The following is a 43450-nucleotide window of genomic DNA, read 5'->3' on the forward strand; positions in this document are numbered from 1 at the left end:
TTCAGCAAGTGTTTTTTCTGCTTTGATCGCAGCAAGTGCTACCTTAGCCTTAAAGTCGTTTGAATGATTTCTTCTTGGTCTACGTGCCATAAAATACTCCATATATTGATGTTTATAACATCATTTGGGGAGCAAAATATCACTTATAAGTGTTGTTCAAATTTCCTGATCCACCTCTCTGCTTTACCCATTTAAGATTTAAGTCATTGTGATCAATCAAATTTTCAGTCTAATTGCAGATATATAAGTGGTCGTTCTTAACGGAGAGAAATGGCTTGTTAAAAGGCACAGAAAACAATGTTAGGAAATGTAAATTTATAACCGTCACGGCAGTGCTGAGAAGCTTTACCGTGACTTTCGATGTCATATGGAGATTTGAACTGGTGTTCAATAGAGCTATTTTTAGGTGGCTTTAACCGTTTTTATAACAATGAAGTTTGAATGCGTACTTTCATATCTAAAGCCGCTTGAACAATAAAGGTTTTCATCCACTTCACTTGCTCGCCCATCGGATTGGTTTTAATCGCAGTGTCTAAAAAGCCCATGCTTTCAAGTTGAAACAGTTGCTTTTCGATCTCTTCCTCTAACTGGGTGCTATTGGCTGCGAGCGGGAAGTGGATTAAGTGAAATGCTTTGGGGAAATTGTAAAAAGCATAGAGCAGATTAAATGCGCGTTGATCTGCCTTTAAATTGCCTGCGCCAATTTCGTAGCCGCGATCTTGGTTACTGTGAGTCACCCCAATCAAAAACTCGAGTTTATTGTCCAAAAGTCGTAGGCCGAACTGAAGGCCAATTTGGTCTGCACTCAGCTCATGTTGGATAAAGTTATTCAGTGGGCTGCCGTCATCATTCAAGGCTTCTTGGAGCACGAGCATGTGTGAAGAATGCTGATAAATATAGCCAGCAAGACCTGCGGCTTCAATCAGCGACTTTAAGGTTTCAAGCGTATAGTGACTATATGGCATATCAATAACTGTTGGAGAGCGATATAGCTACTTTAGGTAGTTTGAGCGAGTTTGAATACCGATTGTTTAGAGGATTTAGCGATTAGTTAATTGATAAAAAATTGCGTAGACTTACGGATCTCGGACTAGAATAATAATGAAATTGATAAGCCTATCGTATTAAATTAATTAAAATTGATAAGCAGTATCAGACAATTTGTATATGACGAATAAGAATATCAATATCACAAAACAAGCAATCGTTATGAAAGCTTAATCACTATAATGTATATATATCTTTAAAAGTGTAATAAGTACACATATTCTAAGCTGGTGTTGTCCATGTCATTAAATGAGGAAAGACTTACTCATCTTAAACAGCTTGAAGCTGAGAGTATTCATATCATCCGTGAAGTTGCTGCTGAGTTCGAAAACCCAGTCATGCTGTATTCAATCGGTAAAGATTCAGCGGTCATGCTGCATCTTGCTTTAAAAGCATTCTATCCTGCCAAACTTCCATTCCCACTACTGCATGTAGACACGGGTTGGAAATTTAAAGACATGATTACTTTCCGTGACAACATGGCAAAAGAGCATGGCTTTGATTTGATCGTGCATCAAAACAAAGAAGGTAAAGATGCAGGCGTGAATCCGTTCGATTACGGTAGCTCAAAATATACTGATATCATGAAAACTCAAGGCTTAAAACAAGCACTTGATAAATATCAGTTTGATGCGGCTTTCGGTGGTGCGCGCCGTGACGAAGAAAAATCTCGTGCCAAAGAACGTGTTTACTCATTCCGTGATACCAAACACCGTTGGGACCCTAAAAACCAACGTCCTGAACTTTGGAATCTTTACAACGGTAAAGTGAACAAAGGTGAAAGTATTCGTGTGTTCCCATTGTCTAACTGGACTGAGTTAGATATTTGGCAATACATCTACCTTGAAAATATTAAATTGGTTCCTTTGTACTTGGCTGCTGAACGTCCAGTGGTTGAGCGTAACGGTACACTGATCATGGTTGATGATGAGCGTATGCGTTTGAACGAAGGTGAAGTGCCACAAATGAAATCGGTGCGTTTCCGTACTTTAGGTTGTTACCCACTTACAGGTGCGGTTGAATCAACTGCAACAACTTTACCGGAAATTATCCAAGAGATGCTTTTAGCCACAACATCTGAACGTCAAGGCCGTATGATCGACCATGATGAAGCAGGTTCGATGGAAAAGAAAAAGCAGGAAGGTTACTTCTAAGAATCTCATAATCTCCCTTGCGCAGCAGTGCTGCTCACCCTCTGTACTAAAGAGGGGGAACTCCCGAGAAAGAACGGAGTAAAGTCTCCCTTTCTTAAAGGGAGATTTAGAGGGATTAAAAAGATTCAGAAACCGATTTCAAAAGAATATGTGGAGCTTTGAGCAATGTCTCATCAATCAGATTTAATTAGCCAAGACATCTTGGCGTATTTAAAACAACACGAAAATAAAGACCTTCTACGTTTCCTCACTTGCGGTAACGTGGATGATGGTAAATCGACTCTAATTGGTCGTTTACTTTACGATTCAAAATTGATTTATGAAGATCAATTGCAAGCCGTGACTCGTGACTCTAAAAAAGTCGGTACTACGGGTGATGCGCCTGACTTGGCTTTACTTGTCGATGGTCTGCAAGCAGAACGTGAGCAGGGTATTACCATTGACGTGGCTTACCGTTATTTCTCTACAGAAAAACGTAAGTTCATTATTGCTGACACCCCAGGGCATGAGCAGTACACACGTAACATGGCAACTGGTGCGTCGACTGCCGACCTTGCGATCATCTTGATTGATGCGCGTTATGGCGTTCAAACGCAAACTCGTCGTCACTCATTTATTGCGAGTCTTTTGGGTATTCGTAATATCGTGGTTGCAGTGAACAAAATGGACTTGGTTGAATTCTCTGAAGCGCGCTTCAATGAAATTCAAGCAGAGTACAACGAGTTCGTAAACCAATTGGGCGATCGTAAACCTGCGAACATTATCTTCACGCCTATTTCTGCGTTGAATGGTGATAACGTTGTAAACAAATCGCCAAATACGCCGTGGTACCAAGGTCAGACTTTAATGGAGACTTTGGAAACTGTTGAAATTTCGCATGATACGAGCAAGCACGAATTCCGTTTCCCAGTTCAATATGTCAACCGTCCGAACCTCGACTTCCGTGGCTTCTGCGGTACGATTGCACTTGGTGAAGTAAAAGTTGGCGATACCATTACTGCCTTGCCATCTGGTAAGTCGTCTACTGTTAAAGAAATCGTGACTTTTGACGGTAACTTAGACCATGCTGTTGCAGGTCAAGCGGTAACACTTACGCTAAATGATGAAATTGATATTTCACGTGGTAACGTTTTAGTTAAAGCAGGCGAACAGCCGTTAATTTCACGTTCTGCACGTGCCTCTGTGGTATGGATGACAGATGCGCCTTTAGTAGTTGGCAAACTGTATAATGTGAAGTTTGGTACACAAACTATTCCTGCGAAAGTTGCGAAAATCAACTACCGTACCAATGTAAACACATTGGAAAAAACGGAAGTTGAACAGCTTGAACTGAATGCGATTGCAGATGTAACGATTGAGTTTGATGCGCCAGTGGTATTTGACCGTTACCAAGACAGTCGTTACACAGGTTCATTCATCTTTATTGACCGTTTAAGCAACGTGACCGTTGGTGCGGGTATGGTTGAGTCTGCGGTTGAATGGACTGCACACAACGAGCCTGTAACTGCTGAAGCGCGTGCTGCACGTTTAGGTCAAAAACCTGCTGCGGTAACTGTGACTGCAAAAGCCCTTGAAAATGCGCAAGCGATTGAAAGCTTGTTGATTCAACAAGGTGTGGTTGCAATTGCGAAAGCTGGTTTAACTGTAGAGCAAGTAGCGCTAGTTCGTGAAACGGGTGTGGTTGTGATTACGGATACTGCTGAAGGCACAGATGTAACTTACACAGTTGAGACTGCTGAAGAAGTTGCTGAGAAAATTGTTGAGTTGGTTCGTCTGTAATAGACTGAATTGATTTTAAAAGACCCGCCGAAAGGCGGGTTTTTTAGTCAAAATATAATTTTAAATTTTATATATTTTTAGTTTAAAATCAGATAAATATTATAATTAACTTGATGAGTAAAATTGTGGAATTGGCAGTTTTTCAAGAGCATCTTAGAGCTTATGACTGTGAAGAAATTGTACAAGCGTCAATTTTTACCGGTGACCCATATGCTTTAGATGCAATGCAATATACAAGACTTCGAAGAGAAATCGCTGAAAAATTTAATATTGATCATTTGCATATTCATATGGTTGGTTCAGGTAAATTGGGGTTTAGTATTAAGCCGAGTAGAAGATATGGGTTGTTTAATGATCAATCGGATATAGATTTAGCAATTATATCTCCTGATCTTTTTGAGCAAGTATGGAAGTTGGCTTATCTTTATAATAAAACTGGTGCAGATTGGCCTAGGAAAAAACAATTTTTTCAATATTTAAGCGAAGGTTGGATTAGACCGGATAAATTTCCAATAACCAGTTTTAATCCCTTTTTTGAAGAGTGGTGGGATTTTTTTAGGGAACTGACTATGAAAAGACAGTTTGGTGATTATCCTATTAGAGCCGGTATATATCAATCAAGGTTCTTTCTTGAAGAATATCAGAAGGTCTGTATAAAGCAGTGTAAAGAGGAAATTGAATAATGAAAACTTCTGCGTCTAATAGAAGATTAAGGCTTTTACTGACTGGAATTAATAACGGAACGCTTATTCCTCAGCCGGATTTTCAGCGAAGATTAGTTTGGTCTAATAATGATAAAATCGAATTTATTAAAACAGTATTAGATGGTTATCCTTTTCCAGAAATTTATATTGCGGCTGGTGATGTAAATTCGGATACTGGTGAGGGTATAGAGTTATTGGTAGATGGACAACAAAGAATTACAACATTAAATGAATACTTTAGAGGAGCTGACTCTCTTAAATTACAAGGTATACAAAGCTATTCAGAATTAACTCAGGAACAAAAAAAAGAATTTTTAGAATATGAAGTAGTTCTAAGGGACTTGGGAAATATACCAATAGCAGATATTAAAACTATTTTTCAGAAAATAAATTCAACAAGTTATGGGTTGAATGCTATGGAAATTCATAATTCAAGATATGCAGGAGAATTTAAACGATTTGGTGAGAAAATATCATCTAAAAATTTTTTTGATGAGCACCGTATATTTACGGCAACTGAAATAAAAAGGATGAAAGATGTTTCATATAGTCTTTCTTTGATAGCTACTATTTTAAGTACTTATTTTGATAGAGATCAAGAAATAGAAATATTTTTAGAAAAGTATAATGAAGATTTTCCACATGCATCTGAAATTGAAAGTAATTTAGATTATATTCTTGGTTTAGTAGATGAATTAAGTCGTAGTTCTAACCGAGTCACAAAAAAGGCAGACTTTTTTAGTCTTGCTGTTGAACTATATTTCTACTTGTTTAGTCAAGAGAAACTAGCCATTTTTAAAAAAGATAAGTTTTTGAAAATGCTTTCCAGTTTTTACGCTGAAGTGGATAAAAAAGGTCTATCAGAACAAGTGGATGCAAATGAATATTATCATGCTGTAGTTCAAGGGAGTAATAGTCGTTCTAACCGAATTTTACGAGGCAAAAAAATAAGCAATATATTAGATAAAATTTAAATCATGTTGTAAGATATGTCTTAACTAATCTTAAGGTGTATCTTTGCCATGTCAAATTCAGACCTTCTCGACGGTAGCGATAGTCCAGTCAAAACCCGAAAACGCCTGTTTGAAGCAGGGCACATGAAACTATTGGTGCTGCATCTTATTTCCCAAGCGCCTAAGTTTAGTTACGACATCATTAAAGATGTCGGCGCAATCGTCGGCGGCGGTTACAGTCCAAGCACAGGTACAATTTACCCAACGCTGAATTACCTCGAAGAACAGCAATACATCCATGCAGAACTGAATGCAGAAGACCGTAAACAATACAACGTTACGCAGTTAGGCCTACAGCACTTAGGTGCAGAAAAGGCCACAGTAGAGAAAATTCTGTGTCGTTTTGATACCCGTAAGCAGATTCATAACAACGAACAATACGTTGATATCAAACGTGCGATGGAAAACCTAAAAGCATCATTGCGTATCAAAATTCAGCACTGTGAACTGACACCTGAACAGGTCTATGCCATTGCAGAAAAAATCGATCAGGCGGCCGTCGAAATCAGCCGTATGGAGGTAACACAATGAAGCAGCATCAATATGAAATCACGCTCAAACACATTGCCGATGCACAGGGCAATCCATCGACCTATACCGAAGCTTTGCAGTTTAATGCTTACAACCATGATGACATGTTTAAGGTGCTAGAGCATTTGACTAAAGCGCAGTTATTAGATGATGAAAAAACCAAAGCCTTTGCCGTGGGGCTGAAACTGTTTGGTGAAACCTTGCTGGAAAATAAAGACCTTCCTTTATTTAAAGATTTCATGCCGCATTTTGGTCAGTTTATGAAAACACTGAAACAAACCGTAAAAGCCCAGAACGCAGCCCAAGACGAATAATAGGTATTTACAGATGAATCAACTCCCAAAATTTCATCCCAAACACATGACTTGGCTGATGCCCCTAATTCTGTCCGGTATTATGAGTGGCTCAATTTCTTGCTTTAACATGCTGATGAATAAAGGCTTAGTTGAAGGCTTTCTTGGCATTTGGCTGCGCGCATGGAGCATGTCGTGGATGATGGCCTTTCCGCTCATTTTGATCGTGTTGCCATTGGTGCGTAATACGTTAATGAAGTTTGTGCGTCTACCAAATGAGCCTGCATCCAAATAAAAGGAAAATTTGCTTAGTCATCGTCTGAGTGTGCTTGCATCGCGCTTAGAATGATGGCTGTTAATTCAGTCAGTGATTTGACACCTGCAATACGTTGAATCACTTGTCCGCGATAAAACACTAAGGTTGAAGGTAGACCATAAACGTTATAGCGCAAAGTTAGAATAGGCGAGGAATCAATATTCACCTTGCCAAATTTTAGCTGTGCATGCTCTGCTGACATTTGTTTTGCACACTGCTCAAATACAGGATAGTTCTGCACACAGGGCGTGCACCAGTCAGCATAGAAGCGAATCACGGCAAAACCATCAAACCATTCATAGTCACTGGCGTTATCTTCATTGTATTCAACGATCTGAGACATGCTCGGCCTATTATTCATTTACGAAATACAGTACAGATTATACATAAGTCCATGTTTATTCATTCTGCGCCATTTCTATGTTCAAATAGTGCAGAGATAGATGAATAGTCAATAATTGAAAAGGAAAAACAATGTCACAGCAAAGCATGCAGCAGGTCATTATTACTGAACCGGGCGGTGTTGATAAACTGGCCTATGAAAGCGTTGCCATCCCAGAAGCGAAAGCAGATGAAGTGTTGGTTAAAGTGCATGCCTTTGGCATCAACCGTCCAGATATTTTGCAACGTCAAGGCTTGTACCCAATGCCGAAAGGGGTAACACCTGTACCGGGTTTGGAGGTGGCGGGTGAGGTGGTTGCTGTAGGTGCAGATGTCACTTTGTTTAAGGTGGGTGATAAAGTCTGCGGTCTGACCAATGGTGGTGGTTATGCAGAATATTGCGTGGTGCCTGAAAGCCAAACCATTCGTATTCCTAAAGGTGTAAGCTTTACTCAAGCAGCAGCGATTCCTGAAACCTTCTTTACCGTATGGGCGAATGTATTCCAAATGGGCAAAGCCAAAGCAGGTGAAACGGTGCTGATTCATGGTGGAACCAGTGGTATTGGAACCACAGCAATCATGCTGTGTAATGCGTTGGGCATGAAAACATTTGCAACAGTCGGTTCAGATGAAAAAGTGGCAGCGATCTCTGATATCACACATGCGATTAATTACAAGACTCAAGACTTTGAGCAAGTGATTAATGAAGCGACCAATGAGCAGGGTGTAGATGTCATTCTAGATATCGTTGGTGCACCGTATTTGGCGCAGAACCTCAATCTATTACGTCGTGATGGTCGTTTGGTTTATATTGCATTCTTAGGTGGAGCAAAAGCCAAAGAGGTGAAACTGGGTCAAATCATGATGAAGCGCTTGACCATTACAGGCTCAACCATGCGTGCGCGTAATACTGCAGAAAAAGCAGAGATTGCAAAAGGCATTCAGGAAAATGTTGTTCCGTTATGGTCTAAAGGTGAATGCCTGCCAATGATTTACAAAACATTTAAGTTTGATCAAATTCAAGAAGCGCATGCAGCTATGGATACAGGCGAGCACGTGGGTAAGATTGTGGTTGAAGTGATTTAAAGGATTCTTTTAAAACGTGATGTATTTGCAGGGTGTTTTAAAATAATTAAAGAGGGCAATGTCCCTCTTTTTTATTGTATTCCTATCTGATTTGACGCAGTAACATCAAAAGCACAATTTGATTCAAATAAAAGAATGATACGCGGTAAGGTCATCCGCAAGTGTATGAGACAGGGTTGTTTTTAATCAAAAATGTTTTTGCAATACTTTGAATAAGTAGACACTAGTGAACGAGTTTTGCGGATGACAATGGTTTTGGGTACTTTTGCCGAAACAAAAGTACCTCCAGCCGAAGGCTAATCCCTTTATTCAATCCCTAGATGTAAGACTCTGTCGAGTAGATTTAAATATCGGTAAATAATGTGAAATTACTTTTACGTGCGTAACATCTGTTGCTAAATTTTAGGCATAAAAAAACCAGCTTATCGCTGGGTTCTTTATTACACCATCTTCAGTAGTAGAAGAATGGTGCCCGAGGCCAGACTCGAACTGGCACGCTTTGTGGGCGGGGGATTTTAAATCCCCTGTGTCTACCGATTTCACCACTCGGGCTTAACAAGATTGGAGGCGGAGGTCGGAATCGAACCGGCGTACACGGAGTTGCAGTCCGCTGCATGACCACTCTGCCACCCCGCCATGTCTTGTTGATGCGTATATTAGCAAGCTCTGAAAAAAAAACAATAGCAGATTCATCTGTATGAGCATAAAAGCAGCATACAAGGTAAAAAATTTAAAATAATCATGTATTATGTGCAAAATTGATTCATATCATCACTTGGAGAAGTGCCGTGGCATTAGTTTTAGATGGTCGTGCATTGGCGAAGAAAATTGAAGCTGACTTGTTGACTCGCGTAGAAGCGCTAAAAGAGAAAACTGGTCGTACCCCAATTCTTGCGACTATTTTGGTAGGTGACGATGGTGCATCTGCAACTTATGTACGTATGAAAGGGAATGCTTGCCGCCGTGTTGGTATGGATTCATTAAAAGTTGAGCTTCCTAAAGAAACCACAACTGAGCAATTGCTTGCTGAAATTGAAAAATTGAATGCAAACCCTGATGTTCACGGTATTTTGTTACAACACCCCGTACCGGCTCAAATTGATGAGCGTGCATGTTTCGATGCGATCTCTCTTGAAAAAGACGTAGATGGCGTGACTTGCTTAGGTTTTGGTCGTATGGCGATGGGTGAAGCTGCGTATGGTTCTGCGACTCCTGCAGGTATCATGACCATTCTAAAAGAAAACAATATTGAAATCGCAGGTAAACATGCGGTTGTTGTGGGTCGTTCTGCAATTTTGGGTAAACCAATGTCTGCGATGCTGCTTGAAGCAAATGCAACAGTGACTACTTGCCACTCACGTACTCAAAACTTGGCTGACTTTGTTAAACAAGCTGACATTATTGTGGGTGCGGTAGGTAAAGCTGAATTGATTCAAAAAGATTGGATCAAACTAGGTGCAGTGGTTGTTGACGCTGGCTTTCATCCACGTAATGGCGGTGGTGTAGGTGATATCCAATTGGTGGGTATTGAAGAAGTTGCTTCTGCTTATACACCTGTTCCGGGTGGTGTAGGTCCTATGACCATTACAACGTTGATTCGTCAAACTGTTGAAGCTGCTGAAAAAGCGTTGGGTTAATCTTTAGACCACTCCCTTGCGAAGCAATGCTTCTCATCTCCTAAAGGAGAGGGAACTGATCGTCTCAAATTGATTCTATGCTGCTCCCTCTCCCTGTGGGAGAGGGTTGGGGTGAGGGTGCTTTTTTATAAATAATCCTCTCCCTAACCCTCTCCTTTAAAAGGAGAGGGAACTTCCGATCTTAATTTAGGCTTATATGACACTAAAACTCTGCATATTCGAAAAATAAAATTCTAATGAGCTGTACTTTCCAATTTCCTAAAGCCCCTGAACATTTACTTAAAGCACTTCATGAAGTCATTCCGCATTGTGAATTACATGCACAACAGTTGCCTGAAACCCCGATTTCTCTATGGTTGATTCCACCGGTATTTCCAACCGATAAATTGGATGATGAAGTCATTCGCCGTATATGGAATGACACGCCGTATTGGATCTTTTGTTGGGCTTCAGGACTTGCTATGGCGCAGTGGTTATTGGCTGAGCCGCATCATGTCAAAGATAAAGTGGTATTGGACTTTGGTGCAGGTTCAGGTGTGGTGGCGATTGCAGCAAAAATGGCAGGGGCGAAACGCGTGATCTGCTGTGACATCGACCAAGTGAGCCTAGATGCATGCCGTGCCAATGCAGAGCTAAACAATGTTGAACTCGAATATTTAGATGATCTGTATAAAGCCGAACAAGTCGATATTTTATTGGCTGCCGATGTGCTGTATGACCAATGCAACCGTTTCTTTTTGGATGAATTTTTAAAGTTTGCTCCAGAAGTGTGGGTGGCAGACAGTCGTGTGAAAAACTTTAGTCATCCTAAATATGAAAAACTCGATGAACGAAGCGCAACGACATGGCCTGATTTGGATGAATCACCTGAGTTTCGAAATGTGAGTTTTTATAAAACCCTATAAATATTGAACCGATAAAAAATAAGACGCTTTAAGCGTCTTATTTTTGTCTTTTAAACTGCAAATTTGATTAAGAACAGGTATAGCGAACCACACGTAAGGTTGCAGGGCGAGCATCGAGTGCATCACGCGCGCCTAAGTTTTCAGAGTTACGTAGATCAGGAGTATTTGATAGACCGAAGTTCGCACGTGTATTACCAATTTGACGGCCGTACTGGGTATTTTCCAAAGCAGGATTTGCAATTTCGTTCACGCTTAAGATTTGTAATTTATAGGTCTTTTGCGTATTTAATACTTTTTGGCAAGCACGTTGTAATTTATTGGCATCCAGTTGTTGGTTTTGGCGACCCGCTAAAGTATATGCAAGTGTTGCGCTATCTGCAGATTTGGACTCTATTTGAAAGCCCGTTTGACCATTAAAAGCACGTGGAGTGCTTTGGCAAGCAGCCATCGACATTGCAACAATACTCAAACTTAAAACTTTGTAAATATTTTTCATCATTCATTCGCCGTCTTTATTTGTATGCTCAGTATGCCATAGTCCGTCTGTCGACTCGATGGCGAAAACAAAGAAAGCCAAAGAAGTTTGATTAAATCTTTGATGCAGCCGAAACGATGAGTAGATGGAAATGGAGATAAAAAAAGCTCATCAAAATAGGCTTTGATGAGCTTAAGTGGAATAGCAGGGCTGAGCGACTTAACCGTCAGTGATCATGCTATGTTTTTTCGTATCTTTCATGAAGACATACGTGATCAAAGATAAACCAATCATGAACGTAATGTAGTAGAAGAAGTAGTTTTCATGGCCTGCATTTTTGAAGCTCAAAGCCACAAGTTCTGCGGTACCACCAAAGAGTGTATTTGCAATGGCATAAGGTAATGCAACACCTAGGGCACGGATGTGTGCAGGGAACAACTCTGCTTTCACTACAGCATTAATCGCAGTATAACCAGTGACAATCACCATACCACTCATGCAAAGCATAAATGCTGTGGTTGGGCTAGTCGTAGAACCGATACCGTTGAAAATTGGAATGGTGAAGAGTACACCAAGCACACCAAAGGCGATCATAATTGGCTTACGACCAATTTTGTCTGAAAGCGCACCGACAGCAGGTTGTAAAAGCATAAAGATGAAAATCGCAGCAGTGGTAATTTCGGTAGCTGTGGTTTTCTCAAAGCCAGACGTGTTGACCAAATATTTTTGCAAATAAGTGGTAAAGGTGTTGAACGCTAAAGTACCACCGGCAGTTAACATGATCACAGTGAAGGCTTGTTTAGGATATTTGGTAAATAACGCTAAAGCCCCTGATTTTGGACCACCATTTTTAGCTTGTTCTTGGGCTTCTTTAGAGGATTGAGTTTCAACTAAACCGCGACGAATCCAGAACACCACAATAGCGAGTAATGCACCGATGAAGAACGGAACACGCCAGCCCCATTCAGTTAAAGCTTGTTCTGAGAAATTGCGTTGTAAGATAATTAAAACGCAAAGTGCCAATAGCTGACCTGAAATCAGTGTGACATATTGGAAACTTGAGAAGAAGCCACGATGGTTTTTACCTGCCATTTCAGTCAAATAGGTGGCACTAGAACCATATTCACCACCAACACTTAAGCCTTGGAGTAAACGCGCTAAAAGTAGAATAGCGGGTGCGAGCATGCCTACAGAATCATAGGTTGGTGCACATGCGATCATCAGTGAGCCGACACACATCAACGATACAGACAGCGTCAAACCTGCTTTACGACCTTTACGGTCCGCATAAATACCCATGACCCATGCGCCGATTGGACGCATTAAGAAACCGAGTGCAAAGACTGCAGCTGCTTGTAAGAGTTTTACAGTATTGTCACCGTCAGGGAAAAATTGCGGTGCAAAGTAAAGGGTAAAGGCAGCGTAGACATACCAGTCGTACCATTCAACGAGGTTGCCGGCAGATCCGCCGAGGATAGATTTGACACGAGTTTTTCTATCCAATTGTTCAGGAACAACTGGCTCAGATGAGTTTGACACATCATTCTCCAAGGAATGAATGCAAAACATATCCATTTAAACTCTTTGGGAAAAGTTTAAATCAATATATTTTGTCGAAATGGGAGATGGAACTATATTTATTTAATTTATACTCCTGTTGTCGCAGAAAATCATGCGACTTTAGTCTATAAGATGCGAATTTTTTGACCAGATAGATTTTTCACGACTAAATGAAAACAGCAAAGCCTCATCAATTGAGGCTTTGCTTTGAAATATATTCTGTTATTAATCAGTATGATTAATAACTCCGAGGCTTAATTGGGTAGAATTAATGCTCTTGAATTTTGGAATGGTGTTTGGTGTCTTTCATAAAGACGTAGACCAATAATGAAATAAAAATCATGATGGTTACATAGATGAAGAACCATGTCTCATAGCCAGCTTCTTTGAAACTTAGGGCAAAAAATTCTGCAGTACCACCAAAGATGGTATCTGTAAGTGCATAAACGGGGTACATCAAAACTGAAGGCTTCTGCAGCTGAACATGCAATATATAAAAGCTTGAAATAAAATTTTAAAAAAGATTAGGTTGAAAAAAATACAAATCAACTGCTTGTAATTATGTTTGCTTTGAATATAGGTTCTGACTTTAAAATGATTGATTTCATGCTTGAGCCAGCAAGCTTTTAAACGTACATTTAAAATATAACTTCTCATTTATTGAAGGATATAAAAAACTCAGCTTACAGATATCTTGATCAAAATAGTTATCTTGATTAAAAAATCATGATCAATGAGAAAAATAATAAAGCATAGAAAACGAAGCATTGTTGAATAAAAAGACATAGCGGGAGGGAGCGATGAATACACAACAACAATCAATATATGACATGGTGGTCATTGGTGGTGGAATAAATGGTGTTGGTATTGCCTGTGATGCAGCGGGGCGGGGTTTAAGTGTTTTGCTCTGTGAAAAAGACGATCTCGCGAGCCACACTTCATCTGCAAGTAGCAAATTAATTCATGGTGGTCTGCGCTATTTGGAACATAAAGAATTTCGTTTGGTACGTGAAGCACTGGCAGAGCGCGAAGTTCTGCTTAAAAAAGCCCCTCATATTATTCGACCGATGCGTTTTATCATGCCACATGAACCGCACTTACGTCCGGCTTGGCTGATTCGGACTGGATTATTCTTTTATGATTATTTGGGTAAGCGAGAACAGCTTTCAGGCTCAAATGGTATTGAATTTGATGTGGAAGCTAGTCCTTTAGCATCCAAATTTACCCGAGGGTTCGAATATTCCGATTGTGCAGTAGATGACGCACGCTTAGTTGTACTCAATGCGATACAAGCACGAGAACATGGTGCACAGATTCTGACTCGAACAGAATGTTTAAATGCATATAGTAAAGGTGGAATTTGGCAGGTATGTCTAAAAAATGCCAAGGGATTGCAAAATGTGCAGGCTAAAGTCTTGGTGAATGCGGCAGGTCCTTGGGTCGCTGACTTTATAAAACAGGGGTTAAAGCAAGAGTCACCTTATGGTATACGGCTGATACAAGGTAGTCATATCATTGTTCCAAAACTTTTTGAGGGTGATAAAGCTTTTATTATGCAAAATGATGATCATCGCATTGTCTTTGCGATCCCTTATTTAGAACAATATACCTTGATCGGCACGACAGATCGTGAATATCACGCAGACCCAAATCGAGTAAAGATAAGCCAGGAAGAAATCGATTACTTGCTTGATGTGTCAAATGATCACTTTAAAACTCAATTGACGCAAACGGACATCATTTCAACTTATTCAGGTGTGCGTCCGCTGTGTGATGATGAGTCAGATAATCCAGCCGCAGTCACGCGAGATTACACCTTGGCACTGACCGATGTAGAAGGGGCTGCATTACTTTCAATCTTTGGTGGCAAACTTACCACTTACCGAAAACTAGCAGAAGCGGCATTAGATCAGCTTAAAACGGTTTTTCATCATCGATCCAAACCTTGGACTGCTGATGCAACATTGCCTGGTGCGGAAAATTTAGAATCGGTAGAGCAGTTGATGGTTGAAATCCAACAAAAAGTGCGAGGGGTTTCGATCAGTCTAGCCAGTCGTTGGGCGCATGCTTATGGAACCCGTGTCTGGATTTTGCTGAATCATTTAACTTCGATTGATGAATTGGGTCAAAACTTTGGACATGGATTGTATGCTCAAGAAGTGGATTATTTGGTCGAGCAGGAGTGGGCGAGAAGTTCTGAAGATATTTTGCAAAGACGAACAAAGTTCTATTTGCAATTCAGTGCAGCTGAAGTTGATGCTTTGAATGAATACTTAATGGCAATTCGCATAAAACAAAAAGCTCAAGATGTGGCTTAGTGGATATAAAAAAGACCGCACAAGGCGGTCTTTTAAATCTTTCTTAATCCCTCTTTTAAAGGAGGGAAATTAAAGGTCGATTAAGCAGATTTTTTTACAGCTTCTAAAAGTTCGTCTTGACGTACTTTAAGTGCTTTTGGTAAGCGATCACCAAGTTTGTTGAACAATTCAGTGTGGCTTTCAAGTTCTTTGATCCATTGATCTTTATCTTGAGAAGTTACAAGCTCGAATTGCTCTTTAGTGAAGTCTGAACCAGTCCAGTTCAATTGTTCGTATGTTGGAACAAGGCCGATAGGTGTTTCAACAGCGTCTGCACGACCTTCACAACGGTCAATGATCCACTCAAGAACACGCATGTTTTGACCGAAACCAGGCCATACAAAGTTACCTTCAGCATCACGACGGAACCAGTTCACGTTGTAGATACCAGGAAGTTTATTGCCAGCAGCTTTAGCTTTAGCAGCAACTTCTTCACCAAGTTCTAACCAGTGAGAGAAGTAGTCAGCCATGTTGTAACCCGCAAATGGAAGCATTGCGAATGGGTCACGACGAACGATACCTTGTTGACCAACAGCAGCAGCAGTTGTTTCAGAGCCCATAGTTGCAGCTTTGTAAACACCGTCAACCCAGTCAAATGCTTCTGAAATTAGAGGCACTGTGTCTGCACGACGACCACCGAAGATGAACGCAGAAATTGGAACACCTGCTGGATTTTCCCAGTCAGCATCAATAGAAGGACATTGACCAGCTGAAACAGTGAAACGAGCATTTGGATGAGCTGCTTTTTCTTCGCCGGTGTGTGGTTGACCTTTCCAGTTAGTCAAGTTAGCAGGCGCTTCTTTAGTAAGGCCTTCCCACCATACTTCACCTTCGTCAGTTACAGCAACGTTAGTATAGATTACGTCTTTATGAAGAGTCGCCATACAGTTCGGGTTAGTCTTGGTATTTGTACCAGGTGCTACACCGAAGAAACCAGCTTCAGGGTTGATTGCATATAAACGACCATCTTCACCTGGTTTGATCCAAGCAATATCGTCACCTACAGTTTCAATTTTCCAACCTTCGTAACCCGCTGGTGGAATCAACATCGCGAAGTTTGTTTTACCACAAGCAGAAGGGAATGCAGCTGCGATGTAGTGTTTTTCGCCTTGTGGGTTAGTCACGCCAAGGATGAGCATGTGTTCAGCTAACCAACCTTGTTGACGACCCATAGAAGATGCAATACGTAAAGCTAGGCATTTTTTACCCAACAATGCGTTACCGCCGTAACCAGAACCGTAAGACCAGATTTCACGAGTTTCTGGGTAATGAACGATGTATTTTTCAGGGTTGCAAGGCCAAGCAACGTCTTTTTGACCTTCTTCAAGCGGAGCACCAACAGTGTGTACGCAAGGAATGAAGTCACCGTCAGTACCAAGTACGTCATAAACAGCTTTACCCATACGAGCCATTTTAGACATGCTTACAGCAACGTAAGGAGAATCAGTAAGTTCGATACCGATGTGAGCAATATGAGAACCTAAAGGACCCATAGAGAAAGGAACTACGTACAAAGTACGGCCTTTCATTGAACCGTCAAATAAACCATTCAGACGAGCACGCATTTCAGCTGGAGCTTCCCAGTTGTTTGTTGCGCCTGCATCTTCTTGTTTTTCAGAACAGATGTAAGTACGACCTTCAACACGAGCAACGTCAGAAGGATCAGAATTAGCAAGGTAAGAACCAGGATGTTTTTCTTGGTTAAGTTCTTGCATAGTGCCGTTAGCGATCATCAAGTCGATATAACGTTGATATTCTTCTGCGCTACCGTCACACCATTCGATTTTTGCTGGTTTGGTTAATTTGGCAATTTCTTCCACCCAAGCAATTAGCTTAGGGTGACGAACGAATTCTGGTGCGTTCACTTGGGTCATGGTGAGGCCTATCTCAAAAATGTACTAACCGTACAAAGTATAATCTGCATCATGGGATACATCATGCAGATAAAAGATGAAAAAAAAGTGGCTGTATTAAAGCATAAAATCATAAAAAAAATAAGACTAAAGAAGTGGTAGATTTTTTTTGGTAGTTAATGCTATTTATATTAAATATAGATAAAATACAATAACTTAACATATAATGTTATAAATTTTAACTTTATTTATTAACGTGATGGACAATATTTTATATAGTTATTTTTAATAAAAACAAAAAGTTGCATGTAATTGATATTTGAGAATTATTATTGATTAAATAAATGGTGGTAATTCGATTTTTACATAAAGGCGCTATTATTTGCTGTTAAATTCGACAAAATACAATACTAAGCGGCCAAGATGTATAAAAAGTGATTAAACAAGCCAAGCCTTTATCTATTATCTATAATAAAAAATCAGGATTTCATGCTGCAAACAAAGATGAAGTCTACGAGGAACTTGTGCGGATATTATCCGATCATAATTTCGAAATACAGTCATTTGAGCTTGGGCAGGAAGCGAGTTTTGATACTTTAATGAGCAAGGTATTTGCACGCCATAAAGACCCTGATAATTTGGGTGTTGTGGTTGCTGCAGGTGGTGATGGAACCTTAAATGCTGTTGCTCATCAGTTGATGCATACCGATATTCCTATGGGGGTCTTACCTTTGGGCACATTTAATTATGTGGCGCGGGTACTCAATATTCCTCTCGATTTAATTCAAGCGGCACAGGTGATTGCGACAGGCAATAATCGGCAGGTACATGTGGCGCAAATCAATGAACATATCTATTTAAACAATGCCAGTTTGGGCTTGTATCCTTTATTTATACAAAAAAGAGAGTTTTATAATCAAAAGTTTGGTCGTTTCCCATTACATGCTTATACCTCAGGTTTGGATGTGCTCATTCGAGATCGTAAAGAGCTGAAATTGGAAATCGAAGTGGATCATCATATTTATCCAGTCAAAACGCCCTTGATCTTTTTTGGCAATAATCAATTGCAATTGGCCGATTTAAACTTGCAAATTGCTAAGGATGCAGAGGCAGGTAAAGTTGCAGGTGTGGTGGTCGCAAAAAGTGATAAGAAAACGTTATTTAAAATTTTATGGCAGTTAATCCGTGGCAATATCGACAATGCACCAGATGTGTATAGTTTTGCCGCTGATGAAGTCACCATACATACCCAACGAAAAAAAATGACCGTTGCTGTGGATGGTGAGATTGTAGAAATGAAACCGCCGCTTAAAATTCGAGTGCAAAAACAAGCCTTAAAGATACGGGTGCCACATGATACTGCATCTGTCTGATCTGCATTTCGGCACTGAAAAGCCAGAGTGTATGCGCGCTATTCAGCAATTTTGTCGTGAACAGCGTATCGAGGCCGTGGTTGCCAGTGGAGACTTGACCCAACGTGCGCGTTATCGTCAGTTTTATGCATGTAAGCAATTTTTAGAAAGCTTAAAGCTGCCTTATATCGTTGTGCCGGGGAATCATGATATTCCGCTATATCATTTATGGAACCGTGTTTTTAGCCCTTTTGCACGTTATCAACTTTTTTTTGGTGCCATGGAAAATGTACTGGAAACCGAGCATTTTTATTTAATTGGGATCAATAGTATTCGCCGTCGTTACCATACGCGAGGGCATGTATCGCTCGAGCAAATACATCATGTCGATGAATTACTTAAACAAGCGCCGCCCAATAAAGTGAAATTAATCATAGCGCATCAACCTTTTTATACGCCGCCCAATGACCCGTACGGTGTAAAAGATTGTCCTGTTCAAGGGCGTTTGGCACTCGAACAGTGGAGTCAACACGGTTTAAATGGTTTATTGCATGGACATTTACATGTTCCAGCCAGCTATGACCTCAATCAGATTTATACTTTAGGTGCTGCGCATCCAGTTTGGGATATTCATGCTGGAACTGCAACGTCATATCGCCTACACGAGAACCTTGCCAACAGTTTTAATGTCATTGATGAGCAGATGAATGTGCAGCATTATTTTTATAATTCAAAGTTAAAAATATTCGAAGAAAATCTTAGTACTCATATTTTGGATGAGCTTTAATCCTTTAAATTTAAATTTTGAAGAAAAAAAATACAAAAAAATGAAAAAAATTAAATTTTGCCCTTGAAGGGTTTTTTTCCATCCCCACAAAAGTGTCATCTAAATTATTTTTTGTCGATGGCTTACGGAAATCAAAATGTCATCGTCTTTTATCTAGTAAATAGACTTAGTCTGGAGTTAACTATGAGCAATATTCGTCCTTTGCATGACAACGTTGTGATTCGCCGTGTTGAAAAGGAAACTAAAACTGCTGGTGGTCTTATTTTAAGTACTTCAGCAGCTGAACAACCTGCTCAAGGCGAAGTAATCGCTGTAGGTAATGGCAAAGTAACTGACAATGGCGTACGTGCATTAGACGTTAAAGTTGGTGACAACGTATTGTTTGGCACTTATGCCGGTACAAAAGTAAAAGTAGCAGGCGAAGAGCTTCTTATTATGAAAGAGTCTGACATCTTAGCGGTACTTGAAGCTTAAGTTTCGTACACGCATTTAGACCCTTTTATTCATCATAAATTGTTAAAAATTTTAAAAAGATTCGGAGTTAGACATGTCAGCTAAAGATGTAAAATTTGGTGATTCAGCGCGTTCAAAAATGATCGCGGGTGTAAATGTACTTGCAGATGCTGTAAAAGTGACTTTAGGTCCTAAAGGCCGTAACGTTGTCATCGACCGTTCTTTCGGTGCGCCGCACATCACTAAAGATGGTGTTTCTGTTGCTAAAGAAATCACGTTAAAAGACAAGTTTGAAAACATGGGCGCTCAGCTAGTTCGTGAAGTGTCTTCAAAAACCAACGACATCGCGGGTGACGGTACAACAACTGCAACTGTTCTTGCACAAGCAATCCTTAATGAAGGGATTAAATCAGTAACTGCGGGTATGAACCCAATGGATCTTAAACGCGGTATCGATATCGCGGTTAAAGCTGTAGTTGCTGAAATTAAAGCGACTGCAAAACCTGCATCTGACTCTAAAGCGATTGAACAAGTAGGTTCTATTTCTGCGAACTCTGACACCACTGTTGGTAAACTTATTGCTCAAGCAATGGAAAAAGTCGGTAAAGAGGGTGTAATTACAGTTGAAGAGGGTTCAGGCTTTGAAGATTCTCTAGATGTTGTAGAGGGTATGCAGTTTGACCGTGGTTACATCAGCCCGTACTTTGCAAACAAACAAGATACACTAACAGCTGAACTTGAAAACCCATACATTCTTCTTGTTGATAAAAAAATCAGCAACATCCGCGAATTAATTGCTGTACTTGAAGCTGTTGCTAAAACAGGTAAACCGCTTCTTATCATTGCTGAAGATGTTGAAGGTGAAGCACTTGCAACTCTTGTTGTAAACAACATGCGTGGCATTATCAAAGTTTGTGCTGTTAAAGCACCTGGTTTTGGTGATCGTCGTAAAGCGATGCTTCAAGACATCGCGATTTTAACTGGCGCGACTGTAGTTTCTGAAGAGGTTGGTATGTCTTTAGACCAAACTACACTTGAGCACTTAGGTACAGCTCATAAAGTTACTGTTTCTAAAGAAAACACAGTAATTGTTGATGGTGCAGGTGTTGCAGAGCAAATTGCTGAACGTGTAACTCAAATTCGTGCTCAAATTGAAGAATCAACTTCAGAATACGACAAAGAAAAACTTCAAGAACGCGTTGCTAAATTGGCAGGCGGTGTTGCTGTAATCAAAATCGGCGCTGCAACTGAAGTTGAAATGAAAGAGAAGAAAGATCGCGTTGACGATGCACTTCATGCAACTCGTGCTGCAGTTGAAGAAGGTGTTGTAGCAGGTGGTGGTGTTGCACTAGTACGTGCTGCAAAAGCACTTGAAGGTGTGTCTGGTGCTAATGATGACCAAAATGTTGGTATCAACATTTTACGTCGTGCAATTGAAGCGCCGCTTCGTCAAATCGTTGCAAACTCTGGTGATGAGCCATCAGTTGTAATCAATGCTGTGAAAAACGGTGAAGGTAACTTCGGTTATAACGCTGCAACTTCAGAGTATGGCGATATGCTTGAAATGGGTATTCTTGACCCAGCTAAAGTAACGCGTTCTGCGCTTGAGCATGCTGCATCTGTTGCAGGTCTTATGCTTACAACTGAATGTATGATTACTGAAATCCCAGAAGACAAACCTGCTATGCCTGATATGGGCGGTATGGGCGGCATGGGCGGTATGATGTAATTCATACTGATCATCCGATCTAAAAAATCCCCGCTACTTGCGGGGATTTTTTTATAACAATCCTAGTTAGAGTAAAACACTAATCAAGCTTTTTGGTGAGTTTAAGATTTACTTCAGGCATTTCTAGTTTTTCACCTTTATCACCACGAAGCTCAATAAAGTTTTCACCTACAAAGTAAATTCGATTGTCGCCCTCGGCATCAAGTTGAATCATTCCAGGTTGATCTGGCAAGAACTTAAAACTGCCTTTCACTTTATTTTCAGTGTTCGCAGGTTTACCTAAAAACTCTTGGCCAAGCTCATAGCTTTTATTGAGTTTGAGTTCAAGCTCAGTTTCAATCCCTTTGCAATCATGGCAAGGTAGAATCCCTTTATACTCACCCGCCCAATCAAGTGCATTTTCGGTGTTATCACCTGTGGCAATCGGACTTTCTGAGGCTGCGTCTGTATTGGCAATGACATTATTATCTGGTGGTGTCGCAGTTTCAGATTCATTGCTGGTTTTTGAACATGCCGTTAAGGTTGCACTGACCATACAGAGAGCGAGCATTAGTTTTTTCATGAGATTTATACACCGTATGTACCCAATATAATGCTAAGCGTGACTTTTATTGCTCAAGAAAAATAGCCTATTCCTGTTAACAATTGTGTGTTTGGTTAATACATCAAAACAGACATTTAATTTTTAAAATTCGTAAATAGTGAAATATTGGTGATTTACCTAAAAGTGAACGCTAAAGGACATTTATATATTAATTGGTGAATAACTAAACAATATAGGCTTTTATAATTATTTTGCGTTGTTAAACTCTGCGGCATAGAAAAAACTGTCGGTGCAAATTGTGTTTGAAAAAACAGCGGAAAAAAGTCTGAACTTAATGGGGTGGCAAATTGATAACCATTGGGATTTAAATATCGACCAATGTGTCATGATTGCAGCGCCACATACCAGTAATTGGGATGCACTTTATGCACGCCTTGCCCTGAAAGCTTTAGGGGTAAATGTTCGCATCACGATTAAAGACAGTTATATGAAGTTCCCGTTTGGGCCTTTTGTACGTGCCATGGGCGGGATTGGTATTAATCGACGTCCAAAACAAGATGGTGAAGCTCGTCAAAGTATGGTTGAGCTCATGGCTGACTTATTTAAGCATCATCCGAAATTGGTCATGTTAGTGACGCCTGAAGGGACACGCGCTAAACAAGAGAAGTGGAAAACTGGTTTTTATCATGTTGCTATGCAAGCGGGTGTGCCGATTGCTTTAGCTTATATGGACTATGCGCAGAAAAAAACAGGTGTGGGTAAAATTGTTTATCCTACAGGTGATTATGAAAAAGATATGGCGGAAATCATGGGTTTCTATGCGCAAATACATGCCAAATTTCCTGAAAAATTCAGTGTCGATACACGCTATTACTAATCTAACAATCCAATAAAAAGGACAGCATCGGCTGTCCTTTTTACGTTTAGATGATTTTGTTTAGACTTTTATATTGAATTTAATCATGAAAATCGGGATGGATACCGCCCAGATTTTGACATGCCGCCTTATAAATAATGTATTGCTGGTCAACCACATCGATGAGCGGGATACGAAATAACTTTTCGCCTTGCTTATAGCTATCGATATAAGACACGACTTTTTGTTTACTTGATGCTAGTTTTTCTTCATGGAAAGTTGTAATCGAGCTATGAGTCATATGTGAACTTTCAATATTATTGCACTGAAAATGTGAGAGTAGTTTTTCAGCTTTTTTAATTTCGCTGGACGTGCCAAACATACAGCCGCTAAGCAGAGTTACACCTGCAAGCAGGATGAACTTTTTCATGGTTTTATTTTAAGCAAAATTATGAGGTGCAATATTCTATTAATTTTCGTCAGAAAAATTAATTACTTTTTTACCATTTGGCTAATTTTTATTTAAATGTGAACTGTGTCATTGTTACAAGATGTGAATGTCTAACTGAAAAGGCGTTTTATTAGAATAATTTCTACAAATATCTTTAGGTTTTGAGTTATCAGATTAAGATACTCATTGTCACCAAGAAGCAGCCTGAAGAAAATAATAGCCCTAACACGATATGCTTAAATTGGCGTTCTGAAATACGATAGAAAAGTTTGGCACCAAAAATCACGGGAAAAGCCATAATTACCAACAGCACGGCTAAATAGGGCAGATGTTCACGATGGATGATCCCTTGTAGCAGATAGCTAATGAGTGTGACGAGCTGAATGGCTAAATTGAAATGTCGCAAAATATAGCGTTGTTCTGCTTTGGGTGTATTTTTCAGCATGAGCCATGCAGAGGGTAATGCACCACAAAAGCCTCCAAGACCACCCAAGATTCCAGCAATATATCCAATACTAGAATCCGCCCATTTCCCTGATTTTTGGATGAATGAAAATTTAGGATTAAAAAATAAAATTGGGCACCAAAACATTAAAAAAGCGCCCAAAACCAATTTAAATGTATCTGGATTAATGCTGTCTAATAAATAGGTACCGAGTGGTACACCTAAAATTCCTGCAATTAAATAGGGATAAATGATTTTTTTATTGATCGGAATGCTTTTACGTTCTGATGATAATGAAATGAAGTGGCTATAAACTGAAGCGCAGACCACCAAGGGTGCGGCTATTTGTGGGGGGAGTATCCAAACCCAAAATGACATTGCGATAAGGGCGAATGCAAACCCTGTTAATCCTTGTACGAATCCCGCAAAGATGGCACCAAGAATAAAAATCAGCCAAGTCATTAAATTACAGCTTTGTAATACGTGGCGCTATTGTAGTGAATTTTTCTATATAAATGTGGCTGACTGAGCAAATGTAGCAAAATTGGATGTCAAATGATGAATAAAACATGAATGTTTAAATACAGCATATGTACACAGACTTCCGATTGAATTCATTTCGATAAGTGAAAATGCCCTTCATCAAAGAGGAGTGCTACACATGCTTAAACAAGTTGCTTTGCTATCTGTGGTTGCAGTTACATTTACAGGGTGTGTCGTGGCGCCATTTGATGATGGCCGATACCATTCGAATCAATATGGCTATGCAAATCAATATGGTGGTTCATACGGACAGCGCTATGACTCAAGTCAGCGTTATGACCGCTCATATGGTCGAGTGAATAGCCCGCAACATCGACCAAACTCACCACGACCGAATTCGAATAACCGTCCAGACAATATATATAAACCAAATGCGCATAAACCGAATGTACACAATTCTTCATCTCAGCATCCGTCAAATGTGCAGCGTCCAAGCGCAAAGCCTCAGACTTCGGCTAAACCCAATACAAGCAAGCCCCAGCAGCAAAAACCACAGCAACAACGTCCAAAAGTGACGCCCGTGGATAAAGCTAAAACCACAGGTGGATTTAACAGCCAGCGTCCACTTCGACCACAGGTTTAACGATTTTCAAGTAATAAAAAAGTACGCATTGACGTCCTTTTTTGTGTGCATTTACATTAAGCCTTTTTATATAAGCCTGCACGCACCGTCCCAGCTTTGGTTTGTTTGATTTGCTGCCAAGTGCTCGGGAGTTTTAATTGAGCAAGATCACGGTCAGCTTCGATATAAATTAAACCATTGTCTGCAATGCAGGGATCGACCAATTCAGCAAATTCTTGCCATAAATCAAGACTATACGGTGGATCTAAGAAAATCAGATCAAATTGATCTTTCAAGTTAGGGATGGCTTGTTGAGCCGTCATGTTTTTGAGTTGCACACGTTGTTTACTGACCCTTAGGAGTTCTAAATTGTCCATGAGGAATTTCGCTTGGGTGCGATCAGGTTCAATTAAAACAGCTTCTGCTGCACCACGCGAGAGTGCTTCAAATGACAAAGCACCTGAACCTGTACAGAGGTCGAGGACTTTGGCATTTTGAACATCCCACATGAGCCAGTTAAATAATGTCTCGCGGACACGGTCAGGTGTAGGGCGTAAACCGTCAATACTGGCAAAAGGTAATTGACGACGCTTCCATTCACCACCAATGATTCTTAATTGATTTTTCATGAATTATTCCTCATCGGTTGTATGTGCGGCACTGGCAGCACGAGGTGTTGTATTTGCAGTATTCGGTTGTTGAGTGGCACTGTTGTTCTGCTGAGCTGTTGGGCTCGCATTTGGATCGGCTGATAAAATATTAGAGCCGCTTGGTAACTCACTCGGTTTTAGACCCGCAGTCATGAGACCACCGCTAATTTGATGGCCTGCAGGACGAATTGGATTCTTTTTACGTGTTAATAACCAGTAGTCAAACATTGGTTTAGCAATTTGAGCAGCAGAACCACCGTGACGACCATTTTCCCAAACGACGGCAATCGCAATTTCAGGTTTTTCCGCAGGGGCAAAACCAACAAATAAACCATGGTCAAGCTGACGCTCTGTCAATAAAGATTCGTTATAGCGTTTACCTTGGGCAATACTTTTAACCTGTGCGGTGCCTGTTTTACCTGCGATTTGATACATTGGGGTACGAATACCACGACCGGTCCCTGTTTGAACCACATCAATCATGGCATCACGCATTTTGATCCAATCATCTGGCTTACCATTAAATTGAATGCGACCATTCGGGGCGTTATGGACTTTGTGGACTTTAGAGCCTTTGCTTTCACGCAGAACGTGAGGTGTAACATGAGAGCCTTGATTGGCGGTAATGGCTGTCGCCATCGCCAGTTGTAATGGTGTTGCAGTAAATGCACCCTGACCAATACTGACAGAAATGGTTTCACCTTTGAGCCAGTTGGACTTCCGTGTGCGAAGTTTCCATTCAGGATTTGGATATAGCCCAGTGCTTTCACTTGGTAAATCTACACCGGTTTTTTCACCGAAGCCAAACTGACGCATCCACGTATTCATTTTTTCAATGCCCATACGATAGGACAAGACATAGAAATAGGTATCGCAGGAAACGACTTGGGCTTTGTGTAAATTGACTGAGCCATGACCAGTTTTTTTGTGGTCACGGAAACGATGGCTATCACCCGGAAGCGTGAAATAGCCCGGATCGGAAATGGCTGTACTCCAGTCCACTAGACCATAATGAATACCACCTAGACCAAACATTGGCTTAATCGTTGAACCCGGTGGATAAGCCCCTTGCACAGCACGGTTATATAATGGCTGATCGAGACTATCACGCAGTTCAGAATAATCTTTACTGCTAATCCCTGTAACAAATAAGTTTGGGTTAAAACTAGGACTAGAAACGAGAGCAAGAATTTCCCCAGTACGTGGGTCAATCGCAACAATCGCACCACGTCGGTCTGCAAGCTGCTCTGAAGCGACCATTTGCAGTCCATAATCTAGGGATAAATATAAGTCATTACCACGAATCGGATCTTTACGACCTAGATGACGTAACACATTGCCAAAGGCATCGGCTTCAACCGACTCATTTCCCGGCATACCGTGTAAAAGTTCTTCGTATGATTTTTCAACGCCAATTTTACCGATCAGGTTTGAGCCAGCGTATAAATCTTTATCAATCGATTTTAGTTCTTTGTCATTAATACGACCCACGTAGCCAATCACATGGGCAAACAGTTCACCATGTGGATAGTAGCGAGTCATCTGGGTCTCTATATTGACACCCGGAAATTGATATTTTACCTCACTAAAACGGGCGATATCATTTTCATTTAAATTCAATTTTATCGAAACACGTTCAGTCTTTTTAGAGGTTTTAATTCGACTTTTAAAGCGTTCGATATCCTCATCTGTCAGTTCTAACAGAGGCGTTAGGCGCTCTACCGTATCATCAATATCTTCAACATCCGCTCGGCTCATGGTTGCTGAGAAAACCGGATAATTATCTGCCAATAACACGCCATTACGGTCATAGATATAACCACGTGAGGGTGCAAGCGGTTGCAGTCGAATTCGGTTTTGATCTGCAGCAGTCGAAAAGGTCTCATAACTCTTGATTTGCAAATATGCATAACGCGCCACGAGCAACAGCATAAAGAAGGAGACAATCCCTATCGAAATCACTACGCGATTACGATAAATCCGCTTTTCTTGCTGGACATTTTTTAAAGGATAATGCTGCTTCATACGCGTTCGACTTAAAGACTGAGAGCTAAAATAACGGAAGAGGCATATTCTAGCGCAACTGACATTTTTTTTGATAAATAAAAACGACTCTGCTGTGATTGCAGTCTATATTTTGACTTTGCAGACATGAAAAATATGGGGCTTTGTGTATAACAGTTCATATTATTCTGCTAAAGTCGAAACGTATAAAAAAGGAATATTCCAAAAAATAATACTAAGGAAGTTTGTGAAAACAATGAATAAATTATATCCATTGCTTGTATTTATGATGCTTGGAAGCATCGCACATGCCAATGACAATTCATTTTTACCTGAGGCAAAATTAACAGGTGAGGGTTATCAACCATGGAATGTTGGAGCAGGTTTTACTCAAAAAATTATTCACGTGAATGGTGAGTGGGTAAACCCATATGGCATTGCCTATGCAAAAGCTGGTGTTTTCTTGAACGATGATAAAACACCTGGCGGGCAAGTCGGCTTTCGTTACCCAGTTCATTTCACTGGCAAAGATAAAAATGGTTATTATATCGGTGCTTATGCGGGCCACATCGACTCCAAGAAAGTAGATGGTGAAGATGAAGCGCGTTTAGGTGGTGGTATCGATCTTGCTTATGTGATGTTGAGTGCCGAGCGTATTAGTACGTTTAGTGTAGGCTTGGGTGCGGGTGAAAAATTAGAAGACAAATCAGGTAATGTGATTGTGGAAACCGAACCGAGACTACAAATCTCATATACTTTAAGTTTTGGTTTGTAGTGAAAATAATCAACTTTATTTTATAACCGCACTCACTGAATAAAATTAAATATGGAAGTTATGCATGCTTGAGTACGTTAACGAATTGTGGCAAACCTTTTTGCAACGTCCCGATTTTTGGGCTGTGCTGAGTATTATCCCCGTTACCGCATTCGTTACCTGGGCACACGTTTGGATGGCACTGAAAATGGTGTTTTACCCGATTACTTTCTGGGGATTCCATTTAGGTCCATTACCCGTAGGATGGCAGGGGATTGTGCCAAGAAAAGCTGGACGTATTTCTGGCATTATTACGGATAATACATTGTCTAAATTGGGTTCCTTGCGTGAGTTTTTGGATGCAATGGATCCTGAGGACATGGCGCGCATCATTGGTGAACAAGTTGGCTTTGAGCTTGAACATTTGATTGATGAAATCATGCTAGACCGAAATGCGGTGCTTTGGGAAAACCTACCGTATTCGATTAAACGCCGTATTTATGCCCAAGCACATAAACAGCTGCCAAATACCTTAAAAGAACTCGTGACCGAACTGACCATGAACGTAGAGTCACTTGTTGATATGCGTGAAATGGTGGTGAGTCAAATGGAAGCGGATCGTCTCTTGATGGTGCGTATGTTCCTTAAAGTTGGCCAAAAAGAAATCAACTTTATTTGGCATATCAGTGCCTTGATTGGGATGTTCTTTGGTATCTTCCAGATGATCGTTTGGTTTGTGGTGCCTTGGCATTGGACGGTTCCATTTTGGGCAGCAATCTGGGGGTTTTTGACTAACTGGATTGCTATCTGGATGGTATTTAATCCTATTGAGCCGCACCCCGTAAAGTATTTGCAATTATTTGAATTAACTAAAGATCGTAAATTTCCTTGGATTAAACCTGTGATTCCACGTATTGGAACGTACAATGTTCAAGGTGCGTTTATGAAACGCCAAGAAGAAGTTTCGGATGTATTCGCAAGTGTAGTCACAGAAGACCTAATTACGTTAAAATCTATCATGACCGAAATGATGTATGGCGGGAAGAAAGATAAGACCCGTCGCATTGTGAAACGTCATATTAATGAAATTATGGAATCTCCACTGGTTCGTACCTCATTACAGTTGTCTTTAGGTCCAAAAGAGTACGCAAAACTCAAGACAGACTTGATCGATCGCTCAATTGAAATTACGATGGTGCCTGTATGCGACCCTGCGTTTAATGCGAGCCGTGCACAGAAAATCTTTCAAATGTTTAGAGACCGTATTCGTGAGCTAACACCGAAAGAATTTCAAAATCTATTACGTCCTGCATTTCAGGAAGACGAATGGATTTTAATTGTCTTGGGTGGTGTAACCGGTTTTATCGCGGGTACAATACATTTGTTTGTGGCTTTCTTATAATTAGATGCTGGAAGACGATATGAATCTTGGGTTCAGATCACTACATAGCGTCATATACAATGTTTAAAATGAGGATGTTTTTTTATGCGCATTATATTACTCGGACCACCTGGAGCAGGTAAAGGTACACAAGCTCAGTTGATCTGTAAGCGCTACGATATCCCACAAATTTCAACCGGTGATATGCTCCGTGCTGCGATTCGTGAAGGTACTGAATTAGGTCTACAAGCTAAAAGCGTCATGGACAATGGCGGCCTTGTATCTGATGAGCTTATTATTGGTCTTGTTAAAGAACGCATTGCTCAACCTGACTGTGTTAACGGCTGCATTTTCGACGGTTTCCCACGTACGATTCCACAAGCTGAAGCGCTTGAAAACGAAGGTATTAGCATCGATCACGTGATTGAAATCGATGTACCTGACGAAGAAATCGTTCAACGTTTATCTGGTCGTCGTCAACACCCTGCATCTGGTCGTGTATATCACACCGTTTACAACCCACCAAAAGTGGAAGGTAAAGATGACGAAACTGGTGAAGACCTTGTTCAACGTCCGGATGACCAAGAAGCAACAATTCGTAAGCGTTTAGGTTCTTACCACGCTGAAACTGAGCAATTGGTTGGTTTCTACCAAGGTCGTGCAGCTTCTGGCGAAAACGCACCGACTTATGACAAATTAAATGGTCTTCGTCCAATCGATCAAGTTCAAACTGATTTGTTCGCGATTTTAGATCAGTCTAAATAATTCAACTTTTTTGAATTTTTGACAATCAAAGAGTCCTACTGCATAGTGGGGCTCTTTTTTTATGTGGCTTTTAGGGCGAATCTGTTATGAAATTTGCTTTGGTTATAATGGTCATCATCGCTGTGGCGGTGTTATTGGGCTTATTATTTGTCAGCTTTAAAATGTTGCGTAAGGTGCAAGTGGAAGAAGCAGAGCAAGCTAAACTGAGCCCGAAGCAATATCGCTTACATCCAAAGCTGCAGCAAGAGCTTGATAAAAAACAAAAAGAACAAGATAAAAATTAAGCATCAACTCGATCAATTGATTCTTACAAATTTCATCTGCCCCGAAATTGAAGAGATTAATCTTCAATTTGGGTGGTTTTAATCGGTCTTAATGCGCCAAAGTCAAAACGGTCGGGCCAATTACACACATCAGACACGATGCATTCATCACATTTGGGTTTGCGGGCAATACAGGTATAACGCCCATGCAGAATCAACCAATGATGTGAATCAACAATAAACTCTTTGGGGATGACTTTGACGAGTCGGTGTTCGACTTCCAGAACATTTTTGCCGACAGCCAATCCTGTTCGATTCCCTAAACGAAAAATATGCGTATCGACTGCCATAGTTGGTTGTCCAAAAGCAGTGTTCAGCACCACATTTGCAGTTTTACGACCGACACCGGGTAAGGCTTCCAAATCTGCACGATTATTCGGAACGATACTGTTATGCTTCTCAATGAGAATCTTGCAGGCTTTAATGACATTTTCCGCTTTTGAGTTATACAGGCCAATGGTCTTGATATATTCCTTCAGTCCGTCAACACCTAACGCATAAATAGCTTCAGGAGTATTTGCTACTGGAAAAAGTTTATCTGTGGCTTTATTGACGCTAACATCAGTGGCCTGAGCAGATAGGGTAACAGCCACTAAAAGTTCAAATGGACTACTATAATTGAGTTCAGTTTTCGGGTTGGGGCGTTGCTCACGTAAGCGTTCAAAAAAAGTTTGAATTTGCTTCTTAGTCATGTTTTTAACAGCCATGATTAAGCCCCTTGCAGTTGTGTTAGTTGTAGCGTTAGCGTATGGAGTAACTCACGTTTTTTTGCATCTTCTCGAACACTCAGTTGTTTTTCTAATTTCTTAATTTGTGTACGAATTTTTGCAAGTTCAATGGTGGTTTTTGCATCGAGTTGAACGACTGGCGTAGCAGGTTTTTCCACGACTTCAATGACCGGTACCAAGTCTGTCTGGGTCGAAAATTGGGCAAAAAGTTCCGTATCAATTTCTGCGCGTACAACAGGGCCTTTACGATTAATTCGGCGCTTTTCCTCACGTTGAATATGTGCATAGTAGCGGCGACGTAAATCATTCTGTTCTGCGATTCGAACGGCTTCAGATGGCACTTGATCAAGCTCTTCGACAAGGTCGATACAATCCACTGGACAAGGTGGAATGCAGAGTTCGCAGCCCGTACATAAATCCGTCAAGACCGTATGCATCAATTTGCCTGAGCCAATAATGGCATCAACAGGGCAGGCACTAATACATTTGGTACAACCAATACATTCATCCTCACGAATCACAGCTTTAACCCGTTGCGGGCGTCCATCACTTTGGATTGGCCAAACGCTGGCTTCTGCTGTTAAGTGTGGACGATTTAATAACGCTGCTAGTGAATCTGCTACAGGTTGACCACCGGGTATACATTTATTGGCTTCTTCTCCTTCACTGATGGCTTTGGCATAGGGTAAGCAGCCGTCTCGGTGTCCACAAAGTCCACATTGAGTTTGTGGCAATAGGGCATCAATTTGTTGGATGAGGGAAATTTCAGAAGTCATGGGTAGTCGCGAGTACAAATGAAGGCAGAGAAAAATCAAAGAGGACGTTGAATTCTAGCATGTTTCAGTATGAATTACTGTGCGCAAAAATGGGTCTATAGATGCATCATAAATGAGCAAAATAATTCATTAAAATATTCCTAAAAGTAATAATATTTATAACTAAAATGCCTGAGTAATCAATTTAAATCGCTGTTCTTTAAAGAATTTAAAGATTTTTTAAAAAAACTATTGCTGATTAGTTACAAAAGATATTTAATATTTTGCGCCAAAATATATCTTTGATCAAAATTGTGATCAATTTTGATCCATACATCTGCTGAGGATTAAGTGTTGAAATATAACAGCCTTAACGACTTCCTAGACTACGTTAAAACACGTGATGAACATCAACCTGAATTTCTTCAAGCTGTTGAAGAAGTGATGACGAGCCTTTGGCCATTCATCGAAAAGAACCCACAATATGCTGACTACGGTTTGCTAGAACGTCTTGTTGAGCCTGAGCGTGCAATTCAGTTCCGTGTTTCATGGGTAGATGACAAAGGTCAAACTCAAGTTAACCGTGCTTTCCGTGTTCAATACAACTCAGCAATTGGTCCATTCAAAGGTGGTATGCGTTTCCACCCATCAGTGAACCTTTCAATTCTTAAATTCTTAGGTTTTGAACAAACTTTCAAAAATGCCTTAACTACACTTCCTATGGGTGGTGGTAAAGGTGGTTCAGATTTTGACCCTAAAGGTAAATCTGAAGGCGAAATTATGCGTTTCTGTCAAGCATTAATGATCGAGTTATACCGTCATCTTGGTTCTAACACTGACATCCCTGCGGGTGACATCGGTGTAGGTGGCCGTGAAGTTGGCTACATGGCTGGTATGATGAAAAAATTAAGCAATGACACAGCATGTGTGTTCACTGGTAAAGGTTTAACTTTCGGTGGTTCACTTGCGCGTCCTGAAGCAACTGGTTACGGTACTGTGTATTTCGCTGAGGAAATGCTAAAAACTCGTGGCGATAGCTTTAAAGATAAAGTTGTAACGATTTCGGGTTCTGGTAACGTTGCACAATACGCTGCTGAAAAAGCAATGTACTTAGGTGCGAAAGTGGTTTCACTTTCTGACTCAGCTGGTACTGTATACGTGAAAGACGGTTTCACAACTGAACTTCTTGCTGAAGTAATGGAATTGAAAAACGTTAAGCGTGGCCGTATTTCTGAATTTGCATCTAAGCACGGTTTTGAATATTTAGAAGGTCAACGCCCTTGGTCAATCAAATGTGATATCGCACTGCCATGTGCAACTCAAAATGAATTAGATGAAGCTGATGCTGAAGCTCTTCTTGCTAATGGCGTAATCTGTGTTGCTGAAGGCGCAAATATGCCATCTACTTTGGCTGCAGTTGAGAAATTCGTTGAAGCGAAAATTCTTTATGCACCAGGTAAAGCTTCAAATGCAGGTGGTGTTGCAACTTCTGGTCTTGAAATGTCTCAAAACGCAATTCGTTTGGGTTGGACTTTCGAAGAAGTTGACGAGCGTCTACACGCGATCATGAAAGAAATTCACCGCAACTGCGTGAAATACGGTACTGAAGAAGATGGTACTGTGAACTATGTAAACGGTGCGAACATTGCAGGCTTCGTAAAAGTTGCTGACGCAATGCTTGCTCAAGGCGTTTACTAAGTTCTCCGTAAGTTGAACTGAAAACCGAGGCTTCTGCCTCGGTTTTTTTATAGCTTAATGGTTTGGAATATATTGGATTGTTAATTAGTGCTCATCAGGGGAAGTTGGATTTCGCTATCCATAACACTGAAGTGAAAATTTAAGGGCTGGCTGAGCAAACTTTTAATATGAAGCCCTAGCTGATGTAACTGTGGGCGGAACTTCAGAGTACTCCCAACATCTCCTATAAAACGCAAAGTATGCTTTTCTACATCATAATTGCGGCCAATGTGATTACAGCTGCTAAAAAATGTCACAGGGGCATTGTTGAATGTGAGTGTGGTTTGGGAGGTTAGAGCATTATTCTCTACGAGAACCCACGTCTTTTGAGTTAATTGTTCTGCTTCAAAATCGCGTAAATCAGTAATTCACTGTATGCCTTTAAAAATATAGGTCTGTTGATTGTGATTCATCACGATGAATTCAGGCAGGGCATTGGGGCTTTGTAGTAACTTTAGGTTCACATCGCGAAAGCATTGGCTGAACAGCACATTGTGATTTGAAAACTTTGCACGGCTGATTAGCGTTTGCGGTTGTGTAGATATAAAAAACCGAGGCGATGACCTCGGTTTTTTATCGGCTGTAACTTACAAGGTACCTTTTACGGCTTCACGTTCGACTGACATATCAAAAATATAGGCATATTTTGATTGGTCAGCAGCAGGGTTTTTACGTTCAAAACGTTTTACGCGAATAATTTGGCGTTCTGCAGGAGTGTGCTTAAAGCCTTCAATTTGATCGTAAAATAAGGTCCAGTCTTTATCAACTTGTGTTTTTAGGCCTTTTTTATCGTACTTCACTTCACGCACTTGCAAACAAGTTTGTGGAGCAACGCCTGTGCATTGTTTCGTTTCAGGGCTGATTTCAAGGAAAATCGTTTCGCCTTGTGAGTTATATTGGGTTTCAGGTGTTAATTTTCCAGTGAACACCAGTTTCTCACCTGTTGCAGAGATAATGGTTAACGTTGGATTTTGTGGATCTGTAGTATTTAAAACAAAAGGTGCTTTACGGTCACTAAAGAGTGAAGATGCAAGTCCTTCTTGTTTCATCGCATTATCAGGACACGCCATCATGGTAGATGCAATGTTGCCTGTTACAAGTGTATTGTGTTCCACTTTCCATTGGGTTGACATGCTATTACAGCTGGTTGAAATACCCAAAGTGCCATTTTCTAGAAAATTTAAAACTAAAGGTTTTGGTGCATTTTCAGTGGTGGTGCTCCATTGATATGAAGCTAAAGTTTTATCAGCATTTTGTTGTTGTAATACGCTCACGGCTAAATCTCCAGCTTTTTGGATATCGCTTGATTGACATGCTGCAAGGGCTAAAGGGAAGAGGGCAATCGCTAAATATTTTAATTTCATTACGCTAACTGTTCTAAGTGAATTTCAGCCTGTAGCATAACCCATTCATTTTAAAAAAATATGAATACATTCAGCTCAAATAAGTAGCAAAATGTATCCATAAATAATAATTTGTTAACTTATTAATATAAATTATGAATAAGTCAAGCTATCTCGTTTTATTCACGTTTAATCAAAACGATAAATATCCATACCCAGCGAACCCATACTAAAGCTACTGTGAACAATAGAGAAGCGGGGGCCTGCACCCATCGCAAAGAAGATGGGTGCAAAATGTTCAATGGTCGGATGGTTGCGTTGTACAAACGGGATATTTTGCCAATCGAGAACTGCATCAAAATCTTGATGAGTGAGCTTATTGACCACAAAATTACGGAATGTAGATGCCCACTCAGGCACGGTTGCTGCACGTCCATCCCAAGCCAATTCACGTAAGTTATGAGTAATACTGCCCGATCCAATCAACAGGATTTGCTTGTCACGTAAAGGTGCGAGCGTTTGTCCAATTTTATAGATCTTTTGCGCAGACATAGTCATCGGCAGCGATATTTCAATCACAGGAATGTCTGCATCAGGATACATATGCAACAACGGCATCCAAACGCCATGATCACGTGGACGAGTGCTGTTGGCATGTGCCGATAATCCTGCATTGGCAAGTAAATGAAGAATTTCTTCTGCAAGCTCTGGGTTACCCGGTGCTGGATAACGAATATCATAAAGTTCCGCAGGGAAACCACGGAAGTCATGCCAAGTTTCAGGACGGGCACTGGTACTTACTTCTAGTGCGTTACTTTCCCAATGTGCGGACATGATAATAATGGCTTCCGGTTTTGGAAGATTCAGGCTTAAACGTTCCAACGCAGGACCGACTTGCTCAGGATTGATGGCAAGCATAGGTGAGCCATGGGAAATAAATAAACCTGGAAGTGTTTGTAAATTCATCGCGGTCGCCGTTGGTTGTTTAAAGGAATATGATGATCATGCACTATATTATTCAGCGTAACAATTCGGATAATTTCAACGGTTTGTTTCATTGTTGCAACGCTGTAACTGCTGTATACGCTGGATGTTAGTTCGGATTAACCCGCACGATGGTAAGGGTGATTATGATTAATACTCATTGCACGGTATAGCTGTTCGATGAGCATGACACGAACCATTGGGTGTGGCAAAGTTAGTTTAGACAAAGACCAATGCCATGCTGCTGCTTTACGTACCGCCTCAGAATGTCCATCTGGCCCACCAATGGCTAAAACCACATCATTGCCTTCAAGCATCCAACCTTTCATGGTTTCAGCCAGTTTTTCCGTACTGAACTCACGACCACCAACTTCTAAGGCGATCAGTACTTCATTCGATTTCATGGCATTTAAAATGCTGTCACCTTCAATTTGACGGTATTTTAAAATGTCGGCTTCTGAGTCGTTCTTGCCACGTTTGGCCATAGGCAGTTCAATGATCTGCGTTTGAACAAATGGCTGAATACGTTTGAAATAATCTTCAAAACCCGTCAGAACCCATGCTGGCATTTTTTGACCGATTGTCAGAATACGAATTTTCATACAGCGCCTGAAAGTATACAAAAGAGCATTATAACGGTTCGCTTGCGCTTTGTATGTTCAGACACAATTTGCAATTGAAATCGTGTTCTGCTTGCTGTTTAAATACGCAGCATAAGCAGATTAGATCGAAGATGAAAATTGGAATAATAACAATGAAAAAAACATGGCAGGACGGTAAATTATTTTTGCTCAAGCAAGCAGCAATGCTTTCAATTTTTGCATGGTGTTCATTTGCGGCGTATGCCAACAATATTAGAACCGCTGAACCGGATAATTTAAAAGTCTATTTAGAGCAAATTATTGGTAATGAAGCTGAATATCGTAACTATAAGAACATTCAAGAGTTAAATCGGGTGTCTGCTTGGATTCGTGAGCAGATGCGTTTATTTGGTGTTAATTGTCGTTTTCAAACCTATACCGTAAACAGCCAACCATACCGTAATGTGGTTTGTCCCTTAAATGCAGGGCATAGCAACCGAGTGATCATTGGCGCGCATTACGATGTATTTGAGGAGCAGCATGGCGCTGATGATAATGCTTCTGGCGTTGCAGGTGTACTCGAAGCTGCTCGGATTCTTTCGGCTGAAAAAGCGCGTTTAAAACAAAATATTGAATTTGTATTTTATACCCTCGAAGAACCGCCGTATTTTAGAACAGAGTCGATGGGCAGTTTTATCCATGCAAAATCGGTAGCAAAGGAAAAGGATAAAATTTCAGGTGTGTATATTCTGGAAATGATTGGTTATTTTGATCCGAAAGTTACCCAAGAATATCCAGTTGGGTTGAAATGGATTTATCCATCGCATACGAATTTTATTGCATCGGTAGGGAACATTCAGTCTCGTGACTTAACCTCATCGTATTGTGCGGCGATGGAGTCTTTGAAGCAGTTGCAATGTGAACGCTTGATTTCACCGTCATTTATTCAGGGTGTTGATTTTTCAGATCATATGAATTATTGGCAATTTGATATGCCGGCGATGATGATTACTGATACGGCATTTTATCGTAATAAGCACTATCACACTGAGCAAGATACCCTGGATAAATTAAACTTAGACAAAATGGCTCAAGTGATCGATGGTTTGGTGAAAACCATCTTAAATTTGAAATAGCATGTCTTTAAAAACATGACATAAAAAACGCAGCCCCGAAAGCCTGTGGACTGCGATAAAAGGTCATCTACCTGGAGATGTAGATGACCATCTTGTTCCAATGATCATCACGCTTTTACACGTGATTGGAACCAATAAAGAAACATACAGCGCGTATATCTCTCTACTATATATGTGGGATAGAGGGCGATATTTCAAGTAATAGCATTCAAATTTTGTAAGACTTTCTTATTGGCTATTATTGATCTTGATGTCGAATTTGAAATAGTTATCCAATCCATAGTTGTAGCTGTTGGCTTGAATCTAGTGGTTGTGAAGAATTTGAATGAAAAGTTTCGAATATACAGTATGAAATAATGGATATAAAAAAGCCCTGTCGAAACAGGGCTTTTTTCTTTTATTGCGAGTTGCTAGCGCTTAGTGACGTGCAGCTTTGCCACCTTCAGTTGCTTTGACAATCGGTGTCTTTGCAAGAGGTTTAGGCATATCAACCAAGGCTAGTGGTAAAATCTCATCAATCGATTTCACTGGTTTAATTTCTAGACCTTCTTTGACATTGTCTGGAATCTCAGCCAAGTCACGAACGTTGTCTTGTGGGATAAAGACAAGCTTGATGCCACCACGGTGAGCAGCGAGAAGTTTCTCTTTTAAACCACCAATGCGCATTGCACGGCCACCAAGACTGGTTTCACCGGTCATCGCAATATCTGGACGAATCGCAATGCCTGTAAACGCTGAAACAAGAGCGGTAGTTAGGGCTAAACCAGCAGATGGACCATCTTTCGGTGTTGCACCTTCTGGTAAATGCACGTGTACATCTGTTTCTTCAAAGCGAATCGCTTCAATACCTAGTTCATCTGCACGGGTACGTACAACAGTCATCGCTGCTGTGATCGATTCTTTCATGACATCGCCAAGAGAACCGGTGGTAATGAACTTGCCTTTACCTTTCACTGCTGCAACTTCAATTGTTAGTAGCTCACCACCAACAGATGTCCAAGCCAAGCCATTTACACGACCCACTTCAGCTTCTTCTTCGGCCATACCGAAGTCGAATTTGTGTGGACCTAAGTAGTCAGGAAGATTTTTCGAATTCACTTCAATTTGAAGATTTTTCGCTTTCTTGCTCACCGCTTCTTTGACCACTTTACGTGCAATTTTAGACACTTCACGTTCTAAGCTACGGACACCAGCTTCACGTGTATAACGTTGTACGATATCGCGAATGGCTTCTTCGTGAACGGTTAATTCTTTCGCACGTAGACCGTTGTTCTTGATGGCTTTTGGAACGAGGTAACGTTCAGCAATATTCACTTTTTCATCTTCGGTATAACCCGGTAGACGAATCACTTCCATACGGTCAAGCAAAGCTTCAGGAATATTCATGCTGTTTGCAGTACAGATGAACATCACTTCAGAAAGGTCTAGATCAAGATCTAAGTAGTGATCATTGAACTTGCTGTTTTGTGATGGATCTAGGACTTCAAGCAATGCTGAAGCAGGGTCGCCACGGTAGTCTTGCGCCATTTTGTCAATTTCATCGAGTAAGAACAGTGGGTTCTTCACGCCAACTTTTGTCAAAGACTGCACAATTTTACCCGGCATTGCACCAATATAAGTACGACGGTGACCACGTATTTCAGCTTCATCACGCACGCCGCCAAGCGCCATACGGACAAATTCACGACCAGTTGCTTTGGCAACAGATTCACCGAGTGAAGTTTTACCTACACCTGGGGGACCAACTAAGCACAGGATTGGACCACGAAGTTTTTTCACACGTGATTGAACAGCAAGGTATTCCACAATGCGGTCTTTCACGTCGTCTAAACCATAGTGATCGGCATCAAGAATATCTTGAGCTTTCGCAAGGTTAATGCTGACTTTGCTGGCTTTGTTCCAAGGCGTATCTAAAATAACTTCTAGATAGTTACGCACGACAGCAGCTTCGCTCGAAGCAGGTTGCATTGCTTTTAGCTTACGGAACTCATTTTCAGCTTTCTTGCGTACATGTTCAGGTAAATCGGCTTCAGCTAGACGTTTTTCAATTTCTGCAACGTCATCCTCACCACCGCCATTCATGTCAGAAAGTTCGCGTTGAATGACCTTCATTTTTTCATTTAAGAAGTATTCACGCTGATTCTTTTCCATTTGGCGTTTTACAGAATCATGTAAAGTTTGTTCAATTTGCTGTTCTTCTGACTGTTGTAATAAATAGGTCATGAGTTCAGCTAAATGTGCTTCAAATTCATCATGCTCTAAGAATTTTTGTTTGACATCAATATTCAAAGGAACACGTGTTGCTACGAAGAATAATAATTGCAGCAAATCATCAATTTTATTGGCTGCTGCAATCAATTCACGTGCATTACGCAGTTTTGCTTCTGCATATTGAGCAAATAAGGTGCGTAATTCTTCCACACGATTATTCTGAGTTTCTGAGTCAACAGAAACCGTCATTGGGCTTAATGAATGCTCGGCAGTCAGGTAATCATCGGTATCGATAATTTTTTCTAACTTGGCACGATATAAGCCTTCAATCAGTACTTTTATACAGTTTTCATCATTCTCATGATTCACAACTTGCACAATCTTCGCGACAGTACCGTATTGATATAAATTGTCGTGATCAATTTCTTCTGTAAGCGAATCTTTTTGTGCAACTACGAATACAAGATTGTCACTGTCACGTGCGACATTGACTGCATTGATCGACTTTTCACGACCCACAAACAGTGCAATTTGCATGTGAGGATATACAACCACATCTCGTAGCGCTAAGAGCGGTAATACGCTCGGAATTGTAGTTTCCAAGCTTTCTTCATTCATAATAATCTCAGACATGGGCACTCCTAATGAGTGACAACGGTGTTGCCATGTTTTTTATAGTGATGTGTATTTTTTAAATTACAAGGGTCATGCCAATTAAAATGTATAAAAAATGACTAAATATGTGATTTATAAGTGTAACTCAGTGTCAAGAATATCAAATTAACGTTTGAAGCTTAAAGTTTGAGATGGGCTAATAAAGCCATCTAGCGGTTGATCCCATGCCTCTCGGACCAAAGAGTCTTGAATGAGTTGAAAATCATGACCAAGTCCTAAACGGTAGGGGGTAGAGTGGGCTGTTACTAATGTTTTATCGTAGAAGCCACCCCCCATACCAATACGTGTGCCGTACTTGTCGCAAGCCAGCAAGGGCATGATTAAAAGGTCAAGATGAGAAACATGCTTCCCACGACTTGCCATAGGCTCTTTCATGCCGAGTGGGTGATGAGAAAAACGTTTATTGATGTACTGATGTCGTGAGATTTCAACCCAAACCAGTTGCTGATTCATGTTGCAAATCATGGGTAAATACACGTGTTTATGATGCGCAAAACAGTAATGGATAAGCTTTTGAGTGTGAATTTCACCGAATGCATGTAAATACACGCCTATATGCTGACTGCGCTGAAAATAACTGAGTCTGATTAAACGGTGTAGGACTTGTTGTTCAGCTTGTCGTTGGGCCCATGGGTTTAGGCTACGACGCTGCTTGCGGAGTTGTTTGCGAAGGCTGGTGGTGCTCAAAGTCATGATTCATTTCAAAGTAGCACAAAATTCTCAAGGCATTTTAACGCGTTCAAGCTTAAAAGTCCGAAAAAATAGGATTTATCTTTTCTTGTAAAAGCGTCCTTAAGAAGCGGTCTGCTCAATGAATGTGTATCTATTTTCCCCCCTCTAATCTTGTTTAAGCCAATGATTTCATAGTTTGAATTTTTGGCTTATTTCGATGGATCAGTAGATGTGCATAGGGACGCGTAAATTTTACTTAAAAAACAGAAATAAGGAATTAAAAAAAGCAGGGCATAACCCTGCAAATAGAGTGAGACAGCCTTTATTTAAGGCAAAAGGATAATAAACCAAGTAAAAAAGATAATTGCTAAAGCAACGAATTGAGCGGCACTCCCCATATCTTTTGCAATTTTAGAAAGTGGATGCTTGTCTAAAGATACGCGGTCGACAACGGCTTCAATGGCAGAATTGAATAACTCAACTATCAAGGCAAATAAGCACACCACTACCATAAGGGCATGTTCAGCACGACTCACATCGAGAAAATAACTGGTAGGAATAAGCACAATATTCATCCAGACAATTTGTCGAAATGCAGCTTCATTTTGATAAGCAGCTTTGAATCCGTCGAGGGAATATTGCGTTGCATTTAAAATTCGTTTAAATCCAGATTTGCCTTTAAACGGGGAAATTTCACTCATAGCACTGTACAGACGTATAGATTTAAAAACTGGCGAAAATATAGCATGCCAAGCTTAAAGTTTTCTTGCATTCAGTTTTTATTTTATTGGGCCTAAAAATTTAAGGGGATTTACATAAGCCTGTATCAAGTTAGTGCTATGTTTATTCATTATTAGACTTAAAATTTGCCTGAATTTCAGGCACAATACAGGCGTTTAAAATTTTTAATTTTGAAGCCTTTGCTTCATTGCATGAAATAATAAAAGTGATATAGGTCAACAATGAAAAACTTTAGTTTTGCTGTGCTTGCAGCAACACTTTTAACCAGCCAGTTTGTCAGTGCAGAGCCGGCAGTTATTCAAACGGAAATCAAAACGAATGTGACACAGCCCATGGGATTTTATCCTTTCCAAGTGGGTGCATATAAAGTCATTGCTTTAAAAGATGGGACACTCGAATTAAGTCCTGATTTATTTAAACAAAATTTAACTCCAGAAGAAGTCAGTGCCTTATTTCAAAAGCTTGCGGTTGATCAGAGCAAAGGCATACAAACCAGTGTCAATGCCTATCTGATTGATGATGGACAAGGTGGCATCAGTCTTGTTGATAGTGGTGCAGCCAGTTGTTTTGGTCCGAACTTAGGATCTATTGCACAAAATATTGAAGCAGCTGGCTATAAGCTTAATCGCGTACGCAGTGTTTTCTTAACCCATTTACATCCTGATCATGCATGTGGCATTGCGAAACAAGGTAAGGCTGTGTTTCCAAATGCAACGATCTACGTCAATGAACAAGAAAGTCAGTATTGGTTAAGTGAAAGCACCGTCGACACTTTAGCTGCTGAAAAGCGTGAAGGTTATTTAGCAACTGTTGCGAAAATTAAAGCTGCGATTGCGCCTTATCAAACCATGCGGAGTTTTAAGACTTTTAGCGTTGGTTCTGTGATTAATGGATTAGAAGTACTACCGAGTGTTGGGCATACACCAGGGCATTATTCTTTTATCTTAAAGTCGCAAGCTAAAAGTTTTGCTATCCTCGGTGATGTGGTTCATTCGTATCATTTACAGTTTGAACAACCCAAGTTATCTGTCGATTTTGATGTCGATCCGGTCAAAGCCAGTGAAACTCGTTTAGCAATTTTTAAACGTTTTGCTCAAGAGCAAACCTTCGTTGCATTTGCACATTTACCATTTCCGGGTATTGGTAAAATTAGTGAAATGAATGATGGTCAGTTCCGTTGGAACCCGCTAAATTTAG

At 40.5% G+C, this 43450-nt stretch carries 43 protein-coding genes, 2 tRNA genes and 1 pseudogene; 24 read left to right on the top strand and 22 right to left on the bottom strand.

All coding sequences use genetic code 11. The annotated features are described in order from the left end of the window. Positions 1-422 precede the first annotated feature (422 nt). Positions 423-965, bottom strand: coding sequence for a hypothetical protein (locus FTT76_RS11000; RefSeq protein WP_111884395.1), 543 nt, complete (start codon positions 963-965; stop codon positions 423-425). 321 nt (positions 966-1286) lie between these two features. Between FTT76_RS11000 and cysD the strand changes: the two genes are divergently transcribed. The 7 genes from cysD to FTT76_RS11035 all read left to right on the top strand — a co-directional run bounded on the left by cysD (position 1287) and on the right by FTT76_RS11035 (position 6816). Continuing rightward, positions 1287-2201 (top strand): sulfate adenylyltransferase subunit CysD, encoded by a 915-nt coding sequence (cysD, locus tag FTT76_RS11005; RefSeq protein WP_078189893.1) that lies wholly within the window; start codon positions 1287-1289, stop codon positions 2199-2201. A gap of 165 nt (positions 2202-2366) precedes the next feature. Continuing rightward, complete coding sequence (gene cysN / locus FTT76_RS11010; protein WP_180003926.1) at positions 2367-3980, top strand: sulfate adenylyltransferase subunit CysN; 1614 nt, start codon at positions 2367-2369, stop codon at positions 3978-3980. Positions 3981-4105: 125 nt separating this feature from the next. After that, on the top strand, positions 4106-4663 hold the full coding sequence (locus FTT76_RS11015) for a hypothetical protein (RefSeq protein ID WP_180107143.1): 558 nt from the start codon (positions 4106-4108) through the stop codon (positions 4661-4663). Next, positions 4663-5658, top strand: coding sequence for a DUF262 domain-containing protein (locus tag FTT76_RS11020; RefSeq protein WP_180107145.1), 996 nt, complete (start codon positions 4663-4665; stop codon positions 5656-5658). Before FTT76_RS11015 ends, FTT76_RS11020 begins: the two co-directional genes overlap by 1 nt. 48 nt (positions 5659-5706) lie before the next feature. Next, positions 5707-6228, top strand: a complete 522-nt coding sequence (locus tag FTT76_RS11025; RefSeq protein WP_180190516.1) for a PadR family transcriptional regulator — start codon at positions 5707-5709, stop codon at positions 6226-6228. Further along, positions 6225-6542 carry a DUF3861 domain-containing protein gene (locus FTT76_RS11030; protein WP_180049114.1) on the top strand — a complete coding sequence of 106 codons (318 nt, stop codon included), beginning with the start codon at positions 6225-6227 and terminating at the stop codon, positions 6540-6542. The genes FTT76_RS11025 and FTT76_RS11030 overlap by 4 nt, the downstream gene beginning before the upstream one ends. 13 nt (positions 6543-6555) lie before the next feature. Then, entirely contained in the window at positions 6556-6816 is a 261-nt protein-coding gene (locus FTT76_RS11035; RefSeq protein ID WP_180026651.1) for a DUF2798 domain-containing protein, read from the top strand. 13 nt (positions 6817-6829) lie between these two features. On the opposite strand, the gene FTT76_RS11040 is transcribed toward FTT76_RS11035, so the two are convergent. Continuing rightward, on the bottom strand, positions 6830-7180 hold the full coding sequence (locus FTT76_RS11040) for a co-chaperone YbbN (protein ID WP_180190517.1): 351 nt from the start codon (positions 7178-7180) through the stop codon (positions 6830-6832). Between the two features lie 131 nt (positions 7181-7311). Here FTT76_RS11040 and FTT76_RS11045 point away from each other — a divergent pair, with 131 nt between their 5' ends. Beyond that, positions 7312-8304 carry an NAD(P)H-quinone oxidoreductase gene (locus FTT76_RS11045; protein WP_180190518.1) on the top strand — a complete coding sequence of 331 codons (993 nt, stop codon included), beginning with the start codon at positions 7312-7314 and terminating at the stop codon, positions 8302-8304. A 466-nt stretch (positions 8305-8770) separates the two neighbouring features. Here the strand turns inward: FTT76_RS11045 and FTT76_RS11050 are convergent. Together FTT76_RS11050 and FTT76_RS11055 are read right to left on the bottom strand one after the other, a co-directional pair. After that, positions 8771-8856, bottom strand: a tRNA-Leu gene (locus FTT76_RS11050). A gap of 10 nt (positions 8857-8866) precedes the next feature. Continuing rightward, a tRNA-Cys gene (locus FTT76_RS11055) sits at positions 8867-8940 on the bottom strand. Positions 8941-9092: 152 nt separating this feature from the next. On the opposite strand from FTT76_RS11055, the gene folD reads away from it, so the two are divergent. Both folD and FTT76_RS11065 read left to right on the top strand, forming a co-directional pair. After that, on the top strand, positions 9093-9941 hold the full coding sequence (folD, locus tag FTT76_RS11060) for a bifunctional methylenetetrahydrofolate dehydrogenase/methenyltetrahydrofolate cyclohydrolase FolD (RefSeq protein ID WP_180190519.1): 849 nt from the start codon (positions 9093-9095) through the stop codon (positions 9939-9941). A 236-nt stretch (positions 9942-10177) separates the two neighbouring features. Continuing rightward, positions 10178-10846 carry a methyltransferase gene (locus tag FTT76_RS11065; RefSeq protein ID WP_078189884.1) on the top strand — a complete coding sequence of 223 codons (669 nt, stop codon included), beginning with the start codon at positions 10178-10180 and terminating at the stop codon, positions 10844-10846. 67 nt (positions 10847-10913) lie between these two features. On the opposite strand, the gene FTT76_RS11070 is transcribed toward FTT76_RS11065, so the two are convergent. From FTT76_RS11070 to FTT76_RS11080, 3 genes and pseudogenes are all read right to left on the bottom strand, one after another. Further along, the gene (locus tag FTT76_RS11070) at positions 10914-11342 is read right to left on the bottom strand and encodes a hypothetical protein (protein ID WP_180049149.1); all 429 of its coding nucleotides are present in this window, start codon (positions 11340-11342) and stop codon (positions 10914-10916) included. 198 nt (positions 11343-11540) lie between these two features. Further along, positions 11541-12860: an MFS transporter gene (locus FTT76_RS11075; protein WP_180190520.1), complete on the bottom strand. Its 1320-nt coding sequence runs from the start codon at positions 12858-12860 to the stop codon at positions 11541-11543. Positions 12861-13149: 289 nt separating this feature from the next. Further along, a pseudogene (locus FTT76_RS11080) lies at positions 13150-13326 on the bottom strand (alpha-ketoglutarate permease); the annotation flags it as partial. 355 nt (positions 13327-13681) lie between these two features. On the opposite strand from FTT76_RS11080, the gene glpD reads away from it, so the two are divergent. After that, positions 13682-15199: a glycerol-3-phosphate dehydrogenase gene (gene glpD, locus FTT76_RS11085; protein WP_180190521.1), complete on the top strand. Its 1518-nt coding sequence runs from the start codon at positions 13682-13684 to the stop codon at positions 15197-15199. An 80-nt stretch (positions 15200-15279) separates the two neighbouring features. Here the strand turns inward: glpD and FTT76_RS11090 are convergent, their stop codons facing one another. Then, positions 15280-17112 carry a phosphoenolpyruvate carboxykinase (GTP) gene (locus FTT76_RS11090; RefSeq protein ID WP_180007483.1) on the bottom strand — a complete coding sequence of 611 codons (1833 nt, stop codon included), beginning with the start codon at positions 17110-17112 and terminating at the stop codon, positions 15280-15282. A 413-nt stretch (positions 17113-17525) separates the two neighbouring features. Here FTT76_RS11090 and FTT76_RS11095 point away from each other — a divergent pair, with 413 nt between their 5' ends. The 4 genes from FTT76_RS11095 to groL all read left to right on the top strand — a co-directional run bounded on the left by FTT76_RS11095 (position 17526) and on the right by groL (position 21412). Further along, positions 17526-18464, top strand: a complete 939-nt coding sequence (locus FTT76_RS11095) for a diacylglycerol kinase family protein (RefSeq protein WP_078192968.1) — start codon at positions 17526-17528, stop codon at positions 18462-18464. Further along, positions 18445-19230 carry a metallophosphoesterase gene (locus tag FTT76_RS11100; protein ID WP_180190522.1) on the top strand — a complete coding sequence of 262 codons (786 nt, stop codon included), beginning with the start codon at positions 18445-18447 and terminating at the stop codon, positions 19228-19230. The genes FTT76_RS11095 and FTT76_RS11100 overlap by 20 nt, the downstream gene beginning before the upstream one ends. 183 nt (positions 19231-19413) lie before the next feature. Further along, positions 19414-19704, top strand: a complete 291-nt coding sequence (groES, locus tag FTT76_RS11105; protein WP_078192966.1) for a co-chaperone GroES — start codon at positions 19414-19416, stop codon at positions 19702-19704. Positions 19705-19777: 73 nt separating this feature from the next. Beyond that, positions 19778-21412 carry a chaperonin GroEL gene (groL, locus tag FTT76_RS11110; RefSeq protein ID WP_078192965.1) on the top strand — a complete coding sequence of 545 codons (1635 nt, stop codon included), beginning with the start codon at positions 19778-19780 and terminating at the stop codon, positions 21410-21412. Between the two features lie 79 nt (positions 21413-21491). On the opposite strand, the gene FTT76_RS11115 is transcribed toward groL, so the two are convergent. After that, on the bottom strand, positions 21492-21974 hold the full coding sequence (locus tag FTT76_RS11115; RefSeq protein WP_180109431.1) for a copper resistance protein NlpE: 483 nt from the start codon (positions 21972-21974) through the stop codon (positions 21492-21494). Between the two features lie 280 nt (positions 21975-22254). Here FTT76_RS11115 and FTT76_RS11120 point away from each other — a divergent pair, with 280 nt between their 5' ends. Continuing rightward, on the top strand, positions 22255-22833 hold the full coding sequence (locus FTT76_RS11120; protein ID WP_180007486.1) for a 1-acyl-sn-glycerol-3-phosphate acyltransferase: 579 nt from the start codon (positions 22255-22257) through the stop codon (positions 22831-22833). A gap of 79 nt (positions 22834-22912) precedes the next feature. Here the strand turns inward: FTT76_RS11120 and FTT76_RS11125 are convergent, their stop codons facing one another. Together FTT76_RS11125 and FTT76_RS11130 are read right to left on the bottom strand one after the other, a co-directional pair. Next, complete coding sequence (locus FTT76_RS11125; protein WP_078192963.1) at positions 22913-23242, bottom strand: hypothetical protein; 330 nt, start codon at positions 23240-23242, stop codon at positions 22913-22915. A 190-nt stretch (positions 23243-23432) separates the two neighbouring features. Beyond that, positions 23433-24170, bottom strand: a complete 738-nt coding sequence (locus FTT76_RS11130; protein ID WP_180011853.1) for a sulfite exporter TauE/SafE family protein — start codon at positions 24168-24170, stop codon at positions 23433-23435. 199 nt (positions 24171-24369) lie between these two features. Between FTT76_RS11130 and FTT76_RS11135 the strand changes: the two genes are divergently transcribed. Beyond that, a complete protein-coding gene (locus FTT76_RS11135; protein ID WP_180055798.1) occupies positions 24370-24834 on the top strand; it encodes a hypothetical protein in 465 nt (154 codons plus the stop codon). 56 nt (positions 24835-24890) lie between these two features. Here FTT76_RS11135 and rsmD read toward each other — a convergent pair whose 3' ends face one another. Both rsmD and mrdA read right to left on the bottom strand, forming a co-directional pair. Continuing rightward, positions 24891-25442: a 16S rRNA (guanine(966)-N(2))-methyltransferase RsmD gene (gene rsmD, locus FTT76_RS11140; RefSeq protein WP_180055797.1), complete on the bottom strand. Its 552-nt coding sequence runs from the start codon at positions 25440-25442 to the stop codon at positions 24891-24893. A gap of 3 nt (positions 25443-25445) precedes the next feature. Further along, complete coding sequence (gene mrdA / locus FTT76_RS11145) at positions 25446-27488, bottom strand: penicillin-binding protein 2 (RefSeq protein ID WP_180190523.1); 2043 nt, start codon at positions 27486-27488, stop codon at positions 25446-25448. Between the two features lie 235 nt (positions 27489-27723). Here mrdA and FTT76_RS11150 point away from each other — a divergent pair, with 235 nt between their 5' ends. The 4 genes from FTT76_RS11150 (at position 27724) to FTT76_RS11165 (ending at position 30651) form a co-directional block, all read left to right on the top strand. Further along, positions 27724-28242, top strand: a complete 519-nt coding sequence (locus tag FTT76_RS11150; protein ID WP_168378317.1) for a hypothetical protein — start codon at positions 27724-27726, stop codon at positions 28240-28242. A 64-nt stretch (positions 28243-28306) separates the two neighbouring features. Further along, positions 28307-29623 carry a hypothetical protein gene (locus FTT76_RS11155; protein WP_218955900.1) on the top strand — a complete coding sequence of 439 codons (1317 nt, stop codon included), beginning with the start codon at positions 28307-28309 and terminating at the stop codon, positions 29621-29623. An 84-nt stretch (positions 29624-29707) separates the two neighbouring features. Continuing rightward, positions 29708-30367 carry an adenylate kinase gene (gene adk / locus FTT76_RS11160; protein ID WP_078189866.1) on the top strand — a complete coding sequence of 220 codons (660 nt, stop codon included), beginning with the start codon at positions 29708-29710 and terminating at the stop codon, positions 30365-30367. 86 nt (positions 30368-30453) lie between these two features. Next, positions 30454-30651 (top strand): hypothetical protein, encoded by a 198-nt coding sequence (locus FTT76_RS11165; protein ID WP_180003963.1) that lies wholly within the window; start codon positions 30454-30456, stop codon positions 30649-30651. Positions 30652-30707: 56 nt separating this feature from the next. Here the strand turns inward: FTT76_RS11165 and nth are convergent, their stop codons facing one another. Beyond that, entirely contained in the window at positions 30708-31397 is a 690-nt protein-coding gene (gene nth / locus FTT76_RS11170; protein ID WP_180123729.1) for an endonuclease III, read from the bottom strand. Between the two features lie 2 nt (positions 31398-31399). Continuing rightward, the gene (locus tag FTT76_RS11175; protein WP_168378315.1) at positions 31400-32194 is read right to left on the bottom strand and encodes an RnfABCDGE type electron transport complex subunit B; all 795 of its coding nucleotides are present in this window, start codon (positions 32192-32194) and stop codon (positions 31400-31402) included. 330 nt (positions 32195-32524) lie between these two features. Here FTT76_RS11175 and gdhA point away from each other — a divergent pair, with 330 nt between their 5' ends. Continuing rightward, positions 32525-33871: an NADP-specific glutamate dehydrogenase gene (gene gdhA / locus FTT76_RS11180; protein WP_227591817.1), complete on the top strand. Its 1347-nt coding sequence runs from the start codon at positions 32525-32527 to the stop codon at positions 33869-33871. Positions 33872-33951: 80 nt separating this feature from the next. Here the strand turns inward: gdhA and FTT76_RS17815 are convergent, their stop codons facing one another. From FTT76_RS17815 to rlmH, 4 genes are all read right to left on the bottom strand, one after another. Continuing rightward, on the bottom strand, positions 33952-34278 hold the full coding sequence (locus FTT76_RS17815) for an META domain-containing protein (protein WP_180007500.1): 327 nt from the start codon (positions 34276-34278) through the stop codon (positions 33952-33954). A gap of 219 nt (positions 34279-34497) precedes the next feature. Beyond that, positions 34498-35274, bottom strand: coding sequence for an META and DUF4377 domain-containing protein (locus FTT76_RS11190; RefSeq protein WP_180007492.1), 777 nt, complete (start codon positions 35272-35274; stop codon positions 34498-34500). A gap of 168 nt (positions 35275-35442) precedes the next feature. Further along, on the bottom strand, positions 35443-36219 hold the full coding sequence (locus FTT76_RS11195) for a dioxygenase (RefSeq protein ID WP_180007493.1): 777 nt from the start codon (positions 36217-36219) through the stop codon (positions 35443-35445). Positions 36220-36356: 137 nt separating this feature from the next. After that, on the bottom strand, positions 36357-36839 hold the full coding sequence (gene rlmH, locus FTT76_RS11200; protein WP_078189858.1) for a 23S rRNA (pseudouridine(1915)-N(3))-methyltransferase RlmH: 483 nt from the start codon (positions 36837-36839) through the stop codon (positions 36357-36359). 152 nt (positions 36840-36991) lie between these two features. On the opposite strand from rlmH, the gene FTT76_RS11205 reads away from it, so the two are divergent. Beyond that, on the top strand, positions 36992-37954 hold the full coding sequence (locus FTT76_RS11205) for a M20/M25/M40 family metallo-hydrolase (protein WP_373685846.1): 963 nt from the start codon (positions 36992-36994) through the stop codon (positions 37952-37954). 417 nt (positions 37955-38371) lie between these two features. Here FTT76_RS11205 and lon read toward each other — a convergent pair whose 3' ends face one another. From lon to FTT76_RS11220, 3 genes are all read right to left on the bottom strand, one after another. Next, positions 38372-40798: an endopeptidase La gene (gene lon, locus FTT76_RS11210; RefSeq protein ID WP_180007494.1), complete on the bottom strand. Its 2427-nt coding sequence runs from the start codon at positions 40796-40798 to the stop codon at positions 38372-38374. 147 nt (positions 40799-40945) lie between these two features. Continuing rightward, positions 40946-41533, bottom strand: a complete 588-nt coding sequence (locus FTT76_RS11215) for a 5-formyltetrahydrofolate cyclo-ligase (RefSeq protein WP_180004140.1) — start codon at positions 41531-41533, stop codon at positions 40946-40948. Between the two features lie 305 nt (positions 41534-41838). Continuing rightward, the gene (locus FTT76_RS11220) at positions 41839-42213 is read right to left on the bottom strand and encodes a diacylglycerol kinase (protein WP_168378310.1); all 375 of its coding nucleotides are present in this window, start codon (positions 42211-42213) and stop codon (positions 41839-41841) included. 261 nt (positions 42214-42474) lie between these two features. Here FTT76_RS11220 and FTT76_RS11225 point away from each other — a divergent pair. Further along, positions 42475-43450, top strand: a 976-nt coding sequence (locus FTT76_RS11225) for an MBL fold metallo-hydrolase (RefSeq protein ID WP_218955901.1), incomplete at its 3' end; no start/stop codon positions are given.

This window comes from Acinetobacter sp. YH01009 (genome assembly GCF_013420765.1).
Classification (GTDB): domain Bacteria; phylum Pseudomonadota; class Gammaproteobacteria; order Pseudomonadales; family Moraxellaceae; genus Acinetobacter; species Acinetobacter amyesii.

Coding starts and splice junctions, on each gene's coding strand:
- FTT76_RS11175 (WP_168378315.1), bottom strand. CDS start 32,194: ATGACTTCTGAAATTTCCCTCATCCAACAAATTGATGCCCTATTGCCA.
- FTT76_RS11215 (WP_180004140.1), bottom strand. CDS start 41,533: ATGACTTTGAGCACCACCAGCCTTCGCAAACAACTCCGCAAGCAGCGT.
- groL (WP_078192965.1), top strand. CDS start 19,778: ATGTCAGCTAAAGATGTAAAATTTGGTGATTCAGCGCGTTCAAAAATG.
- FTT76_RS11040 (WP_180190517.1), bottom strand. CDS start 7,180: ATGTCTCAGATCGTTGAATACAATGAAGATAACGCCAGTGACTATGAA.
- groES (WP_078192966.1), top strand. CDS start 19,414: ATGAGCAATATTCGTCCTTTGCATGACAACGTTGTGATTCGCCGTGTT.
- nth (WP_180123729.1), bottom strand. CDS start 31,397: ATGGCTGTTAAAAACATGACTAAGAAGCAAATTCAAACTTTTTTTGAA.
- FTT76_RS11195 (WP_180007493.1), bottom strand. CDS start 36,219: ATGAATTTACAAACACTTCCAGGTTTATTTATTTCCCATGGCTCACCT.
- FTT76_RS11130 (WP_180011853.1), bottom strand. CDS start 24,170: ATGACTTGGCTGATTTTTATTCTTGGTGCCATCTTTGCGGGATTCGTA.
- cysD (WP_078189893.1), top strand. CDS start 1,287: ATGTCATTAAATGAGGAAAGACTTACTCATCTTAAACAGCTTGAAGCT.
- FTT76_RS11155 (WP_218955900.1), top strand. CDS start 28,307: ATGCTTGAGTACGTTAACGAATTGTGGCAAACCTTTTTGCAACGTCCC.
- FTT76_RS11030 (WP_180049114.1), top strand. CDS start 6,225: ATGAAGCAGCATCAATATGAAATCACGCTCAAACACATTGCCGATGCA.
- FTT76_RS11035 (WP_180026651.1), top strand. CDS start 6,556: ATGAATCAACTCCCAAAATTTCATCCCAAACACATGACTTGGCTGATG.
- FTT76_RS11135 (WP_180055798.1), top strand. CDS start 24,370: ATGCTTAAACAAGTTGCTTTGCTATCTGTGGTTGCAGTTACATTTACA.
- glpD (WP_180190521.1), top strand. CDS start 13,682: ATGAATACACAACAACAATCAATATATGACATGGTGGTCATTGGTGGT.
- FTT76_RS11150 (WP_168378317.1), top strand. CDS start 27,724: ATGAATAAATTATATCCATTGCTTGTATTTATGATGCTTGGAAGCATC.
- FTT76_RS11165 (WP_180003963.1), top strand. CDS start 30,454: ATGAAATTTGCTTTGGTTATAATGGTCATCATCGCTGTGGCGGTGTTA.
- FTT76_RS11100 (WP_180190522.1), top strand. CDS start 18,445: ATGATACTGCATCTGTCTGATCTGCATTTCGGCACTGAAAAGCCAGAG.
- FTT76_RS11125 (WP_078192963.1), bottom strand. CDS start 23,242: ATGAAAAAGTTCATCCTGCTTGCAGGTGTAACTCTGCTTAGCGGCTGT.
- lon (WP_180007494.1), bottom strand. CDS start 40,798: ATGTCTGAGATTATTATGAATGAAGAAAGCTTGGAAACTACAATTCCG.
- FTT76_RS11065 (WP_078189884.1), top strand. CDS start 10,178: ATGAGCTGTACTTTCCAATTTCCTAAAGCCCCTGAACATTTACTTAAA.
- FTT76_RS11115 (WP_180109431.1), bottom strand. CDS start 21,974: ATGAAAAAACTAATGCTCGCTCTCTGTATGGTCAGTGCAACCTTAACG.
- FTT76_RS11000 (WP_111884395.1), bottom strand. CDS start 965: ATGCCATATAGTCACTATACGCTTGAAACCTTAAAGTCGCTGATTGAA.
- FTT76_RS11190 (WP_180007492.1), bottom strand. CDS start 35,274: ATGAAATTAAAATATTTAGCGATTGCCCTCTTCCCTTTAGCCCTTGCA.
- FTT76_RS11045 (WP_180190518.1), top strand. CDS start 7,312: ATGTCACAGCAAAGCATGCAGCAGGTCATTATTACTGAACCGGGCGGT.
- adk (WP_078189866.1), top strand. CDS start 29,708: ATGCGCATTATATTACTCGGACCACCTGGAGCAGGTAAAGGTACACAA.
- rsmD (WP_180055797.1), bottom strand. CDS start 25,442: ATGAAAAATCAATTAAGAATCATTGGTGGTGAATGGAAGCGTCGTCAA.
- cysN (WP_180003926.1), top strand. CDS start 2,367: ATGTCTCATCAATCAGATTTAATTAGCCAAGACATCTTGGCGTATTTA.
- rlmH (WP_078189858.1), bottom strand. CDS start 36,839: ATGAAAATTCGTATTCTGACAATCGGTCAAAAAATGCCAGCATGGGTT.
- FTT76_RS11205 (WP_373685846.1), top strand. CDS start 36,992: ATGAAAAAAACATGGCAGGACGGTAAATTATTTTTGCTCAAGCAAGCA.
- FTT76_RS11025 (WP_180190516.1), top strand. CDS start 5,707: ATGTCAAATTCAGACCTTCTCGACGGTAGCGATAGTCCAGTCAAAACC.
- FTT76_RS11090 (WP_180007483.1), bottom strand. CDS start 17,112: ATGACCCAAGTGAACGCACCAGAATTCGTTCGTCACCCTAAGCTAATT.
- FTT76_RS11070 (WP_180049149.1), bottom strand. CDS start 11,342: ATGAAAAATATTTACAAAGTTTTAAGTTTGAGTATTGTTGCAATGTCG.
- FTT76_RS11020 (WP_180107145.1), top strand. CDS start 4,663: ATGAAAACTTCTGCGTCTAATAGAAGATTAAGGCTTTTACTGACTGGA.
- FTT76_RS11220 (WP_168378310.1), bottom strand. CDS start 42,213: ATGAGTGAAATTTCCCCGTTTAAAGGCAAATCTGGATTTAAACGAATT.
- mrdA (WP_180190523.1), bottom strand. CDS start 27,488: ATGAAGCAGCATTATCCTTTAAAAAATGTCCAGCAAGAAAAGCGGATT.